Annotated in this window: 59 protein-coding genes and 1 tRNA gene (1 of these 60 running past the window's edge); 9 read left to right on the top strand and 51 right to left on the bottom strand. The window is 58.4% G+C overall.

Annotated elements, in window-relative coordinates; translation table 11 throughout:
• Window positions 1–1,920, bottom strand: the 5' portion of a protein-coding gene (locus tag F7R20_RS28560) for a mechanosensitive ion channel family protein (RefSeq protein ID WP_003206057.1). The gene continues 168 nt to the left of window position 1, outside the view; only the first 1,920 of its 2,088 coding nucleotides appear in the window; it begins with the start codon at window positions 1,918–1,920; the stop codon falls past the left edge of the window.
• A 323-nt stretch (window positions 1,921–2,243) separates the two neighbouring features.
• Between F7R20_RS28560 and F7R20_RS28550 the strand changes: the two genes are divergently transcribed.
• From F7R20_RS28550 to F7R20_RS28535, 4 genes are read left to right on the top strand one after another with little or no spacing between them, the layout of a single operon-like run.
• Window positions 2,244–3,170 carry a DUF72 domain-containing protein gene (locus F7R20_RS28550; protein ID WP_003206058.1) on the top strand — a complete coding sequence of 309 codons (927 nt, stop codon included), beginning with the start codon at window positions 2,244–2,246 and terminating at the stop codon, window positions 3,168–3,170.
• Window positions 3,167–3,976 (top strand): endonuclease/exonuclease/phosphatase family protein, encoded by an 810-nt coding sequence (locus tag F7R20_RS28545; RefSeq protein ID WP_003206060.1) that lies wholly within the window; start codon window positions 3,167–3,169, stop codon window positions 3,974–3,976. Before F7R20_RS28550 ends, F7R20_RS28545 begins: the two co-directional genes overlap by 4 nt.
• Complete coding sequence (gene clsB / locus F7R20_RS28540; RefSeq protein WP_003206062.1) at window positions 3,973–5,271, top strand: cardiolipin synthase ClsB; 1,299 nt, start codon at window positions 3,973–3,975, stop codon at window positions 5,269–5,271. Before F7R20_RS28545 ends, clsB begins: the two co-directional genes overlap by 4 nt.
• Window positions 5,258–6,259, top strand: a complete 1,002-nt coding sequence (locus tag F7R20_RS28535; RefSeq protein ID WP_003206063.1) for a lysylphosphatidylglycerol synthase domain-containing protein — start codon at window positions 5,258–5,260, stop codon at window positions 6,257–6,259. Before clsB ends, F7R20_RS28535 begins: the two co-directional genes overlap by 14 nt.
• A 133-nt stretch (window positions 6,260–6,392) precedes the next feature.
• Here F7R20_RS28535 and F7R20_RS28530 read toward each other — a convergent pair whose 3' ends face one another.
• From F7R20_RS28530 to F7R20_RS28520, 3 genes are all read right to left on the bottom strand, one after another.
• Complete coding sequence (locus F7R20_RS28530; protein WP_003206064.1) at window positions 6,393–7,151, bottom strand: alpha/beta hydrolase family protein; 759 nt, start codon at window positions 7,149–7,151, stop codon at window positions 6,393–6,395.
• Window positions 7,141–8,244 (bottom strand): DUF3182 family protein, encoded by a 1,104-nt coding sequence (locus F7R20_RS28525; protein WP_003206066.1) that lies wholly within the window; start codon window positions 8,242–8,244, stop codon window positions 7,141–7,143. Before F7R20_RS28525 ends, F7R20_RS28530 begins: the two co-directional genes overlap by 11 nt.
• A gap of 266 nt (window positions 8,245–8,510) precedes the next feature.
• Window positions 8,511–9,506: a GlxA family transcriptional regulator gene (locus F7R20_RS28520; RefSeq protein WP_042956417.1), complete on the bottom strand. Its 996-nt coding sequence runs from the start codon at window positions 9,504–9,506 to the stop codon at window positions 8,511–8,513.
• A gap of 98 nt (window positions 9,507–9,604) precedes the next feature.
• Here F7R20_RS28520 and F7R20_RS28515 point away from each other — a divergent pair, with 98 nt between their 5' ends.
• Window positions 9,605–10,159 carry a cysteine hydrolase family protein gene (locus F7R20_RS28515; RefSeq protein ID WP_003206069.1) on the top strand — a complete coding sequence of 185 codons (555 nt, stop codon included), beginning with the start codon at window positions 9,605–9,607 and terminating at the stop codon, window positions 10,157–10,159.
• A 92-nt stretch (window positions 10,160–10,251) separates the two neighbouring features.
• On the opposite strand, the gene F7R20_RS28510 is transcribed toward F7R20_RS28515, so the two are convergent.
• A complete protein-coding gene (locus F7R20_RS28510; RefSeq protein WP_003206071.1) occupies window positions 10,252–13,551 on the bottom strand; it encodes a tetratricopeptide repeat protein in 3,300 nt (1,099 codons plus the stop codon).
• Window positions 13,552–13,762: 211 nt separating this feature from the next.
• Here F7R20_RS28510 and F7R20_RS28505 point away from each other — a divergent pair, with 211 nt between their 5' ends.
• The 3 genes from F7R20_RS28505 to F7R20_RS28495 all read left to right on the top strand — a co-directional run bounded on the left by F7R20_RS28505 (window position 13,763) and on the right by F7R20_RS28495 (window position 17,474).
• The gene (locus F7R20_RS28505; RefSeq protein ID WP_003206072.1) at window positions 13,763–15,688 is read left to right on the top strand and encodes an MAC/perforin domain-containing protein; all 1,926 of its coding nucleotides are present in this window, start codon (window positions 13,763–13,765) and stop codon (window positions 15,686–15,688) included.
• 171 nt (window positions 15,689–15,859) lie between these two features.
• Window positions 15,860–16,714, top strand: a complete 855-nt coding sequence (locus F7R20_RS28500; RefSeq protein ID WP_003206074.1) for a hypothetical protein — start codon at window positions 15,860–15,862, stop codon at window positions 16,712–16,714.
• A gap of 268 nt (window positions 16,715–16,982) precedes the next feature.
• Window positions 16,983–17,474, top strand: a complete 492-nt coding sequence (locus F7R20_RS28495; protein ID WP_170291500.1) for a hypothetical protein — start codon at window positions 16,983–16,985, stop codon at window positions 17,472–17,474.
• 129 nt (window positions 17,475–17,603) lie between these two features.
• On the opposite strand, the gene F7R20_RS28490 is transcribed toward F7R20_RS28495, so the two are convergent.
• On the bottom strand, window positions 17,604–18,125 hold the full coding sequence (locus F7R20_RS28490) for a single-stranded DNA-binding protein (protein WP_003206078.1): 522 nt from the start codon (window positions 18,123–18,125) through the stop codon (window positions 17,604–17,606).
• 9 nt (window positions 18,126–18,134) lie between these two features.
• Window positions 18,135–19,532, bottom strand: coding sequence for an MFS transporter (locus F7R20_RS28485; protein ID WP_003206080.1), 1,398 nt, complete (start codon window positions 19,530–19,532; stop codon window positions 18,135–18,137).
• Window positions 19,533–19,711: 179 nt separating this feature from the next.
• On the opposite strand from F7R20_RS28485, the gene uvrA reads away from it, so the two are divergent.
• On the top strand, window positions 19,712–22,546 hold the full coding sequence (gene uvrA / locus F7R20_RS28480; protein ID WP_003206082.1) for an excinuclease ABC subunit UvrA: 2,835 nt from the start codon (window positions 19,712–19,714) through the stop codon (window positions 22,544–22,546).
• 114 nt (window positions 22,547–22,660) lie between these two features.
• Here the strand turns inward: uvrA and bfr are convergent, their stop codons facing one another.
• The 44 genes from bfr to F7R20_RS28260 form a co-directional block, all read right to left on the bottom strand.
• Window positions 22,661–23,125: a bacterioferritin gene (bfr, locus tag F7R20_RS28475; RefSeq protein ID WP_003206084.1), complete on the bottom strand. Its 465-nt coding sequence runs from the start codon at window positions 23,123–23,125 to the stop codon at window positions 22,661–22,663.
• Between the two features lie 158 nt (window positions 23,126–23,283).
• Complete coding sequence (locus F7R20_RS28470) at window positions 23,284–24,732, bottom strand: catalase (RefSeq protein WP_013694334.1); 1,449 nt, start codon at window positions 24,730–24,732, stop codon at window positions 23,284–23,286.
• A 223-nt stretch (window positions 24,733–24,955) separates the two neighbouring features.
• The gene (rplQ, locus tag F7R20_RS28465) at window positions 24,956–25,342 is read right to left on the bottom strand and encodes a 50S ribosomal protein L17 (RefSeq protein ID WP_003186009.1); all 387 of its coding nucleotides are present in this window, start codon (window positions 25,340–25,342) and stop codon (window positions 24,956–24,958) included.
• 42 nt (window positions 25,343–25,384) lie between these two features.
• Complete coding sequence (locus tag F7R20_RS28460) at window positions 25,385–26,386, bottom strand: DNA-directed RNA polymerase subunit alpha (RefSeq protein WP_003186012.1); 1,002 nt, start codon at window positions 26,384–26,386, stop codon at window positions 25,385–25,387.
• Between the two features lie 22 nt (window positions 26,387–26,408).
• Window positions 26,409–27,029, bottom strand: a complete 621-nt coding sequence (rpsD, locus tag F7R20_RS28455) for a 30S ribosomal protein S4 (protein WP_003176404.1) — start codon at window positions 27,027–27,029, stop codon at window positions 26,409–26,411.
• Window positions 27,030–27,047: 18 nt separating this feature from the next.
• A complete protein-coding gene (gene rpsK / locus F7R20_RS28450; RefSeq protein ID WP_002555466.1) occupies window positions 27,048–27,437 on the bottom strand; it encodes a 30S ribosomal protein S11 in 390 nt (129 codons plus the stop codon).
• A 30-nt stretch (window positions 27,438–27,467) separates the two neighbouring features.
• Window positions 27,468–27,824, bottom strand: a complete 357-nt coding sequence (gene rpsM, locus F7R20_RS28445; protein WP_003186020.1) for a 30S ribosomal protein S13 — start codon at window positions 27,822–27,824, stop codon at window positions 27,468–27,470.
• 130 nt (window positions 27,825–27,954) lie between these two features.
• Entirely contained in the window at window positions 27,955–28,071 is a 117-nt protein-coding gene (gene rpmJ, locus F7R20_RS28440) for a 50S ribosomal protein L36 (protein WP_002555468.1), read from the bottom strand.
• A 30-nt stretch (window positions 28,072–28,101) separates the two neighbouring features.
• Window positions 28,102–29,430 carry a preprotein translocase subunit SecY gene (secY, locus tag F7R20_RS28435; RefSeq protein WP_003186029.1) on the bottom strand — a complete coding sequence of 443 codons (1,329 nt, stop codon included), beginning with the start codon at window positions 29,428–29,430 and terminating at the stop codon, window positions 28,102–28,104.
• Window positions 29,431–29,868 carry a 50S ribosomal protein L15 gene (rplO, locus tag F7R20_RS28430; protein ID WP_003186032.1) on the bottom strand — a complete coding sequence of 146 codons (438 nt, stop codon included), beginning with the start codon at window positions 29,866–29,868 and terminating at the stop codon, window positions 29,431–29,433. It abuts the gene before it with no gap.
• 3 nt (window positions 29,869–29,871) lie between these two features.
• Complete coding sequence (rpmD, locus tag F7R20_RS28425; protein WP_003186033.1) at window positions 29,872–30,048, bottom strand: 50S ribosomal protein L30; 177 nt, start codon at window positions 30,046–30,048, stop codon at window positions 29,872–29,874.
• A 2-nt stretch (window positions 30,049–30,050) separates the two neighbouring features.
• A complete protein-coding gene (gene rpsE, locus F7R20_RS28420) occupies window positions 30,051–30,551 on the bottom strand; it encodes a 30S ribosomal protein S5 (RefSeq protein WP_003186035.1) in 501 nt (166 codons plus the stop codon).
• A gap of 3 nt (window positions 30,552–30,554) precedes the next feature.
• A complete protein-coding gene (gene rplR / locus F7R20_RS28415; RefSeq protein WP_003186037.1) occupies window positions 30,555–30,905 on the bottom strand; it encodes a 50S ribosomal protein L18 in 351 nt (116 codons plus the stop codon).
• Window positions 30,906–30,915: 10 nt separating this feature from the next.
• Window positions 30,916–31,449, bottom strand: a complete 534-nt coding sequence (gene rplF / locus F7R20_RS28410) for a 50S ribosomal protein L6 (protein ID WP_003186039.1) — start codon at window positions 31,447–31,449, stop codon at window positions 30,916–30,918.
• A gap of 12 nt (window positions 31,450–31,461) precedes the next feature.
• The gene (gene rpsH, locus F7R20_RS28405; RefSeq protein WP_003186040.1) at window positions 31,462–31,854 is read right to left on the bottom strand and encodes a 30S ribosomal protein S8; all 393 of its coding nucleotides are present in this window, start codon (window positions 31,852–31,854) and stop codon (window positions 31,462–31,464) included.
• 210 nt (window positions 31,855–32,064) lie between these two features.
• Window positions 32,065–32,370 (bottom strand): 30S ribosomal protein S14, encoded by a 306-nt coding sequence (gene rpsN, locus F7R20_RS28400; protein ID WP_003186042.1) that lies wholly within the window; start codon window positions 32,368–32,370, stop codon window positions 32,065–32,067.
• Between the two features lie 13 nt (window positions 32,371–32,383).
• The gene (gene rplE / locus F7R20_RS28395) at window positions 32,384–32,923 is read right to left on the bottom strand and encodes a 50S ribosomal protein L5 (RefSeq protein WP_003186044.1); all 540 of its coding nucleotides are present in this window, start codon (window positions 32,921–32,923) and stop codon (window positions 32,384–32,386) included.
• A gap of 20 nt (window positions 32,924–32,943) precedes the next feature.
• Entirely contained in the window at window positions 32,944–33,258 is a 315-nt protein-coding gene (rplX, locus tag F7R20_RS28390) for a 50S ribosomal protein L24 (RefSeq protein ID WP_003186046.1), read from the bottom strand.
• 11 nt (window positions 33,259–33,269) lie between these two features.
• Window positions 33,270–33,638: a 50S ribosomal protein L14 gene (gene rplN / locus F7R20_RS28385; RefSeq protein WP_002555479.1), complete on the bottom strand. Its 369-nt coding sequence runs from the start codon at window positions 33,636–33,638 to the stop codon at window positions 33,270–33,272.
• Between the two features lie 23 nt (window positions 33,639–33,661).
• Entirely contained in the window at window positions 33,662–33,928 is a 267-nt protein-coding gene (gene rpsQ / locus F7R20_RS28380; RefSeq protein WP_003194644.1) for a 30S ribosomal protein S17, read from the bottom strand.
• Window positions 33,929–33,930: 2 nt separating this feature from the next.
• Window positions 33,931–34,122 carry a 50S ribosomal protein L29 gene (gene rpmC, locus F7R20_RS28375; protein WP_002555481.1) on the bottom strand — a complete coding sequence of 64 codons (192 nt, stop codon included), beginning with the start codon at window positions 34,120–34,122 and terminating at the stop codon, window positions 33,931–33,933.
• On the bottom strand, window positions 34,122–34,535 hold the full coding sequence (rplP, locus tag F7R20_RS28370; RefSeq protein WP_003186052.1) for a 50S ribosomal protein L16: 414 nt from the start codon (window positions 34,533–34,535) through the stop codon (window positions 34,122–34,124). Before rplP ends, rpmC begins: the two co-directional genes overlap by 1 nt.
• Before the next feature lie 12 nt (window positions 34,536–34,547).
• Window positions 34,548–35,234, bottom strand: a complete 687-nt coding sequence (gene rpsC / locus F7R20_RS28365; RefSeq protein WP_003176422.1) for a 30S ribosomal protein S3 — start codon at window positions 35,232–35,234, stop codon at window positions 34,548–34,550.
• 13 nt (window positions 35,235–35,247) lie between these two features.
• Window positions 35,248–35,580 carry a 50S ribosomal protein L22 gene (gene rplV, locus F7R20_RS28360; protein WP_003103908.1) on the bottom strand — a complete coding sequence of 111 codons (333 nt, stop codon included), beginning with the start codon at window positions 35,578–35,580 and terminating at the stop codon, window positions 35,248–35,250.
• Between the two features lie 11 nt (window positions 35,581–35,591).
• Complete coding sequence (gene rpsS, locus F7R20_RS28355; RefSeq protein ID WP_002555486.1) at window positions 35,592–35,867, bottom strand: 30S ribosomal protein S19; 276 nt, start codon at window positions 35,865–35,867, stop codon at window positions 35,592–35,594.
• A 16-nt stretch (window positions 35,868–35,883) separates the two neighbouring features.
• On the bottom strand, window positions 35,884–36,708 hold the full coding sequence (rplB, locus tag F7R20_RS28350) for a 50S ribosomal protein L2 (protein WP_003186055.1): 825 nt from the start codon (window positions 36,706–36,708) through the stop codon (window positions 35,884–35,886).
• Window positions 36,709–36,722: 14 nt separating this feature from the next.
• The gene (gene rplW / locus F7R20_RS28345; RefSeq protein ID WP_002555488.1) at window positions 36,723–37,022 is read right to left on the bottom strand and encodes a 50S ribosomal protein L23; all 300 of its coding nucleotides are present in this window, start codon (window positions 37,020–37,022) and stop codon (window positions 36,723–36,725) included.
• Window positions 37,019–37,621: a 50S ribosomal protein L4 gene (gene rplD, locus F7R20_RS28340; RefSeq protein WP_003186057.1), complete on the bottom strand. Its 603-nt coding sequence runs from the start codon at window positions 37,619–37,621 to the stop codon at window positions 37,019–37,021. The genes rplW and rplD overlap by 4 nt, the downstream gene beginning before the upstream one ends.
• A 12-nt stretch (window positions 37,622–37,633) precedes the next feature.
• Entirely contained in the window at window positions 37,634–38,269 is a 636-nt protein-coding gene (gene rplC, locus F7R20_RS28335; protein ID WP_003186059.1) for a 50S ribosomal protein L3, read from the bottom strand.
• A gap of 80 nt (window positions 38,270–38,349) precedes the next feature.
• Window positions 38,350–38,661, bottom strand: coding sequence for a 30S ribosomal protein S10 (gene rpsJ, locus F7R20_RS28330; RefSeq protein ID WP_003186070.1), 312 nt, complete (start codon window positions 38,659–38,661; stop codon window positions 38,350–38,352).
• A 157-nt stretch (window positions 38,662–38,818) separates the two neighbouring features.
• Complete coding sequence (gene tuf / locus F7R20_RS28325; RefSeq protein WP_003186071.1) at window positions 38,819–40,012, bottom strand: elongation factor Tu; 1,194 nt, start codon at window positions 40,010–40,012, stop codon at window positions 38,819–38,821.
• Between the two features lie 30 nt (window positions 40,013–40,042).
• Window positions 40,043–42,148 carry an elongation factor G gene (gene fusA / locus F7R20_RS28320; protein ID WP_003206094.1) on the bottom strand — a complete coding sequence of 702 codons (2,106 nt, stop codon included), beginning with the start codon at window positions 42,146–42,148 and terminating at the stop codon, window positions 40,043–40,045.
• 30 nt (window positions 42,149–42,178) lie between these two features.
• On the bottom strand, window positions 42,179–42,649 hold the full coding sequence (gene rpsG, locus F7R20_RS28315) for a 30S ribosomal protein S7 (protein WP_003186074.1): 471 nt from the start codon (window positions 42,647–42,649) through the stop codon (window positions 42,179–42,181).
• 102 nt (window positions 42,650–42,751) lie between these two features.
• A complete protein-coding gene (gene rpsL / locus F7R20_RS28310) occupies window positions 42,752–43,123 on the bottom strand; it encodes a 30S ribosomal protein S12 (RefSeq protein WP_003186084.1) in 372 nt (123 codons plus the stop codon).
• 216 nt (window positions 43,124–43,339) lie between these two features.
• Window positions 43,340–47,539: a DNA-directed RNA polymerase subunit beta' gene (gene rpoC, locus F7R20_RS28305; protein ID WP_003206095.1), complete on the bottom strand. Its 4,200-nt coding sequence runs from the start codon at window positions 47,537–47,539 to the stop codon at window positions 43,340–43,342.
• 64 nt (window positions 47,540–47,603) lie between these two features.
• A complete protein-coding gene (rpoB, locus tag F7R20_RS28300; protein ID WP_013694338.1) occupies window positions 47,604–51,677 on the bottom strand; it encodes a DNA-directed RNA polymerase subunit beta in 4,074 nt (1,357 codons plus the stop codon).
• Window positions 51,678–51,897: 220 nt separating this feature from the next.
• The gene (rplL, locus tag F7R20_RS28295; RefSeq protein ID WP_003206098.1) at window positions 51,898–52,263 is read right to left on the bottom strand and encodes a 50S ribosomal protein L7/L12; all 366 of its coding nucleotides are present in this window, start codon (window positions 52,261–52,263) and stop codon (window positions 51,898–51,900) included.
• A 78-nt stretch (window positions 52,264–52,341) separates the two neighbouring features.
• On the bottom strand, window positions 52,342–52,842 hold the full coding sequence (rplJ, locus tag F7R20_RS28290; protein WP_003206099.1) for a 50S ribosomal protein L10: 501 nt from the start codon (window positions 52,840–52,842) through the stop codon (window positions 52,342–52,344).
• Window positions 52,843–53,040: 198 nt separating this feature from the next.
• Entirely contained in the window at window positions 53,041–53,736 is a 696-nt protein-coding gene (gene rplA, locus F7R20_RS28285) for a 50S ribosomal protein L1 (protein ID WP_003186095.1), read from the bottom strand.
• Complete coding sequence (rplK, locus tag F7R20_RS28280) at window positions 53,736–54,167, bottom strand: 50S ribosomal protein L11 (protein WP_003176435.1); 432 nt, start codon at window positions 54,165–54,167, stop codon at window positions 53,736–53,738. Before rplK ends, rplA begins: the two co-directional genes overlap by 1 nt.
• 117 nt (window positions 54,168–54,284) lie before the next feature.
• The gene (gene nusG / locus F7R20_RS28275; RefSeq protein ID WP_003186097.1) at window positions 54,285–54,818 is read right to left on the bottom strand and encodes a transcription termination/antitermination protein NusG; all 534 of its coding nucleotides are present in this window, start codon (window positions 54,816–54,818) and stop codon (window positions 54,285–54,287) included.
• 9 nt (window positions 54,819–54,827) lie between these two features.
• On the bottom strand, window positions 54,828–55,196 hold the full coding sequence (gene secE / locus F7R20_RS28270; RefSeq protein WP_003206102.1) for a preprotein translocase subunit SecE: 369 nt from the start codon (window positions 55,194–55,196) through the stop codon (window positions 54,828–54,830).
• Window positions 55,197–55,241: 45 nt separating this feature from the next.
• A tRNA-Trp gene (locus F7R20_RS28265) sits at window positions 55,242–55,317 on the bottom strand.
• A gap of 53 nt (window positions 55,318–55,370) precedes the next feature.
• On the bottom strand, window positions 55,371–56,222 hold an 852-nt coding region (locus F7R20_RS28260; RefSeq protein WP_151180623.1), incomplete at its 5' end, for an elongation factor Tu.

The following is a 56,222-nucleotide window of genomic DNA, read 5'->3' as shown; positions in this document are numbered from 1 at the left end:
GGATACGGTGCGGAACTGCGCCGTGAGCACCACGCCGTTGAGATCCATCTTGTCCACGCCAAACACATCCAGCGGCCCTTGCAGGTTGAATTTCAGGAACGGGTCTTCGGCGATCGAACGCCCGGCCTCGCGAATCAGCTCGACGGCCTGGTCGACATCGGTGTCGTAAGTGAACTGCACGGAGAAGAACGCAAAGGCGAATTGCCGGGACTGGTTGGTCACGGCCTTGATCTGGCCGAACGGCACCGAATGCACGAAGCCCTTGCCGTCGCGCAGGCGCAGGGTGCGAATGGTCAGGCCTTCGACGGTGCCGGCGTGGCCGGAGCTGAGCACCACCCAGTCGCCGATGGACAGCGTGTCTTCAATGATGATGAACAGCCCGGTGATCACATCCTGCACCAGTTGCTGGGAACCGAAACCGATCGCCAGCCCCACCACACCGGCACCGGCCAGCAACGGTGCGACGTTGATGCCCAGGTTGGCCATGGTGGTGATTGCGCAAATCACCACCAGGATGATTTTCGCGGCGTTGCGCAACAGCGGCAGGATGGTTTTGACCCGGGTGCTGGGCTGACGGGCCCCGCGCTTGTTCAGCGGCGGTTTCAGGGCTTCCTGGATCGCCGTGTCGAGCACCACCCACGTGAGCCAGGTCATCAGGAAGATCAGGCCGATGCGGCTCAAGGAATCACTGATCGCCCGGCCTATGGCATTGCGCGAGGCGAACTCGAACAGGGAAATCCCCCAGATCCGTCCGAGGACCTCAATGAATACCACCGCCATGACGATGCGCAGCAACGCGTGCAGCAGGCTCAACAGGCGGCCCTTGTAGGCGCTGTCGCGCTGGATGGCCTCGGCCTTGGGCGACTTGAAGACATGCTGGAACACGGTGCTGAGGAACACCGTGGCGATCAGCAGGATGGTGGTGAACAACGCACAGCGCAGGGCTTTCTGGTTGTCCTCGCCGACACCGATCAGGCTCACCGCCGACACCAGCACCATCAACAGGATCGGCCAATACCAGAGCCCGGAGAAAATCCGCAGCGACTCCTGCAAGGCCGGTTGCTTCAAGCGCTGGGCCAGCGGGCGGTTGCGGATCAGGTGCGCCACGGGCCGGCGCATGCGAATCACCAGCCAACCAAAGACCACCGAGGCGAACAGACCGGTGAACACCGCGATGCTGCTGGTGATGTTGCCGCCCAGTTGCCGGGCGATCTGCGGGCTGGTCAGGGCATCGCTGAGGGCGGCGAGAAAACCGATCATGAACAATGGCCGGGGGCTGAAGCGCCGGATCATCGCCACCGCCCGGCGTTTGTGGCCGGCGTTGAACATCACGATCACGCACAGCAACACCGAGGTGGAGAAAATGCCGCTGCTGGTGGCATAGGCGAAGCACAGCGCCAGGGCGCGACCGACCGAGACCTGCAGGAAGTGGCTGACGTACAGGGTCAGCGGCAGGCAGATCAACGCCGCAGCGGTATACGGCAGCAGATAACCGAGCAGGTCGCGCACGCGCTGGTGGGTGCGCAGCCAGCGGCGCCGGCCCAGATGGCGCAGCAGCAGCCGCGCCCCCGACCAGATCAGTGCAAAAGCGCCGATCCAGACGCTCGACAACAACAGGAAATCCCCCGCCACGCGCCAGGACGAACGGGACGTCTGGTCCACCAGCCGGTCCACCTCATCCGCCGCCCGGTCCGCCCGCAGGCGCCAGGCATCCACCAGGCTCTGGTTGAGATCGAGCTTGTCCTGGACGTCATCGATGCTCGAACTGATGGCCCCCAATAAACCGCCCTGCACCAGCGGCGCGGGTTCGGCGGGCGTTTCACTGGGCTGGGAGGTGCCGGGGACAGCGGCGGTCCCGTAGGCGCTGGTGCCGGTCATCGCCAGCAGGAACAGCAGCAATACAGTGCTCAATCGAGACAAAACGCGAGGCTCCTTCACACGGGATCGGTAAGGAACTGATCAACAACGGGCGGGCAAGTTCGCTCGAATGATCAATACAACCCCTGTGGCAAGAGGATTATGTGGGAGCAAGGCTTGCCCGCGATGGAGGCGCTGCGGTCTCTCAGAAATCGAGGCGCCTCCTTTCGCGGGCAAGCCTTGCTCCCACATAGCGGGAATAAATCCCCTCGCCACAGTACTTCACCGTCTGCTCCACCGTCGGTAAGACCATCGAAACTTTCCGGGCCGCGCAACAGTCATCACAAGACACAGGCAGTACGAGGTCATTGGCACGGGAGGGATACATGACGGCGATCCACATTGGTATTTCCGGCTGGCGCTACACGCCTTGGCGGGGGGACTTCTACCCCAAGGGGCTGACCCAGAAACGGGAATTGCAATTCGCCTCGCGAGCGGTCAACAGCATCGAAATCAATGGATCGTTCTACGCCCTGCAACGCCCCGAACGGTATGCCCAGTGGTACGCCGAGACACCGCCCGGCTTCGTGTTCAGCGTCAAGGCCCCGCGTTTCATCACCCACATCAAGCGCCTGCGGGACATCCGCAAGCCCCTGGCCAATTTCTTCGCCTCCGGCGTGCTGGAGCTCAAGGAGAAGCTGGGCGCGATCCTCTGGCAGTTTCCGCCCAGTTTCAAATTCGACCCGGAACTGTTCGAAGACTTCCTCAAGCAACTGCCCCACGACACCGAAGGTGCCGCCGCCCTGGCCCGCGAGCACGAGCCGCGCCTGGACGGCCACGCCAGTACCACGACCGATAAAAAGCGCCCACTGCGCCACGCCGTGGAAATCCGCCATGACAGCTTTATCGACCCGCACTTCGTCACGCTGCTCAAGCGCTACGACGTGGCCCTGGTCATCGCCGACACCGCAGGTAAATGGCCCTATCGCGAAGACGTCACCAGCGATTTCGTCTACCTGCGCCTGCACGGTGCCGAGGAACTGTACGCCAGCGGCTATACCGACGAGGCGTTGAAGCGCTGGGGCGACCGGATCGAGGCCTGGAGCCACGGCAAGCAACCCGCCGACGCCCACCTGATCGATCCCGACAAGAAGCCCCGGGCCCGCAAAAGCCGGGAAGTGTTCTGCTATTTCGACAACGACATCAAAGTCCGCGCGCCCTATGACGCACGCCACTTGCTGGAACACTTCCATCTGGACAAGGACCTCGCCACCGCGCCCGGCGAACGCCCGGCCGAAGGGGTGTTGCCATGAACAGCCCGGAAACCAGCGAAGCGACCCACGAGCCGACTCAGCAACAGGCCCAGGATCTCGACCGGGTCAGCCGTTTCACCGTGCTGACGGTCAACACCCACAAGGGCTTCACCGCCCTGAACCGGCGCTTCATCCTGCCGGAACTGCGCGAAGCGGTGCGCAGCGTGTCCGCCGATGTGGTGTTCTTGCAGGAAGTCCACGGCACCCACGAACACCATCCCCAGCGCTACAGCAACTGGCCGAGCATGCCGCAATACGAGTTTCTGGCCGACAGCCTCTGGCCGCAGTTCGCCTACGGGCGCAACGCGGTGTACCCGGCGGGTGACCACGGCAACGCGCTGTTGTCGAAATTCCAGATCATCCGCCACGACAACCTGGACGTGTCCATCAGCGGCCATGAGAACCGCGGCATGCTCCACAGCGTGCTGCGCCTGCCGGGCGATGGACCGCAAGTGCATGCCATTTGCGTGCACCTGGGGCTGCGCGAAGGTCATCGTGTCGAGCAACTCAAGCTGCTTTGCCAGCGCTTGAGCGAACTGCCGCCCGACGCGCCAGTGATCGTCGCTGGCGACTTCAACGACTGGCGCGGCAAGGCCAGTGAACTGCTCGAACCCTGCGGTCTGCGGGAAGTGTTCGCCGAACAGTGGGGCAAACCGGCCCGCAGCTTTCCGGCGCGCCTTCCGATCCTGCGCCTGGACCGCATCTACGTGCGCAATCTCAAGGCCCATCATCCCAAGGTGTTGAACGTACGACCCTGGTCGCACCTTTCCGACCACGCACCGCTGTCGGTGGAGATCGAATTATGAGCGCGACGATGAACAAGGCGACAGTTGAGCAGGTCGAGGCGCCACCCACCGAGCGCAACCCGGCGCTGACGGATATCGAATACGGCTGGCACGGCAACAATCGCGTCACGCTGCTGGAAAACGGTGAAGAGTATTTCCCCAGGGTCTTCGAAGCGATTCGCCGGGCCGAGACAGAAATCCTCCTGGAGACCTTCATCCTGTTCGAGGACAAGGTCGGCAATGAACTACGGGACCTGTTGGTCGAAGCCGCCGCGCGTGGCGTGCGCATCACCGTCAGCCTCGATGGCTTCGGCTGCGGTGAGCTGACCACCGGTTTCCTGGCATCGCTGAGCGACGCCGGGGTGCGCTTGCAGATGTTCGACCCGGCGCCCCGGCGTCTGGGGATCCGCACCAACTGGTTCCGCCGCCTGCACCGCAAGATCGTGGTGGTGGACGGGGTAATTGCGTTTATTGGCGGGATCAACTTTTCCGCCGACCACCTGGGCGATTTCGGCGCCGAGGCCAAGCAGGACTATTCCGTGGAGGTCAAAGGCCCGGCGGTGGTGGATATCCACCACTTCGCGCTGTTGCAGAGTGGCCGGCCCGCCCGGGCCAAATACTGGTGGCAACGCCGCCGTAGCCGCCGCAACGAGCTGGCGTTCAGCGACCACGACGGCCAGGTGCGCCTGGTCTACCGGGATAATCACGAACACCAGACCGACATCGAAGAGGTCTATCTGCATGTACTGCGCAGCGCCCAGCGGCGGGTGGTGATCGCCAATGCCTATTTCTTCCCTGGCTACCGGTTGCTGCGCGAGATCCGCAACGCGGCACGGCGCGGCGTGGAAGTACGGCTGATCTTGCAGGGCCAGCCGGACATGATGATCGCCAAGCTCGCCGCACGCATGCTCTACAGCTACCTGCTCAAGGCCGGCGTGGTGATCTACGAATATTGCGAGCGACCGCTGCACGGCAAGGTCGCCCTGGTGGATGAGGACTGGAGCACGGTGGGTTCGAGCAACCTCGACCCACTGAGCCTGTCCCTGAACCTGGAAGCCAATGTGCTGATCCGCGACCGGGCGTTCAACCGCGAGCTGTTCGAGCGCCTCGACTACCTGAGCCGCAACCATTGCACCGCGATGCCCAAGGACCACGCCCCCCGGGGCCTGTTGTGGCGCATGACCATCGGTTTCATGGTGTTCCACTTTTTGCGCCATTTCCCGGCCTGGGCCGGCTGGCTGCCGGCCCATAAACCGCGTCTGAAACCATTTTCGCCGCCGACGGCGGTCCGGAGCGAACCCCATGAACCACTCTGAAGCGCACGCCGCGCCGAGAGATGCCCATGCGCCGGAACAGTCCAAGTCCAAATCCCGCTGGAGCCGCTGGAAAAGACCGCTGACCCTGGCGTTTTTCCTGCTGTTGATCGTACTGTTCACCACCTTGGCCCGACGCATCGACTGGTCGGAAGTGTTCGCCACCCTGGCGGACTTCAAGGTGCGCACCTTGATCATCGCCGCCGCGCTGACCGTCACCAGCTTCATCACCTATGCGTGTTTCGACCTGATCGGTCGCACCTACATCCGCCAGAAACTGGGTTGGCGGCAGATCTTGCCAGTGGGGGTGATCAGTTACGCGTTCAACCTCAACCTCAGCGCCTGGGTCGGTGGCATCGCCATGCGTTATCGGCTGTATTCGCGGCTGGGGGTCAGCACCGGGAACATCGCCAAGATTCTCGGCCTGAGCCTGGCCACCAACTGGTTCGGCTACATGACCCTGGCCGGTGCGGTGTTCAGCAGCGGCCTGGTGACCATGCCGCCAGGCTGGAAACTCAGCAGCGATGCGCTGCAAGGCGTCGGCGCGTTGTTGTTGCTGGTGAGTGCCGGTTACCTGGTAGCCTGCCGGTTTTCCAAGCGCCGGGCGTGGACCGTTCGCGGCATGGAAATCAACCTGCCATCGCTGCGCATGGCGGTGCTGCAACTGGCGTTGGGCGCGCTGAACTGGTCGTTGATGGCGGCGGTGATCTTCACGTTGCTGCCCAGCAAACTGGATTATCCGGTGGTGCTCGGGGTGTTGCTGATCAGCAGCATTGCCGGGGTCATCACCCACATTCCGGCCGGGCTTGGGGTGCTGGAGGCGGTGTTCGTTGCGCTGCTGCAACATGAAGTGTCGCGGGGCAGCCTGTTGGCGGGGCTGATCGCTTACCGGGCGATCTACTTCATCCTGCCGTTGCTGATTACCGTGGTGATGTACCTGGTGATCGAGGCGAAGGCCAAGGCGTTGCGGGTCAAGCCTGGGCTCAAGTGATGGGTTGCCTGGCCTGGCCCTATCGCGAGCAAGCTCGCTCCCACAGGGATGACTGGGACATAAGTTCGGGTTCACACAGATCCATTGTGGGAGCGAGCCTGCTCGCGATGAGGCCCGCCTGAACACCGCACATCTACCGCTCCTGGATAATGCTCAACCGCTCTCCCACCACCATTTCCGTGATCCAGTCCACCAGGATCGAGGTGTAGGCCTGCTGTGACACGGGGTCGCTCAAGGCATGGTCGGCGCCGTCGATGATCCGGTGGGTCAACGAGTGGGTCTGCTGACACGCCGCCCGGTAGCTCATGATAGTGGCATGGGGCACGTAGGCATCGGTCTCGGACTCCACCAGCAACACATCGCCGGTGAACTGCGAACACGCATGCAAGGCGCGATTGGTTCCGGCGTGCACCAGCGTGCTGCGGTAATCCAGCAGGTCGGTCTTGTCCAGGTCGCGCTTGGGCGTATGCCATTGCTCGTCGCGGTAAAGCGCCGGCACCCGCAGGGCCAGCCAGCGTACCGGACGCAACGAAGTCAGGATCGAAGCCAGGTAGCCGCCATAACTGGTGCCCACCACGGCAATCGCCGAGGTATCCAAGGCCGGGTGCGCGAGCAGTCGGTCGTATGCCGCCAACAGGTCGCGCAGGTTGTCCTCGCGGGTGACCCGTGCCAAGGGGATCCCCGCCCCGCCGGTGTGCCCACGCAAGTCGAAGGTCAGGCACACGCAACCCAGGCCGGCAATGCCTTTGGCCCGTTCCAGGTCCCGCTCCTGGCTACCGCCCCAGCCGTGCACGAACAATACGCCGGGGACCTTCGACTTGGGACTCAGGAATGTCCCGTTCATGCGTTCATCGTCAATCTCGATCTGAATGGTTTCACTTCTAGCCGTCATAGGATTGAACCGTTACGTATTTGAGAAGGAAGTCGCCGTTGTGCGCCGCGCCACGATAGACCTCCCTCGCGCCGGGCGGCAGCGGTTGCTCGGTGTAGGTCTCCACCGAGGACACCCGCACCGCGCTGGTTTGCGGCGCTTCGACGAACACTTGCAACGCCGCCAGTTCGGCGCTGCTGGCGCCGCCCATGCGCCATGACTGTTCCAATACACCGCCACGCGGCTGGCCGGCGGCATCCAGGCCCTGGGCAATGTCGTAATTGCGCCGCGATGCAAAAAAGCTCGGGTAGGCCTGGTTGGCGGCGTCATCGAACACTTGCGCCAGCCGCACCGCCTCGCGCACATCGTCGGGCAGTTCGAGCCTGAGCAACTCGATATAACCGCCCTGCACCACCAGCAGGTCCGATCCGCCGTACACCTCGACCCCTTCGCTGTCGTGGGTCAGGTGTTGCACGCCGCAATAACTCAGGACCTTGCCGTTGATGAAGCACTGGCCGACGCTCTGGGTCTTGACCTCGTTGAGGTGCTGCTCCAGCACTACCCCATCGCGAAACAGCGCCTGGGCGTCGGGCCCGGCGGCAATTTCATCGAACTGCGCCAGGCTCTTGATCAGCCGTTGCCCACGTCCGGCACAGGCATGGATCGGCTTGAGGCGAATCGGTCCGATGTACAGCAAGTGCTCGGCGGCGGGGCGCGCATCCTTGAGCGAAAAGACCGTCACGCCATCGAGCACCGCGCCTCGCGTGAGCTTGGCAAACAGCGGCGACCAGCCTTTGGGCGCCACGGCGTCCTTATTCAACAGACCATGGGTAATCGCCTTGGTGCAGATAAAATCATGCTCGACATACCCGCCCCACACATCCTCCGGCCCCTTGACCCCCAGGCACATCAAGGTTTCGGTGCCGATCAGGGTTTGCGTGGGCAACAGATAGAGATCATGACCGGCCTGAGAGTCATGACTGTCGCCGTACTCCCATCCCAGGATCTGTGCCAGCCACTGGGCCAGTGCACGATTGGTCTCGACTTCATGACGCGGCGCTTGTGGATTGACCGAATAGGCCACTACCCGCTTGTTGCGATTGACTGGTGTCATGCGTTGCCCTTTTTCCTGCGCTCAATGGCTTTAGATAAGGGAAGGTGCAGAGATCAGGCCAACGGTGGCATCGGCCATGACGGTCAGCCAAGCGGGCGTATTGGGCGCAGTTGATAGCACCGGGCCTGTTTCATTCTGCACGACCCATGGCAGGCATCCCGCAAATTGCACGATGGCCAGCAGCAGACGCAACCTCCTGTGGCGAGGGGATTTATGTGGGAGCAAGGCTTGCTCCCACATAAATCCCTCGCCACAAAGGGTCAGTGTCAGCCTTTGGGAACGCTCGGCGGACTTACCCCAAACCGAGCCCGGTAATCACTCGGCGCCAACCCGGTTATTTTCTTGAAGGTCGCGCGAAAGGCGCTCGGGTCCTGGTAACCGACGGTCCAGGCAATGTGGTCGATGGTGCCATTGGTGAACTCCAGCATCTCCCGGGCCTTGCCGACGCGCAGGTGCTGACAGTATTCAGTGGGTTTGAGCCCGGTGGCGGCGCGAAACCGGCGCAGGAAGGTGCGTTCTTCCAGCCCGGCGCGTTCGGCCATTGCACCGAGGGAAACCTCCACCGCGCCGCTGCTTTGCAACCAATGCTGGACCTTGAGAATCGCCGGGTCGCCATGGCCGAGGATGGGCGCAAAATTACTGCCACACTGGCTCGCGCTGTCGCTGTGCTCAATCACCAGAAATTGCGCCGTGCGCGTGGCGATGCTGGGCCCGAGCAGGCGGTCCACCAGGCGTAGCCCCAGTTCCGACCAAGCCATCAGCCCGGCGGTGGTGATCAGGTCGCCGTCGTCGACGATGGGTTTGTCGGCGTTGAGCTTGATCTTCGGGTAACGCGCCGCAAAGGACTTGGCCGAAGTCCAGTGGGTGGTCGCGCTGCGCCCGTCGAGCAGGCCGCTTTCGGCCAGCAGGATCGAGCCCACGCAAACCCCGCCCAGCACCGTGCCGTCGGCATGCTGCGCCCGCAGCCAATCCATCAGAGCCTGAGAGACCAAGCCGTCACTGAAACCGGCAAGGGACGGTGGAATCAACAACGCCACCAGCTTGCCCACCGGGCCGGTTTCGCTGTCGAACACCCGCAGCGGAGCCCCGCCCTCCTCCGTCTGCCAGTGACTCACCCGCAGCTTTGGCAACTGCACGCTGGCATGCTCGGCCGCGATCCGCTGCGCCACGGCGAACAGATCGGTCAAGCCATGCACCGCCGCCAGTTGCGCACCGGGATAGATGAGCACCCCGAGCTCGGCGACTGCCCTTTGCTGCGTCATTGTCAGTTTTCCCCCGCTTATTGTCGTTGCGGCCAATCCTCGAAGCGGCGGCAAAAGCTAATACTGGCTTCACACCCAATCTGATCGAGGAAGCCCTCATGTCCAAACAAGCGCTCATCGTAGTCGATATCCAGAACGACTACTTCCCCCAGGGCAAATGGCCGTTGGTCGGCGCCCAAGCCGCCGCCGATAACGCCGCACGCTTGATCGAAGCCTTTCGCCAGGCCGGCGACAGCGTGGTGCATATCCGCCACGAATTCACTTCCGACGACGCGCCCTTCTTCACCCCAGGCTCCGAAGGCGCCCAGTTGCACCCCAAGGTGCTCAACCGCGCCGATGAACCGGTGGTGCTCAAGCACTTCGTCAATTCGTTTCGCGAAACCGAACTGCAAGCCATCCTCGACCAGCACGGCATCGAACAACTGGTGGTGGTCGGCAGCATGAGCCACATGTGCGTCGACGGGGTGGTGCGGGCGGCGGCGGACCTGGGCTACGGCGTCACGGTGATCCATGATGCCTGCGCGACCCTCGACCTGGAATTCAACGGCGTCGTCGTGCCGGCTGCCCAGGTGCATGCCGCGTTCATGGCGGCACTGGGGTTTGCCTATGCGAGTGTGGTGAGTACCGAGCAATTCCTGGCGGCCAATCGCTAAATACACGGCGCATCTAAAAAAACGCAAAAAAAACCGCGCTTCGTCGGCGAAGTGCGGTTTTGCCTCAAGCATCAACGGTGTGTCTGGAGCGATCACACATCCAGCACTTGCAGCAACCTTGGCATCGTCGCCACGAATCCCATCTGCTGCGCTTCGCGCGCCATCCCTTTCAACTTCTCGCCGCTGGCTTGATCGGCGCTGCGCAGCCACTGCCCCGCTACGTCGATCAACCGCACATGATGGGTGATCCAGGCGCATGACGCTGACTCGGGCAATGCCGCCATCTGTTGCCCATGCCAGATCGCCTGTTCGGTATTGCCCGCCAACAGGCAGGTTTCAGCGGCGGCCACGCGAAAGCGCAAAGCGTTGTGGGCCAGGCAGGCCAGGGTGAGCTGGGCTTCGCCCTTCGCCAAGGCCTGCTGGCTGAGCGGCCCATCGTCGCTGATCATCGCCAGGCTGCCGTAGACCCACGGCCCGATGTAGCGCTGCAGCTCGAAGCGCTCCACCAGGCTCGCCGCCTCCATGATCAAGGTCTGCGCCAGCCCGCGCTCGCCCTGGCGCAACGCCACCCGCGCCAACCCTTCCAGCAGGATCGCTTCGAAACGGCTGGCGCCGAGGTTGCGCGCCAGCGCCAGGGCGCAGGTCAGCTCTTGCTCCGCCAAGGCATCCTGGCCGCCCGCCACCAGCACCCAGGCCGCCGTGAGCCGCGAGAAAACCTGTGCCCGATGATTGCCCAGCCGAGTGCTGCATTCGATGGCCTCCATGGCGTCACGCAAGGCCTGCTCCCACTGGCCCAGGTACAGCTGCGCCGATCCACGGGCGCTGCGATTGCCCGCCTCCACGTGCGCCAACCCATTGCGTTCGCACAGGCGTACGCATTGATCAAACACCTCGTAGGCGGTCTGCATGCGCCCTTGTGCGTAATAGGAGTCACCAATGCCACTCAAGGCCTTGGCCTCGGTCTCCAGATCCCGGCCGATGCGCGCACAGGACAAGGCCTCTTCATGGAGCCTGCGACACTCGGCGTAATCGCCCCGTGGAAAATAGATATTCCCGTGCAAGTGATTCAACCGGGCCAGCGCCGTATGCGCCTGCATGGCCCGGGCGATGGGCTGCATGTCCTTGATCAGGCGCTCCTCCTCGTCCAGGCAGTCGAGGGTATTGAGGACCGCTGCCAGCCCCAGCGCAGCCTCGATCTGATCCTGTGGCTGCTCGGCCAAGGCCAAGGCCCGCTGGAAATGCGCCCGAGCCTCCACGGTCTGGCCCAGGCCCGAGCACGCCTGGCCGCACAGCAACGCGAAGGAAAAATCGCCCTGCGTACGCTCGGCAAACGCCGCGCACTGCCGCGCCAGCGCAAGGACACTGTCGTACTGGCAGGCCAGGCGTTTTTCGCCCATGGCTACCAACAACGCGTCGAACGCCGCCGGATCGTTGGCCCGCAGTAAATGCTGGGCATGGAGCACCCGGTCGCGCTCGCGGTAGAGGCTCGCCACTTCACCGTGCAACTGCTCGCGAAGCAACGTGGGCATCGCGTCGTAGAGGCAGTGCATGACCAGGTCGTGGACAAACAGATAGCTGCCTGGCTCGACTTCCCGCAGCAGCCCCTGGCGCATGTCCGCCGTCGGCAGATAACCGGGCTGTCCTAGCGCTTGGCGCCACAGCGTCAGCTCGAAACGATTACCCAGCACCGCGGCGTAATGCAGGGCGCGACGTTGCTCGGGAGCCAGCTTGTCGAAGCGGGTCTGGACCAGATGCCGCAGACTGTCGGGGAAAATACCTTGCTGGCTCGACAGCAGTTGCGTCAGGTACAGCGGATTGCCCTGGGCGCGGGCAACACATTCAGCCCGGTAGCGCGGATCGACATCGATGAATTGCTCCGCCAGGACCGTGGCCTCCCGCGCCCGGATCGGCGCGATATCGAGCAGACTCATGGGGCTGGAGGAATACGAACGGATTTCGCCGCCCAGCGGGTCATCTTCGGGACGGGACGTCAGCAGCCAGACAACCGGCGCTTCGTCAGTGGCATCGAGCAGCTTGCCCAGCAGCGCAAACAGCGTGGTGTCGCCCCAGTGCAGGTCTTCGAAGCAGATCACCAAGGGCTGTTGCACCGCAACGCGCAGCAACACGTCGAGCAAAGCCTGGAACAGCCCCTGGGTACGGGCCTGGTTGCTCATCGCGCCATACAGGATGGGCGGCTCGGCAGACGACACGCCCGTCAGCACTTGCAGGAACATGCGATGTTCGGCGGCCACTTTCAGGCGGGACAAGGCCGCGTCCAACAGCGACGCGCTGATGGACGGCGCCCCACCGAGGTTGAGCAGGCTGGCCACCAATTGCCCCAGGGGCCACAGACTGTTGTCCATGCCGAAATCCAGCACATCGCCGCGATGGCAGGCAAAGCCACGCTGCCGAGCCATTTCGAGAAACTCGCTGACCAACCGGGTCTTGCCAATGCCCGCCATGCCGCGCACATACACGACGTGCCCATCCTGGCATTCCTGGGTAGCCTCGATCACTGCCTTGAACTGCAGCAGCTCGATGGCTCGCCCCACCAACGGACGCGGCGCGTTTTCGTCGAGGCTGCGCGGGCGCAGGCATTTGCGATAGGCCTGAAACTCATCGTCGGAGGCGGAAAACTCAAACCGGGCAGCGAGTTGTTCCAGCAGATTCTGCGCAACATACACCGGCGCATTCCCATGACGATCCAGCAACGGCTTTTGCGCGAGCAAAGCAGGCTCAACATGGGGGGCTGTCGCTTCGGCACTCAGGCGCACAAGCCGCAGCACCAAGGCATGCCCTGGCGTGACGAATTGCTCGCGGCTCAGCGCCAACGCGCAGAGCAGGCCCCGTTCGCTATCGCTGCGATACGCCTGCGGAGAGCCGAATTGGGCGATCACCACATCCTGCGTCATCCCCAGTGGCACGCCACCGAACTGACGCACCAGGCGCTCGACTTCATCCATGAACGTCGCCGCTGGCACCCCATCGATCCGAAAGGACAGTTCAATTACGTAGCGAATGACGCTGTCATCGACCTGTTTCTGCGCCTGTTGCGCAAAGGCCATCTGGTGCAGTTCGGTCATCGTCTGTTGGATGTGCACCAAAGCCGCCGAGGCGGGATCGCCCAGCAGCGCACTCACATCGACCCCGAAGGCCGTCGCCAGGTGCCGAGCGGTGCGATAAAGCACCGGCTTGCCGGTTTCGGCGCGCTTGATGGAGGCGATCGAGACGCACAAATGCCGGTTCAGGCAGGCCTCGGCCAGGGTTTCCTGACTCAGGCCATGCTGTTTGCGCAGTCCTTTCAACGACACCGCGTCCAACAGCACACGACCGTCGGATATCGAGGCATCACGCTTGGGCAGGGCAGCAAAGGTATTGTGTCGGGAGTCCATGTCGATAACCCTTCTACCCTGGGACAACGGCAGCCGATCGAGTGTACTCCAGCGCCTCTCTGCAGGTTAATGAAAAGATGGCATTTGGCCTGATACCAAACTGATACCGGACTGACACTGCTCTGGACTGTCCGGTTATCACGGCCCTCCCGATACTCACTCCCATCAATTGGCACCCAGTTGATACAACCTGAGCGATGGGAGAAAGGCGATGAACGATGGACTGAAGGGCACCACTGGCGAAGACTTGCGCGATATCGGCGGTTCGCAACTGCTGGGGCGTGGACTGAACCGGCTCGATTGGGCCGGCGATAGCAAGGAGTGTCAGAAGGTCGGCGATACCGAGTCGGGCAAACGTGCCGTGCCGTACCGGAAAACAGCCTACAACGTAGGGAAAAACGTCACCATGTCCACCGTCGTGGCCACCGAGAATTTCTCAACCGAGACGTTTTCCTCCCGCGACGAGTTCGAAAAACATACCCAGACGAGTGTCGAAGCCTCCGGTAAATACGGCGCCTTTTCCGCCGGTTTCAAAGTCACCTTCGGCAGTGACATCAAGACGCTCGAAGAGCGCGAAGCCGCGCTCTACAGTCACACCGTGCGGTTATGGAAACTGACCTTCGAAGTCAATCCGGCCAATGCGACTGAAGCGTTCAAGAAGCGTGTCGATGACCTGCCCAAGGCGTTCGATCCGGGCAATCCGACGACGTTTTTCAACTTCCTCGTCGATTTTGGCGCCGATATCGTCAGCGAAGTGACCGTCGGCGGCTCGCTGAACTATGCGATGACCGCACTCAAGAGTTTCCTCAGCCAGACCAATACCCTCGATGCGATGGTCAAGGCCGAATACGGCGCCTTCGTCAGCGGTAGCGCGACCACCTCGATCTCGGAAACGGTCAAGAAAAACATCGCCCACCGCAACGCCAACCTGACCACCCAGGGCGGTACGCACGCCATCGCGTTCAACGCAGTGGACCCCAGCAACTGCAACGCGGAGTTCGGCAAATGGCGTGAATCGCTGCCGGACGACCCTACGGTCGTGGAGTTGAAAATCTCGCCGGTCTATCGTTTCGTCAAGGAAGGCGAGACCCGTACGGCACTGGAGCAGGCCTACCAGTGGTACACCAGCTACAAAGCGGAAATCGAAGCCAATTGGCAGGAGTCGGTGGTGGTCCTCGGTCGCTCCGGGCGGCAAACCACGCCCAAGGCCGCGGCAACCGGCCCGGCCTTGCGAATGGTGTTCGTCGACAACAAAAGCAAGGAAACCAGCGAGAGCTTCCACTACCCACCCGCCGCGAATGCATCGACCACGGAATTTGAACAGTTCTGGGATGGACTGGCCCTGCTGCTGAGACAAAAAAGCGGGCAGAAACTGCTGATGGCCACTGAACGCTGGCCGCGCGACTCACGCTACTACCCGGGATACGCGATGCGCGAGGCCCTGCTGGCCAACGGCGCCAGCGAAGTGTCGCTCGCACGCTGGGAGACGCTGACCAAGCACATGCAACCCAACCCGTTGTCCGGCCTGACCTATGTGCTGGCGGGGAATGACTTCGAGGTGCCCGGTGTCGATGGACTCATTGCCGGTTTCGGCCAGGCAGGCAAAGACCTCAACCCAACGGTGAAGATCAAGGCTCGGCTTTCCCACGACTCGTTCGGCAAGGTCAAGCTGGTCAAGACGGCAAGTACCGAGCAGGACCCTCGCACCGCGCTGTACATCGTGCGCAACAATACTGGGGACAAACCGGCGCTGGCAGTGGATCCGCAAAACCGGACCCGTATCGCCATGCAGACGCCGGACAGGTGCAACCCAGGGCAATTCTGGTACATGCCCGAGCTGGAAAAACCCTACCCGGAAATCAACCACCCGGTACTGCTGATCAACTACGAGACGGGAACCTGCCTGCAGGGCATGCATGACCAGGGCGACTGCCGGCTCAAGCCCATCGAACCGGGCCGCCAACAGGACGACGTCATTTGGGACCGGCGCGGCGATGAGGTGTTTCACCTGTTGATGGTCTACTACTGGATGGACGCCTTGTGCCTGACCCAGGTTGAAAAGCGCGCCGCAGTCCGGGCTTGGCGCCAACCTCACGGCATGGATTGGTTGCGCGAGCAGCATCGTCCATATAGTTGATAGCCGATAGTTACCCCCCTGTAGGAGCGAGCTTGCTCGCGATGGCGGCGGCACATCCAACATTGGTGCAAGCTGACCCACCGCTATCGCGAGCAAGCTCGCTCCCACTGGTTTCATGACTTGATTGACTGCCATTCCCTCTAGCCCTCTTGCGTGCGTGGTCCCCATACGATGCAAGTCTTCAACAGTGTTCCCTTTATCGGCGACGGCGCGGAAACAGCGCTCGATCCCCGCCGGTTTCCCTATCTGTTCAACGACCATGGGTTGGCGCAGCCGAGTGTCCAGGTGCGCGGCAACCTGATCCAGCTCAGCCCCGAAAATCCATCCCTGTCCGTGGGCACTCGCTACTCCGGCATCAGTTGGAGGGATCGTGAGGTTCCAACGAACACCGGCTCCTACTGGATCAAGACGTTCGACTTCCACGCCAGCGAAGTGCACTACGCCCCCATCTGGGCAACCAGGGAAACGGCGCAAGCCTTCGGCATGACCCTGCTCGGCAACGGCGAATGCCTGCGTTTCGAGTACGACCAACTGATCCTGGGCCAATACACCTACGGCAAATGGGCCGGCCACCAATCGCCCTACCTGGGCCCGGCGCGCCAGCGCGAGCTGCTGACCTACAACCCGACCGACCTCGAATACCACAACTTCCCCCACGCGTTCTTTTCCCGCTACGGACGCTTGCCGCTGGTGATCAGCGTCGCCCGCTGGCGTCCTGCGGCCAGGGAAATTTATCTGGCTGACCTGTGGCTGCGGCCCGGTGATGCACTGGTCCTGCCGCCCAAGCATTACCCCGACATAGCCCCCAGTGACGCCCGCGGCATCGAAAACTGGCCGGCCGTCGTGGACATGCACGGCAACCGAAACTCGGCGCTGGCCTGCTGGTTCGGGGAAGGCGAGGACTGTTTGCTGACGGAGACGATCCTGGCCAATCCGACCTTGATGAACTCCCCCCAGGGCAAACCGCACTATCACGAAGAGAAGACGCCGACACGGCATGAGTTACCGGCAAATTACCGACCGTGAGGGTGATAGCACTACAGGTCAGACAGAAAAAACCTGGGTTGGCGGGGGCCAGGAAGAACCCAACCTCGGGCGAACTGTTTTTTACTAGGCGTACTTGAGCAATAACGATAAGAATGGCCGGGCATTTTTCCCAAGAGCCAGCCGTATGAAACGCAAACGCCCGCCGCGACTGGTCGAATCCCCGTTCCCGACCGCTACATCAGCGCCACGGCACCCGCCCACGTGGGATTGCTCAAGCGACGTATCCAGGCCGGGATTCCTGGGCACTATGATTTACGCTGCGGGGATGTTACTGGCCCTGCCCGTCTACGGGCTGGCAGTGTTTACCATGATGCTGTTCAAGGTCGAAGGTCTGTCGTCCATTCACATGAGAATGATCGAAGATCCACTGATTCTAGCGCTCATGTTCATCAGCGCATTCGCGGCCGTCTGCGTGATCAACTGGCTCGCCTCCGGGCCCCAGGTGCTTGGCTTCTGCTTCGACGAACGCCAGCAACGCCTCACCTTCACCCAGCGCCGCCCTGCCCGGCAAACCACCGAAGAATGCGTGCCGTACAGCGATATCCATTCCATCAGGCCCTACATAACGACCGCTTCCGCCAACTTTTGTCACTTTGTGGTGTGCTTCGCCGGGGACAATGGCAAGCCGATCGAACTTCGGTTTTCGGATGTAACGGTGCGGGACATGGCGTTCCATGCCGAGTGGTTGAGGCAGTCGATTGGCGAGAGGATGCAGGAAGTATTGGATCTGGATTTGTGAGCATGACCGGGATTGCCCGGTGTCCTCAAGTCATGAACCTGGCCTGCGCCAATAAATAAAAAAGCCCCAAGGGCAGAGTGCGCTTGGGGCCTGTTTTCAAACTATTGGCGGAGTAGTCTCAACCAGTAATCAGAACGGAATATCGTCATCAAAGCTGTCGAAATCCGGAGCCGGTTGCGGCGCGGCCTGTTGTGGGGCCGGGCGTTCGCGTTGTGGCTGTGGCGCCGACTGCGGACGAGGCGCCTGCTGACGCGGGGCCGGAGCCGACTGCTGGTAGTTGTTGCCACCTTGTTGCTGGTCGCCTTGTGGACGGCCGCCCAGCAGTTGCATGGTGCCTTGCATGTCGACCACGATTTCGGTGGTGTAGCGCTTGATGCCGTCTTTTTCCCACTCGCGGGTCTGCAGCTTGCCTTCGATGTACACCTGCGAACCCTTGCGCAGGTATTCGCCGGCGATCTCAGCCACTTTGCCGAACATCGACACGCGGTGCCATTCGGTCTTCTCGACCTTCTGGCCGGTCTGCTTGTCGGTCCACTGTTCGCTGGTCGCCAGACTCAGGTTGGTCACGGCGTTGCCGTTCGGCAGGTAGCGAACTTCGGGATCCTGGCCGCAAGTACCGACCAATATGACTTTGTTAACCCCACGGGCCATAACGTTCTCCTAGGCTTCGCACGTGGTCGGGGCCGGGTTGTTCACCAGGCGCTCGAGCGTCGCGCGATCCAATAATTCGGTGTCGAGTTTGATATACACGGCCGCCTCGTCGGCGACCACCACTGCATCGGTTACTCCAACGACGGCCTTCAGACGCTCGGTCAGGCCAGCCTCACGAATCGCCTCGGGCGATAAGGGCAAGCGCAGGCTCGTCACATAGGGAGGTTCGCGCATGGTAACAGCAAAGGCGAACCAAAGTGCAGCCAGCGCGGCACAACCCAGGAACACAACCGACAAACCGCCATGCTGGAACAGCCAGCCGCCGAGGATCCCGCCCAACGCCGAACCCAGGAACTGACTGGTGGAATAGACCCCCATCGCCGTGCCCTTGCCGCCCGCCGGTGAAACCTTGCTGATCAACGACGGCAGCGATGCTTCCAGCAGATTGAACGCAGTAAAGAACACCACCGTGCCGATCACCAGCGCCCGCAAGCTATCGCCGAACTGCCAGAAGAATAGCTCAGTGAGCATCAGCGTCATGACGGCGCCGAGCAAAACTCGTTTCATTTTGCGTCGTTTCTCGCCATAGATGATGAACGGAATCATGGCGAAGAACGAAATCAGCAGCGCGGTGAGGTAGACCCACCAGTGCTGCTCCTTGGGCAGGCCGGCCTTCTGGACCAGGGCCAGCGGCAGGGCCACGAAGCTGGACATCAGCATGGCGTGGAGCACGAAAATGCCCAGGTCCAGGCGCAACAGGTCCGGGTGCTTGAGCGTCGGGATCAATGCCTGGCGCGCCACCCCGGACTCCCGGTGCTGCAACGGCCCGGTGGCGTGCGGCACCATGAACGCCACGATCAGGATGCCTACCAGCGCCATGGCGCCGGTCGCCAGGAACAGGCCCGACAAGCCAAAGGCACGGGTCAGCAAGGGACCTACCACCATGGCCACGGCGAACGACAGACCAATGGTCATGCCGATCATGGCCATGGCCTTGGTCCGATGTTGTTCGCGGGTCAAGTCTGACAGCAGCGCCATGACAGCCGCGGAAATAGCCCCGGCGCCCTGTAGGATGCGTCCGGCGATCACGCCCCAGATCGAGTCGGCATTGGCCGCCAGCACACTGCCAAGGGCGAAGACGATCAGCCCCAGGTAGATGACCGGACGCCGGCCGATGCGGTCGGAAATGACCCCGAACGGGATCTGGAAGATCGCCTGGGTCAGGCCATAAGCGCCAATCGCCAACCCGATGAGGGCCGGGGTCGCGCCAGCCAGGTCCATGCCATAGGTCGCCAGCACTGGCAACACCATGAACATGCCCAGCATACGGAAGGCGAACACCAGGGCCAGACCGCTTGCTGCGCGTGTCTCGCCACTACTCATGCGTTCGCTGTGGGGATCTTGCATGGAAAAACCTCATGTGAACCGGCGGCGATTCTACCAGTCCCATCGATTGAGAGGGTATATGGCGACTGTTTGCCGCGCAGTCTTCATGTATGGCTGCAATCGCACCTTCGATAGTGTGCATCCATCCAGTATTTGCCCGTATACTCCTACGTTTTCGACGCCCGCCGAGCGAGGCCACTTTGGACAAGATCCTGATTCGTGGGGCCCGTACCCACAACCTGAAGAACATCGACCTGACCCTGCCACGGGACAAGCTGATCGTCATCACCGGCCTGTCCGGATCCGGCAAATCATCCCTGGCCTTCGACACGTTGTACGCTGAAGGCCAGCGACGCTATGTCGAATCGCTGTCGGCCTACGCCCGGCAGTTCCTGTCGATGATGGAAAAACCCGACGTCGACACCATCGAAGGCCTGTCGCCGGCCATTTCCATCGAACAGAAGTCGACCTCCCATAACCCCCGGTCGACGGTCGGCACCATCACCGAGATCTACGACTACCTGCGTTTGCTGTATGCGCGGGTCGGCATTCCCCGCTGCCCCGATCACGATATTCCCCTGGAAGCCCAGACCGTCAGCCAGATGGTCGACCTGGTGCTGGCCCAGCCGGAAGGCAGCAAGCTGATGCTGCTGGCGCCAGTGATTCGCGAGCGCAAGGGCGAACACCTGATGGTTTTCGAAGAACTGCGCGCCCAGGGCTTCGTGCGGGCCCGGGTCAACGGCAAACTGTGCGAACTGGACGAATTGCCGAAGCTGGATAAGCAGAAGAAGCATTCGATCGATGTAGTGGTCGACCGCTTCAAGGTCCGGGCCGACCTGCAACAGCGGCTGGCCGAGTCCTTCGAGACGGCGCTGAAACTGGCCGACGGCATCGCCCTGGTCGCGCCGATGGACGACGAGCCTGGCGAGGAAATCATTTTCTCCGCGCGCTTCGCCTGCCCGATCTGCGGCCACGCCATCAGCGAGCTGGAACCCAAGCTGTTCTCCTTCAACAACCCGGCTGGCGCCTGCCCGACCTGCGACGGCCTGGGGGTCAAGCAGTTCTTCGACACCAAGCGGCTGGTCAATGGCGAGCTGACCCTGGCCGAAGGCGCGATTCGCGGCTGGGACAGGCGCAACGTCTATTACTTCCAGATGCTCGGTTCGCTGGCAGCTCATTACAAGTTCAGCCTGGACATGCCGTTCAACGAGTTACCCGCTGACCAGCAGAAATTCATCCTGCAGGGCAGCGGCTCGCAGAATGTCGACTTCAAATACCTCAACGACCGCGGCGATATCGTCAAGCGCTCACACCCGTTCGAGGGCATCGTGCCGAACCTGGAGCGACGCTACCGCGAGACCGAATCGGCCAGCGTGCGCGAAGAACTGGCCAAGTTCCTCAGCACCCAGCCCTGCCCGGATTGCCGTGGCACCCGTCTACGTCGCGAAGCGCGGCATGTATGGGTCGGCGAGAAAACGCTGCCGGCGGTGACCAACCTGCCGATTGGCGACGCCACCGATTATTTCGGCGGTTTGAAGCTCACCGGCCGTCGGGGCGAAATCGCTGACAAGATCCTCAAGGAAATCCGCGAGCGCCTGCAGTTCCTGGTGAACGTCGGCCTGGATTACCTGACCCTCGATCGCAGCGCCGACACCCTGTCCGGCGGCGAAGCCCAGCGTATCCGCCTCGCCAGCCAGATCGGCGCCGGCCTGGTGGGGGTGATGTACATCCTCGACGAGCCATCCATCGGCCTGCACCAACGGGATAACGACCGGTTGCTCGGGACCCTGAAGCACCTGCGGGACATCGGCAACACGGTGATCGTGGTCGAGCACGACGAGGACGCCATCCGCCTGGCCGACTACGTGGTCGACATCGGCCCGGGCGCGGGCGTGCATGGCGGGCATATCGTCGCCCAGGGCACCGCTGCCGAAGTCATGGCGCACCCTGACTCGTTGACGGGCAAATACCTGTCGGGTCGGGTCAAGATCAAGGTCCCGGCCAAACGTACGCCGCGCAACAAGAAGTTGTCGCTGACCCTCAAGGGTGCTCGCGGCAACAATTTGCGCAACGTCGACCTGGAAATCCCGATCGGCCTGCTGACCTGCGTTACCGGCGTGTCCGGCTCCGGCAAGTCGACGCTGATCAACAACACCCTGTTCCCCCTCAGCGCCACGGCCCTGAACGGCGCCACCACCCTGGAAGCGGCCGCCCACGACAGCATCAAGGGCCTGGAGCACCTGGACAAGGTGGTCGACATCGACCAGAGCCCGATTGGCCGCACCCCGCGTTCGAACCCGGCGACCTATACCGGGCTGTTCACACCGATCCGCGAACTGTTCGCCGGCGTGCCGGAGTCCCGTTCGCGTGGCTACGGCCCAGGGCGTTTCTCGTTCAACGTCAAGGGCGGGCGCTGCGAAGCCTGCCAGGGCGATGGCCTGATCAAGGTGGAAATGCACTTCCTGCCAGACATCTACGTGCCGTGCGATGTGTGCAAGAGCAAGCGCTACAATCGCGAGACCCTGGAGATCAAATACAAGGGCAAGAACATCCACGAAACCCTAGAGATGACCATCGAGGAGGCCCGGGTGTTCTTCGACGCGGTGCCGGCCCTGGCGCGCAAGCTCCAGACGCTGATGGATGTCGGCCTGTCGTATATCAAGCTGGGGCAGTCGGCAACCACGCTGTCCGGCGGTGAAGCCCAGCGGGTCAAGTTGTCCCGCGAGCTGTCCAAGCGCGACACCGGCAAGACCCTGTATATCCTCGACGAGCCGACCACAGGCCTGCACTTCGCCGATATCCAGCAATTGCTCGACGTGCTGCACCGCCTTCGTGACCACGGCAACACCGTGGTGGTGATCGAACACAACCTGGACGTGATCAAGACCGCTGACTGGCTGGTGGACCTGGGGCCGGAAGGCGGCTCCAAGGGTGGCCAGATCATCGCCGTAGGGACGCCGGAACAAGTGGCCGAGATGAAGCAGTCCTACACCGGCTACTACCTCAAGCCGCTGCTGGAACGTGATCGGGACTGATTTCACCCGAGCACGAAAAAGCCCCTGTCATCTCACCGATGACAGGGGCTTGATCGTTCCCACGCTCTGCGTGGGAACGCAGCTTGGGACGCTCTGCGTTCCCTTTCCCAACAATCAGAACTGCGATTGCAGGTAGTTTTCCAACCCGATCAGCTTGATCAGACCCAACTGCTTCTCCAGCCAGTAGGTGTGGTCTTCTTCGGTGTCGGCGAGCTGGATCCGCAGGATCTCGCGGGTCACGTAGTCGTTGTGCTGTTCGCAGAGCTCGATGCCTTTGCACAGCGCAGCGCGGACTTTGTATTCCAGGCGCAGGTCGGCGGCGAGCATATCGGGCACCGTGGTACCGACGTCGAGGTCATCGGCGCGCATGCGTGGCGTGCCTTCGAGCATCAGGATCCGACGCATCAGCGCATCGGCGTGCTGGGTCTCTTCTTCCATCTCGTGGTTGATACGTTCGTAGAGCTCGGTAAAACCCCAATCCTCGTACATCCGCGAATGGATGAAATATTGATCACGGGCTGCCAGTTCGCCTGTCAGCAACGTGTTGAGGTAATCGATTACGTCTGGGTGACCTTGCATCGCCCTACATCTCCACAAGCTTTTAAAGGCTGTAGTTTGAACCAAGCTGACCGCAAGGTCACTGGCTCAACGCAACAAAAGCGAAGAAAATCCGAGAAAACCAGGTTAAATAACGCAAAAACCGCCCTAATGAGGGCGGTTCTGCTTCTCGTTTAGACTTAGTTAAGCGCTACACCCAAGGCTTTTGCGATGCCCTCTCCATAGGCAACATCGGCCTTGAAGAAATGCTGCAACTGACGGTCAACCACATCTGCCGACACGCCTCCCATTGCGCCGGCGATGTTGCTGATCAACAGCGCCTTCTGCTCGTCGCTCATCAAGCGGAACAGCGCTCCGGCATGGCTGTAGTAGTCGGTGTCTTCGCGATGGTCGTAACGGTCCGCCGCGCCACTGAGGGCCAGTGCTGGTTCTGCGTAACGCGGTGCCTGCTTCGGTGCCTCCACGTAGCTGTTAGGCTCGTAGTTTGGTGCCGCCCCGCCATTGCTGCCAAACGCCATGGCGCCGTCGCGCTGGTAGGTATTGACCGGACTGCGCGGCGCATTCACCGGCAATTGCTGGTGATTGGTGCCCACACGGTAGCGGTGCGCATCCGCGTAGGCGAAGACACGTCCCTGCAGCATGCGGTCCGGCGAGAGGCCAACCCCTGGCACCATGTTGCTAGGGCCAAATGCCGCTTGCTCGACTTCGGCAAAGTAATTCAGCGGGTTACGGTTGAGCTCGAGCACACCGACTTCGATCAGCGGAAACTCTTTCTGCGACCAGGTCTTGGTGACGTCAAACGGATTCTCGTAATGGGCTGCGGCCTGGGCTTCGGTCATGACCTGGATGCAAACGCTCCATTTCGGGAAGTCACCGCGCTCGATGGCACCGAACAAGTCGCGCTGGGCGTAATCCGGGTCGGTACCCGCCAGGCGTGCTGCCTCTGCCGGCGCGAGGTTCTTGATCCCTTGCTGGGTCTTGTAGTGCCACTTCACCCAGTGGCGCTCACCCTGCGCGTTGATCAGGCTGTAGGTGTGACTGCCGAAGCCGTGCATGTGACGGTAGCCATCCGGAATACCGCGATCGGAGAACAGAATGGTGACCTGGTGCAACGCCTCAGGCGAATGCGACCAGAAATCCCACATCGCCTGGGCGCTTTTCAGGTTGCTTTGCGGCAGACGTTTCTGGGTGTGGATGAAGTCTGGAAACTTCAACGGATCACGAATGAAGAATACCGGCGTGTTGTTGCCAACGATGTCCCAGTTGCCTTCCTCGGTGTAGAACTTCAGGGCGAAGCCGCGCGGGTCGCGTTCAGTGTCGGCCGAACCACGTTCACCACCCACGGTAGAGAACCGCAGGAAGGTTGGCGTCTGCTTGCCGATCGACTCGAACAACTTGGCGCTGGTGTACTGAGTGATGTCCTGGGTGACGGTGAATGTACCGTAGGCGCCCGAGCCTTTGGCGTGCACGCGACGTTCAGGGATGTTTTCGCGGTTGAAGTGAGCAAGCTTCTCGATCAAGTGAAAGTCGTCGAGCAGCAGCGGGCCGCGCGGGCCGGCGGAACGAGAGTTCTGGTTATCGGCGACAGGAGCGCCGCTGGCGGTCGTAAGCGTTTTGATCTGGCTCATGCTCAATCTTCCTAGGTCGGTCTTCGAACTGCCGGCTAATCGGCTGGAAAGGAGTATTGATCATATTAATGACAGTATCCAAATTCATTAAATCATGGACATCGATAGTCATTATCTAACGCTGAATACTTGCCAATAGCCAAGCCAGTCGAAACGGCTTGCCTGCTTTCCTTCAGGCAACAAAAAACCGGGCACAAGGCCCGGTTTTTTGTATGTTGCCGACTTACTCAGCGGATACAGCTTCACCGCTGGTAGCACGATCAACCAACTCGACGTACGCCATAGGCGCGTTGTCGCCAGCGCGGAAACCGCACTTGAGGATGCGCAGGTAGCCACCCTCACGGGTAGCGTAACGCTTGCCCAGGTCGTTGAAGAGCTTACCAACGATAGCTTTCGAACGAGTACGGTCGAAAGCCAGACGGCGGTTAGCCAGGCTATCTGTCTTGGCCAGAGTGATCAGCGGCTCAGCAACGCGACGCAGTTCTTTGGCTTTCGGCAGTGTAGTTTTGATCAGCTCGTGCTCGAACAGCGACACCGCCATGTTTTGGAACATGGCCTTGCGGTGCGAGCTGGTGCGGCTCAGGTGACGACCACTTTTACGATGACGCATGGTTCATTCCTTACCAAACACAACGTTCGGTGATTACGACGATCAGGCAGTCGCCTTGTCGTCCTTCTTAAGACTTGCAGGCGGCCAGTTGTCGAGGCGCATGCCGAGGGACAGACCGCGGGAGGCCAGAACGTCCTTGATTTCAGTCAAGGATTTCTTGCCAAGGTTCGGAGTCTTCAACAGCTCTACTTCGGTACGCTGAATCAGGTCGCCGATGTAGTAGATGTTTTCCGCCTTAAGGCAGTTAGCCGAACGTACAGTCAGTTCCAGATCGTCAACCGGGCGAAGCAGGATCGGATCGATCTCGTCTTCCTGCTCGACAACCACTGGCTCACTGTCACCTTTGAGGTCGACGAACGCAGCCAACTGCTGTTGCAGGATGGTTGCAGCACGGCGGATAGCCTCTTCAGGATCCAGGGTACCGTTGGTTTCCAGATCAATAACCAGCTTGTCCAGGTTGGTACGCTGTTCGACACGGGCGTTTTCCACCACGTATGCGATACGGCGAACTGGGCTGAACGAAGAGTCAAGCTGCAAGCGACCGATGCTGCGGCTTTCGTCTTCATCGCTCTGACGCGAGTCTGCCGGTTCATAACCACGACCACGAGCTACGGTGAGCTTCATGTTCAGGGCGCCGTTAGACGCCAGGTTAGCGATTACGTGATCGGGGTTAACGATCTCGACATCATGATCCAGCTGAATATCGGCAGCGGTAACCACCCCCGAACCCTTCTTCGACAAGGTCAGCGTAACTTCGTCACGACCGTGCAGCTTGATAGCCAGACCTTTAAGGTTCAACAGGATTTCAATTACGTCTTCCTGTACACCTTCGATGGCGCTGTACTCGTGGAGCACACCGTCAATCTCGGCCTCGACTACTGCACAGCCGGGCATTGAGGACAACAGGATGCGGCGCAGCGCGTTGCCCAGGGTGTGGCCGAAACCACGCTCGAGAGGCTCGAGTGTGATCTTGGCGCGGGTTGGACTGACAACCTGCACATCAATATGGCGGGGTGTCAGGAACTCATTTACCGAAATCTGCATGGATGCACCTATTTTCTAGCCCTTACTTGGAGTAGAGCTCGACAATCAGGCTTTCGTTGATGTCGGCGGACAGATCACTGCGAGCAGGAACGTTCTTGAAAACGCCCGACTTCTTCTCAGTGTCTACTTCTACCCATTCTACGCGGCCACGTTGGGCACACAGATCGAGAGCTTGGACAATGCGAAGTTGGTTCTTTGCTTTCTCGCGAACAGCAACCACGTCACCAGCACGAACCTGGTAGGACGGAACGTTTACGGTCTGACCGTTAACGCTGATCGACTTGTGCGATACCAGCTGACGAGATTCGGCACGAGTAGAACCGAAACCCATACGGTATACAACGTTGTCCAGGCGGCATTCGAGCAGTTGCAACAGGTTTTCGCCGGTTGCGCCTTTCTTGCCAGCAGCTTCTTTGTAGTAGCCGCTGAATTGACGCTCGAGAACGCCGTAGATACGACGGACCTTCTGCTTTTCACGCAGTTGGGTGCCGTAGTCGGACTGGCGACCGCGGCGTTGGCCGTGGATACCAGGTGCTGCTTCAATGTTGCACTTCGATTCGATCGCGCGCACGCCGCTCTTCAGAAAAAGATCGGTGCCTTCGCGACGAGCGAGTTTGCATTTTGGACCAATGTAACGAGCCATTCTTTACAATCTCCTGGATTACACGCGGCGCTTCTTCGGCGGACGGCACCCGTTGTGCGGGATTGGCGTCACGTCGGTGATGCTGGCGATCTTGTAGCCACAGCCGTTCAAAGCGCGGACTGCGGATTCACGACCTGGACCTGGACCCTTGACGTTGACGTCGAGGTTTTTCAGGCCGTATTCCAGCGCAGCTTGACCAGCACGCTCAGCAGCTACTTGAGCAGCGAACGGGGTGGACTTGCGGGAACCGCGGAAACCCGAACCACCGGAGGTAGCCCAGGAAAGAGCGTTACCTTGACGGTCGGTAATGGTCACGATGGTGTTGTTAAAAGAAGCATGGATGTGGGCGATGCCATCAACCACTGTCTTTTTAACTTTTTTACGAGGACGAGCAGCAGGTTTTGCCATGATTAAATTCCTGTCGATTCGCTGGGGCGATTACTTGCGGATCGGCTTACGCGGACCTTTACGGGTACGCGCGTTGGTCTTGGTACGCTGACCGCGTACTGGCAGACCACGACGATGACGCAGACCGCGATAGCAACCGAGGTCCATCAAGCGCTTGATTTTCATGTTGATTTCGCGACGCAGGTCACCTTCAGTGGTGAACTTCGCCACTTCGCCACGCAGCTGTTCAATCTGCTCGTCGCTCAGATCTTTGATCTTTGCCGCTGGGTTGACCCCAGTCACTGCACAAATTTTCTGTGCAGTAGTGCGACCAACACCATAGATGTAGGTCAGCGAGATAACAGTATGCTTGTTATCTGGAATGTTGACGCCTGCAATACGGGCCATTCAGTGGGACTCCAATTGACAGCTACCTACGCCCCGGAAGCCAAGAAATAGGGCGCGAGATAATATCGCTGTAATAACAAATAATCAACCCGGCAGCGCACTAGCTGCCGGGCTTAAAGCACAATCACACTCAGCCTTGGCGCTGTTTGTGACGCGGTTCCGCGCTGCAAATTACCCGAACAACACCTTCGCGGCGAATAATCTTGCAGTTACGGCACAGCTTTTTCACCGATGCACGAACTTTCATCACCAACTCCTCGAACCTTATGGACGCTACTCAGCGCAACATGCCGCTGCCGTAGCCCTTCAGGTTGGCTTTCTTCATCAGGGATTCGTACTGGTGCGAAACGAGGTGCGATTGTACTTGGGACATGAAGTCCATCACAACCACGACCACGATCAGCAACGAGGTCCCGCCAAGGTAGAACGGTACGTTTGCCGCAACCACCAGGAACTGGGGCAACAGACAGACGGCCGTCATGTAAAGAGCACCGAACATGGTCAAGCGAGTCAGAACGCCATCAATGTAGCGCGCAGACTGCTCACCTGGACGGATGCCCGGAATAAAGGCACCGGACTTCTTCAGGTTTTCCGCTACGTCTTTCGGATTGAACATCAACGCCGTATAGAAGAAGCAGAAGAAAATAATCCCTGCACTAAACAGCAGAATATTCAACGGCTGACCAGGAGCGATCGACTGCGAGATGTCCTGCAACCAGCCCATACCTTCAGACTGGCCGAACCAGGCACCCAACGAAGCCGGGAACAGCAGGATGCTGCTCGCGAAAATAGCCGGAATTACGCCGGCCATGTTCACCTTCAACGGCAAGTGGCTAGTCTGCGCAGCAAATACCTTGCGGCCCTGCTGACGCTTGGCGTAGTGAACAGCAATACGACGCTGGCCACGCTCAATGAACACCACGAAACCGATAATCGCTACTGCCAGCAGACCGATGGCAACCAGGGCGAAAATGTTGATATCACCCTGACGCGCAGACTCGAAAGACTGCCCGATCGCTCTCGGAAGACCGGCGACGATACCTGCGAAGATCAACATCGAGATACCGTTGCCAACACCACGCTCAGTAATCTGCTCACCCAGCCACATCATGAACATCGCGCCCGCCACAAAAGTGGTTACCGCAACGAAATGAAAGCTGAAGTCAGCAGTGAACGAAACGCCCTGCCCCGCCAAGCCGATGGACATGCCAATGGCTTGAACGAGAGCGAGGACGACAGTGCCGTAGCGGGTGTACTGGCTGATCTTGCGACGGCCAGCTTCACCTTCCTTCTTCAACTGCTCCAGCTGCGGGCTGACGGCGCTCATCAATTGCATGATGATCGATGCCGAAATGTACGGCATGATCCCCAGTGCAAAGATGCTCATCCGCTCCAGCGCGCCGCCGGAAAACATGTTGAACAAGCTAAGAATGGTCCCCTCATTCTGTCGAAACAGGTCCGCGAGTCGGTCCGGGTTGATACCTGGAACCGGGATGTGTGCGCCTATTCGGTAGACGATAATCGCCAGGAACAGAAAACGCAGACGAGCCCAGAGTTCAGACATACCGCCTTTGCCGAGCGCAGAGAGAGCACCTTGCTTAGCCATTTATTCCTCGAACTTGCCGCCAGCTGCTTCGATAGCCGCACGCGCACCTTTGGTGGCGCCGATTCCCTTTCCGATGGTGACAGCACGAGCAACTTCGCCCGACAGCATGATTTTCACACGCTGAACGTTCTGGTTGATCACGTTGGCATCCTTCAGGGACTGCACGGTGACGATGTCGCCGTCCACTTTGGCCAGCTCGGACAGACGCACTTCTGCGCGGTCCATGGCTTTCAGGGAAACGAAACCGAACTTCGGCAGGCGACGATGCAGCGGCTGTTGACCGCCTTCAAAGCCTGGAGCAATGGTGCCACCGGAGCGGGAGGTCTGACCTTTGTGGCCACGGCCACCGGTCTTGCCCAAACCACTACCGATACCACGGCCCGGACGATGCTTTTCGCGACGGGAACCCGGCGCTGGACTCAGATCATTGAGTTTCATCGATTAACCCTCGACACGCAGCATGTAGTAAGCCTTGTTGATCATCCCGCGATTCTCGGGAGTATCCAGGACTTCTACAGTGTGACCGATGCGACGCAGACCCAGACCCTTAACGCACAGTTTGTGGTTAGGGATGCGGCCGGTCATGCTTTTGATCAGCGTAACTTTTACGGTAGCCATGATCAGAAGATCTCCTTGACGCTTTTGCCACGCTTGGCGGCAATGGATTCAGGAGACTGCATTGCTTTCAAACCCTTGAAAGTGGCGTGAACCACGTTTACCGGGTTAGTCGAGCCGTAGCACTTGGCCAGAACGTTCTGAACGCCAGCAACTTCGAGGACAGCACGCATAGCGCCGCCAGCGATGATACCGGTACCTTCAGAAGCAGGCTGCATGTACACCTTCGAAGCGCCATGGGCGGACTTCATTGCGTACTGCAGAGTGGTGCCGTTCAGATCAACCTGGATCATGTTGCGGCGAGCAGCTTCCATTGCCTTCTGGATCGCAGCAGGCACTTCACGCGACTTGCCACGGCCGAAGCCAACACGGCCTTTACCATCACCCACTACGGTCAACGCAGTGAAAGTGAAGATACGGCCGCCTTTAACGGTTTTGGCTACGCGGTTAACTTGAACCAGCTTCTCGATGTAGCCTTCGTCGCGCTTTTGGTCGTTATTTGACATAACTTAGAACTCCAGCCCAGCTTCACGAGCAGCATCAGCCAGCGCCTTGACGCGACCGTGGTACTTGAAGCCAGAGCGGTCGAAAGCCACCTGCGAGACGCCAGCGGCTTTAGCACGCGTAGCGACCAGCTGGCCAACCTTAGTGGCCGCGTCGATGTTGCCAGTGGCACCATCACGCAGTTCTTTATCCAAAGTCGAGGCACTTGCCAGGACTTTGTTGCCGTCGGCCGAAATGACCTGGGCGTAGATGTGCTGCGACGAGCGGAACACGCAGAGACGCACGACTTCGAGTTCGTGCATTTTCAGGCGTGCTTTGCGAGCGCGACGCAGTCGAGTAACTTTTTTGTCGGTCATTTGCTATGCCCTACTTCTTCTTGGCTTCTTTACGACGGACGACTTCGTCCGCGTAGCGCACACCTTTGCCTTTGTACGGCTCTGGTGGACGGAAGTCGCGGATCTCGGCGGCCACTTGACCTACCAGCTGCTTGTCGATGCCCTTGATCAGGATATCGGTCTGGCTAGGAGTCTCAGCGGTGATGCCTTCCGGCAGTTCATAATCCACTGGGTGCGAGAAGCCAAGAGCCAGGTTCAGCACTGTGCCTTTTGCTTGCGCTTTGTAACCAACACCGACCAGCTGGAGCTTGCGCTCGAAGCCTTGGCTTACGCCTTGGACCATGTTGTTTACCAACGCACGAGTGGTACCAGCCATTGCGCGAGTCTGTTGATCGCCATTGCGAGCAGCGAAACGCAGCTCACCAGCTTCTTCAACGATCTCAACGGACGAATGGATGTTCAGTTGCAGAGTGCCCTTGGCACCCTTCACCGAAAGCTGTTGGCCTGCGAATTTGACTTCGACACCGGCTGGCAGCTTAACGGGGTTCTTAGCGACGCGTGACATGCTTATCCCCCCTTAGAACACAGTGCAAAGAACTTCGCCGCCGACACCGGCAGCGCGCGCAGCACGATCCGTCATCACACCCTTGTTGGTGGAGACGATAGACACACCGAGACCGCCACGAACTTTTGGCAGATCATCGACGGACTTGTACTGACGCAGGCCTGGACGGCTAACGCGCTTCACTTCCTCGATGACCGGACGGCCTTCGAAGTACTTCAGCTCGATGGACAGCAGTGGCTTGATTTCGCTGCTGATCTGATAACCCGCAATGTAACCTTCGTCCTTCAGGACTTTGGCAACAGCTACCTTCAAAGTAGAAGATGGCATGCTTACGACGGACTTTTCAGCCATCTGGGCATTACGGATACGAGTTAGCATGTCCGCTAACGGGTCCTGCATACTCATGGGCTAGACGCTCCTAATACACAAAAAATTAGCCTTTCGGCTAGTACGTGTCGCCGAGCGCATCCGTGCAATAAAAACACGGGCTCAGGCGAGCCGGGTATTCTAGACACACCCCACAAATGAATCAAGCCCCAATAGGGGCTTGATTCATGTTCAAGGTCACCGACGGTCAGGATCTTGCGATCCCGAACGCCGCGACTTTGACAGTGCTTACCAGCTGGCTTTAACCAGACCTGGAACGTCACCACGCATTGCAGCTTGACGCAGCATGTTACGGCCAAGGCCGAACTTGCGGTACACGCCGTGCGGACGACCAGTCAGGCGGCAGCGGTTACGCATGCGCGAGGCGCTTGCGTCACGTGGCTGCTTCTGCAGGGCTACGGTAGCTTCCCAACGCGCTTCTGGACTTGCGTTCAGATCAACGATGATAGCTTTCAGCGCTGCACGCTTGGTGGCGTACTTGGCAACGGTGAGCTGACGCTTCAGCTCACGGTTTTTCATGCTCTTCTTGGCCATTTTCCTACTCCAATCAGTTGCGGAACGGGAATTTGAAAGCGCGCAGCAGTGCGCGACCTTCGTCATCCGTCCGAGCAGTGGTGGTCAGGGTAATGTCCAGACCGCGGAGAGCGTCGATCTTGTCGTAATCGATTTCCGGGAAAATGATCTGCTCTTTAACGCCCATGCTGTAGTTGCCACGACCATCGAAGGACTTGGCATTCAGGCCGCGGAAGTCGCGAACCCGAGGCAGGGAGATCGACAGCAGACGATCCAGGAACTCGTACATACGCTCACGGCGCAGGGTCACTTTGACGCCGATCGGCCAACCTTCACGGACTTTAAAGCCAGCGATGGATTTCCGAGCGTAAGTCACAACGACTTTCTGACCGGTGATCTTTTCCAGGTCGGCAACAGCGTGCTCGATGACTTTTTTGTCGCCGATCGCTTCGCCCAGACCCATGTTCAGGGTGATTTTGGTAACGCGCGGAACTTCCATCACGTTCGAAAGCTTAAGTTCTTCCTTAAGTTTCGGTGCGATTTCCTTCCGGTAAATCTCTTTTAGTCGTGCCATGGTCTTCTACCTAGCAGTGTTCAAGCATCAACCGCTTTTTGGGTCGACTTGAAGACACGAATTTTCTTACCGTCTTCTACTTTGAAACCAACGCGGTCAGCCTTGTTGGTTTCGCCGTTGAAGATGGCGACGTTGGAAGCGTGCAGTGGCGCTTCTTTCTCGACGATACCGCCCTGTACGCCCGACATCGGGTTAGGCTTGGTATGACGCTTGACCAGGTTCAGACCACCAACAACCAGACGGTTGTCAGCAAGAACCTTCAGCACCTTACCGCGCTTACCTTTGTCTTTGCCGGCGATCACGATGATCTCGTCGTCACGACGAATCTTTTGCATGTCGGATCTCCTTACAGCACTTCTGGGGCGAGCGAGACGATCTTCATGAACTTCTCAGTACGAAGCTCACGGGTCACTGGCCCAAAGATACGGGTGCCGATCGGCTCTTGCTTGTTGTTCAACAGAACAGCAGCGTTGCCATCAAAGCGGATGATGGAGCCGTCAGCACGACGGACGCCATGGCGAGTGCGGACTACGACAGCTGTCATCACTTGGCCTTTTTTCACCTTACCGCGAGGAATTGCTTCCTTGACGGTAACTTTGATGATGTCACCGATACCAGCGTAACGACGATGGGAGCCACCCAGCACCTTGATGCACATAACACGGCGAGCGCCGCTGTTATCGGCCACATCGAGCATGGATTGAGTCTGAATCATATAATTTCTCCGACCCCTAGCCCTTAGACTTCCACAGCGCGTTCGAGAACATCAACCAGCGCCCAAGACTTGGTCTTGGCCATCGGACGAGTTTCACGAATAGTGACTTTGTCGCCGATGTGGCACTGATTGGTTTCGTCGTGCGCGTGCAGCTTAGTCGAACGCTTAACGTATTTACCGTAGATCGGGTGCTTAACGCGACGCTCGATCAGAACGGTGATGGTTTTGTCCATCTTGTCGCTGACAACACGGCCAGTCAGCGTACGGACAGTTTTTTCGGCTTCAGCCATGATTACTTACCTGCCTGCTGGTTGAGCACAGTTTTCACGCGAGCGATGTCACGCTTAACTTGCGAGAGCAGATGAGACTGCCCCAACTGGCCAGTTGCTTTCTGCATACGCAGATTGAACTGGTCGCGCAGCAGGCCGAGCAGTTGCTCGTTCAGCTGCTGTGCTGATTTTTCACGAAGTTCATTCGCTTTCATCACATCACCGTCCGTTTAACAAAGGAGGTGGCGAGCGGCAGCTTTGCAGCAGCCAGGGCGAAAGCCTCACGCGCCAGCTCTTCAGAAACACCCTCGATTTCATACAGGACTTTGCCTGGCTGAATCTGGGCAACCCAGTACTCCACGTTACCCTTACCTTTACCCATCCGAACTTCGAGTGGCTTCTTGGTGACAGGTTTGTCCGGGAATACACGGATCCAGATCTTGCCGCCACGTTTTACGTGACGGGTCAGAGCACGACGCGCTGACTCGATCTGACGAGCGGTGAGACGACCACGAGCAACAGACTTCAGCGCGAACTCGCCGAAGCTGACTTTGCTACCGCGCAATGCCAGGCCACGGTTGTGACCGGTCATCTGCTTGCGGAACTTCGTACGCTTTGGTTGCAACATTTGGCGTACCCCTTACTTAGCAGCTTTTTTACGAGGCGCTGGTGCTTGTGGCTTCAGTTCTTCTTGGCGACCACCAATTACTTCGCCTTTGAAGATCCAAACCTTTACACCGATCACACCGTAGGTGGTGTGAGCTTCGTAGTTGGCATAGTCGATGTCGGCACGCAGGGTGTGCAGTGGCACACGACCTTCGCGATACCATTCAGTACGTGCGATTTCAGCACCGCCGAGACGACCGCTCACTTGGATTTTGATGCCTTTGGCACCAATGCGCATTGCGTTCTGTACAGCGCGCTTCATAGCGCGACGGAACATTACGCGACGCTCCAGCTGCTGAGCTACGCTCTGCGCAACCAGCATACCGTCGAGCTCCGGCTTGCGGATCTCTTCGATATTGATGTGCACAGGCACACCCATTTGCTTGGTCAGGTCCTGACGCAGTTTCTCAACATCTTCACCTTTCTTCCCGATAACGATACCTGGACGAGCGGTGTGGATGGTGATACGTGCAGTCTGCGCCGGACGATGGATATCGATACGGCTTACGGACGCGCTTTTTAGTTTGTCTTGGAGATACTCACGCACCTTCAGATCAGCGAACAAGTAGTCCGCATAAGTCCGACCGTCTGCGTACCAGACGGAGGTGTGCTCCTTGACGATTCCCAGGCGAATGCCAATGGGATGTACTTTCTGACCCATCTCTTCGACTCCGTTACTTGTCAGCAACCTTGACAGTGATATGGCAAGACCGCTTGACGATGCGATCAGCACGGCCTTTGGCACGTGGCATGATGCGCTTCAGCGAACGCCCTTCGTTGACGAAAACGGTGCTGACCTTCAGGTCATCAACGTCTGCGCCTTCGTTATGCTCGGCGTTGGCTACGGCCGACTCCAGCACTTTCTTCATGATCTCGGCGGCTTTCTTACTGCTGAAAGCCAACAGGTTGAGCGCTTCGCCCACCTTCTTCCCGCGGATCTGGTCGGCGACCAAGCGGGCTTTCTGGGCGGAGATTCGAGCGCCCGACAACTTAGCGGCTACTTCCATTTCCTTACCCCTTAACGCTTGGCTTTCTTGTCAGCCACGTGCCCACGGTATGTGCGGGTACCGGCGAACTCGCCCAGTTTGTGGCCGACCATGTCTTCGTTCACGAGAACTGGGACGTGTTGGCGACCGTTGTGTACTGCGATGGTCAAACCGACCATTTGTGGCAGGATCATCGAACGACGCGACCAGGTCTTAACTGGTTTGCGATCGTTCTTTTCCGCCGCCACTTCGATCTTCTTCAGTAGGTGAAGATCAATAAAAGGACCTTTTTTCAGAGAACGTGGCACTGTCGTATCCCTCTATTTACTTGCGACGACGGACGATCATTTTGTCGGTACGCTTATTACCACGAGTCTTCGCGCCCTTAGTCGGGAAGCCCCATGGCGATACCGGATGACGACCACCAGAGGTACGACCTTCACCACCACCATGTGGGTGGTCAACCGGGTTCATGGCAACACCACGAACGGTTGGGCGAACGCCACGCCAGCGCTTGGCACCAGCTTTACCCAACGAACGCAGGCTGTGCTCGGAGTTCGAGACTTCGCCCAGGGTCGCACGGCATTCAGCCAGTACTTTACGCATCTCACCAGAACGCAGACGCAGGGTCACGTAGACACCTTCACGAGCGATCAGCTGAGCCGAAGCACCAGCGGAACGAGCGATCTGTGCGCCTTTACCTGGCTTCAATTCGATGCCGTGTACGGTGCTACCAACTGGAATGTTACGCAGTTGCAGAGCGTTGCCCGGCTTGATCGGTGCCAGGGCACCTGCGATCAGCTGGTCGCCAGCACTCACGCCTTTAGGGGCGATGATGTAGCGACGCTCGCCATCTGCGTACAGCAGCAGAGCGATGTGAGCAGTACGGTTTGGATCGTATTCGATACGCTCGACGGTGGCAGCGATGCCATCCTTGTCGTTGCGACGGAAGTCGACCAGACGATAATGCTGCTTATGACCACCACCGATGTGACGAGTGGTAATACGGCCATTGTTGTTACGACCACCAGACTTCGATTTTTTCTCGAGCAGCGGTGCGTGAGGAGCGCCTTTATGCAGCTCCTGGTTGACCACCTTGACCACAAAACGGCGGCCAGGGGAAGTCGGTTTGCATTTAACGATTGCCATGATGCACCCCTTCCTTACTCAGCACTGCTGCTGAAATCGAGATCTTGGCCTGGCTGAAGGGAGATAACTGCCTTCTTCCAGTCATTACGCTTGCCCAGACCGCGAGCAGTGCGCTTGCTTTTACCCAGAACGTTCAGGGTAGTCACGCGCTCTACTTTCACGCTGAACAGGCTTTCGACGGCCTTCTTGATTTCCAGCTTGGTTGCGTCGGTAGCAACCTTGAAAACGAACTGGCCTTTCTTGTCTGCCAGAACCGTAGCCTTCTCGGAAACGTGCGGGCCAAGCAGAACTTTAAATACGCGTTCCTGGTTCATCCCAGCAGCTCCTCGAATTTCTTCACGGCCGACACGGTGATCAACACCTTGTCGTATGCGATCAGACTGACCGGATCGGAACCTTGCACGTCACGAACGTCGACGTGTGGCAGGTTGCGAGCAGCCAGGTACAGGTTCTGATCAACAGCGTCAGACACGATCAGGACGTCAGTCAGGCCCATGCCGTTCAGCTTGTTCAGCAGATCTTTGGTTTTCGGTGCTTCAACAGCGAAGTCCTGAACCACGACCAGACGATCAGTACGCACCAGCTCAGCAAGGATGGAACGCATTGCTGCGCGATACATCTTCTTGTTCAGCTTCTGGGAGTGATCCTGAGGACGAGCTGCGAAAGTGGTACCGCCGCCACGCCAGATTGGGCTACGGATAGTACCGGCACGAGCACGGCCAGTACCTTTCTGACGCCATGGGCGCTTGCCGCCACCGGAAACGTCGGAACGGGTCTTTTGCTGCTTGCTACCTTGACGGCCGCCGGCCATGTAGGCCACGACTGCTTGGTGAACCAGCGTCTCGTTGAATTCGCCGCCAAATGTCAGTTCGGAAACTTCGATCGCTTGAGCGTCATTTACATTTAATTGCATGTCAGCTTCCCCTTAACCGCGAGCCTTGGCTGCTGGACGTACAACCAAGTTGCCGCCAGTAGCGCCAGGAACAGCGCCCTTGACCAACAACAGATTGCGTTCAGCGTCCACGCGCACTACTTCGAGGGACTGCACGGTCACGCGCTCAGCGCCCATATGACCGGACATTTTTTTGCCCTTGAATACACGACCAGGAGTCTGGCACTGGCCGATAGAGCCTGGAACGCGGTGGGATACGGAGTTACCGTGGGTGTTATCTTGCCCGCGGAAGTTCCAACGCTTGATCGTACCCTGGAAGCCTTTACCCTTGGACTGACCGGTTACATCAACCAGTTGGCCAGCGGCGAAGATTTCAGCGTTGATCAGATCGCCGGCCTGGTACTCGCCTTCTTCAAGGCGGAATTCCATTACGGTACGACCAGCGGCAACGTTCGCCTTGGCGAAGTGGCCAGCCTGAGCTGCTGTTACACGCGAAGCGCGACGCTCGCCGACAGTGACTTGCACTGCACGATAGCCATCGGTCTCTTCAGTTTTGAACTGGGTGACGCGATTCGGCTCGATCTCAATGACCGTGACCGGAATGGAGACACCTTCTTCGGTGAAAATACGGGTCATACCGCATTTACGACCGACTACACCAATAGTCATGTTGTAAACCTCATGAGTGTACGGGGCTTTCACCCGCTATGGCCGCCCATTTCAGAGCGTTACACGACTAAGACCGAGTCTTAGCCGAGGCTGATCTGCACTTCCACACCGGCCGCAAGATCAAGCTTCATAAGTGCATCAACGGTTTTATCCGTTGGCTGGACGATGTCCAGAACGCGCTTATGAGTACGGATCTCGTACTGGTCACGCGCGTCTTTGTTGACGTGCGGGGAGACCAGAACGGTGAACCGCTCTTTACGGGTAGGCAGTGGAATTGGACCACGCACTTGAGCACCAGTACGTTTCGCGGTTTCCACGATTTCCTGGGTGGATTGGTCGATCAGGCGATGGTCAAAAGCCTTCAACCTGATACGGATTTGCTGATTTTGCATTGGATTTCAGACTCCGGCTGCTATTCCCACCGGGCGCAATACGCCCGTTAAAAGGAGGCGCAATTCTATAGACGCCCCTGATAGGTGTCAACCCAATAAAAAAGCCCCCGCTGGGCGGGGGCTTTTTCAACTCATCAAAGCTTACTCAAGAAAGAGCTTACTCGATGATTTTGGCTACGACGCCAGCGCCGACGGTACGACCGCCTTCACGGATAGCGAAACGCAGACCGTCTTCCATTGCGATGGTCTTGATCAGGGTGACAACCATTTTGATGTTGTCGCCTGGCATTACCATTTCAACGCCTTCTGGCAGCTCGCAGTTACCAGTCACGTCAGTTGTACGGAAGTAGAACTGTGGACGGTAGCCTTTGAAGAACGGAGTGTGACGACCGCCTTCTTCTTTGCTCAGAACATACACTTCAGCTTCGAACTTGGTGTGCGGCTTGACCGAACCCGGCTTAACCAGAACCTGGCCACGCTCAACGTCGTCACGCTTGGTACCACGCAGCAGAACGCCGCAGTTCTCGCCAGCACGACCTTCGTCGAGCAGTTTACGGAACATTTCAACACCGGTGCAGGTGGTGACGGTGGTGTCACGCAGACCTACGATTTCCAGTGGATCCTGAACCTTGACGATACCGCGCTCGATACGACCGGTCACAACAGTACCGCGACCCGAGATCGAGAACACGTCTTCGATTGGCATCAGGAACGGCTTGTCGATAACACGAACTGGCTCTGGGATGTAGCTGTCCAGAGTTTCTACCAGACGCTTGACAGCGGTGGTACCCATTTCGTTGTCGTCCTGGCCGTTCAGAGCCATCAGAGCCGAACCGATGATGATTGGAGTGTCATCACCTGGGAAGTCGTAAGTGCTCAGCAGATCGCGCACTTCCATCTCAACCAGTTCCAGCAGCTCAGCGTCGTCAACCATGTCAGCCTTGTTCAGGAAGACAACGATGTACGGAACGCCTACCTGACGGGACAGCAGGATGTGCTCACGGGTTTGAGGCATCGGACCATCAGCGGCCGAGCAAACCAGGATCGCGCCGTCCATCTGGGCAGCACCAGTGATCATGTTCTTCACGTAGTCAGCGTGACCTGGGCAGTCAACGTGAGCGTAGTGACGAATCGAAGAGTTGTACTCAACGTGCGCGGTGTTGATGGTGATACCACGAGCCTTTTCTTCCGGAGCGCTGTCGATTTTGTCGAAAGCAACAACGGCCGAACCGAAAACTTCGGAGCAGACGCGAGTCAGAGCCGCAGTCAGAGTGGTTTTACCGTGGTCAACGTGACCAATGGTGCCAACGTTGACGTGCGGTAGGGAACGATCAAATTTTTCTTTAGCCACGACAATTAACTCCTTGCCTAAAGGGCTGAATCAGCCTTGCTTTTTGGTAACAGTCTCGACGATATGCGACGGAGCTGTATTGTATTTTTTGAATTCCATAGAGTAGCTTGCGCGACCCTGAGACATGGAACGAACGTCGGTTGCATAACCGAACATTTCACCCAACGGAACCTCGGCACGAATGACCTTGCCGGAAACCGTATCTTCCATACCCAGAATCATGCCACGACGACGGTTAAGGTCGCCCATGACATCACCCATGTAGTCTTCAGGCGTAACGACTTCTACCGCCATGATCGGCTCGAGCAACTCACCACCGCCCTTCTGGGCCAGTTGCTTGGTTGCCATGGAAGCAGCCACCTTGAACGCCATCTCGTTGGAGTCGACGTCGTGGTAAGAACCATCAAACACAGTTGCCTTCAGGCCGATCAGCGGATAGCCGGCAACAACGCCGTTCTTCATCTGCTCTTCGATACCCTTCTGGATCGCCGGGATGTATTCCTTAGGAACCACACCACCTACGACTTCGTTCACGAATTGCAGACCTTCCTGACCTTCGTCAGCCGGTGCAAAACGGATCCAGCAGTGACCGAACTGACCACGACCGCCGGACTGGCGAACGAACTTGCCTTCGATTTCACAGTTCTTCGTGATGCGCTCACGATAGGAAACCTGAGGCTTACCGATGTTGGCTTCGACGTTGAACTCACGGCGCATCCGGTCAACCAGGATGTCCAGGTGCAGCTCGCCCATGCCGGAGATGATCGTCTGACCAGTCTCTTCATCAGTCTTGACGCGGAAAGACGGGTCTTCCTGAGCAAGCTTGCCCAGAGCGATACCCATTTTTTCCTGGTCATCCTTGGTCTTAGGCTCAACGGCAACCGAAATAACCGGCTCCGGGAAGTCCATGCGAACCAGGATGATTGGCTTGTCGCCATTGCACAAGGTTTCACCCGTGGTGACGTCCTTCATGCCGATCAAGGCCGCGATGTCGCCAGCGCGCACTTCCTTGATCTCTTCGCGGGCGTTAGCGTGCATTTGCACCATACGGCCTACGCGCTCTTTCTTGCCTTTTACAGAGTTGATCACGCCGTCGCCGGAGTTCAACACGCCCGAGTAAACACGGACAAAGGTCAAGGTACCCACGAATGGGTCGGTAGCGATCTTGAACGCCAGAGCCGAGAACGGCTCGCTGTCGTCGGCATGACGCTCCAGCTCGATAGTCTCGTCATCCGGGTCAGTACCCTTGATGGCAGGAATGTCGGTTGGCGCAGGCAGGAAGTCGATAACGGCGTCGAGAACCAGGGGAACGCCCTTGTTCTTGAAGGAAGAACCGCAAACAGCCAGGACGATTTCACCAGCGATAGTACGCTGGCGCAGAGCGGCCTTGATTTCCTCGTTGGTGAGCTCTTCGCCCTCGAGGTACTTGTTCATCAGTTCTTCGTTGGCTTCGGCCGCAGCCTCAACCATGTTGCCACGCCACTTCTCGGCTTCTTCCAGCAATTCAGCAGGAATGTCCTTGCGAACAGGAACCATGCCTTTGTCAGCATCGTTCCAGTAGACAGCTTGCATGTTGATCAGATCGATCTGACCCTGGAAGTTGTCTTCGGAACCGATAGCCAGCTGAATAGGCACCGGAGTGTGGCCCAGACGCTGCTTGATCTGACCGATCACGCGCAGGAAGTTGGCACCAGCACGGTCCATCTTGTTCACATAAACAAGACGTGGAACGCCGTATTTGTTGGCTTGACGCCATACGGTTTCCGACTGAGGCTCAACGCCCGAGGTGCCGCAGAATACAACCACAGCGCCGTCGAGTACGCGCAGGGAACGTTCTACTTCAATGGTGAAGTCAACGTGGCCCGGGGTATCGATGACGTTGAAGCGGTGCTCGTCCTTGTACTGCTTCTCGGAACCCTTCCAGAAAGCGGTAATGGCAGCAGAAGTAATGGTAATACCACGCTCCTGCTCCTGCACCATCCAGTCGGTGGTCGCGGCGCCATCATGCACCTCGCCCATCTTGTGGCTTTTGCCGGTGTAAAAAAGGACGCGCTCGGTGGTGGTGGTTTTACCAGCATCCACGTGAGCGACGATACCGATGTTACGGTAGCGGTTAATCGGTGTAGTACGAGCCATAAAGCCCTCGCAAATTGAGTGACGCTAAAATTAGAAGCGGTAGTGCGAGAAAGCCTTGTTGGCTTCAGCCATACGGTGCACGTCTTCACGCTTCTTAACTGCAGCACCTTTACCTTCAGCAGCGTCCAACAGTTCGCCAGCCAAACGCAGGGCCATGGACTTCTCGCCGCGCTTGCGGGCGAAGTCTACCAACCAGCGCATTGCCAGGGCGTTACGACGGGACGGACGAACTTCGACCGGAACCTGGTAAGTAGCACCGCCTACACGGCGCGACTTCACTTCGACCAGCGGAGCGATGGCGTCGAGAGCTTTCTCGAAGATTTCCAGGGGATCGCTGTTCTTGCGTTCCTTAACTTTGTCCAGTGCGCCATAAACGATACGCTCGGCAACGGCTTTCTTGCCGCTTTCCATTACGTGGTTCATGAACTTGGCGAGAATCTGGCTTCCGTATTTCGGATCGTCCAGAATCTCACGTTTGGCTGCTACGCGACGTCTTGGCATTGATAAGCCCTCAAACGGTCTTCAGGTTAGCCCGGGACAGCGGATGCGTGCCCGACCTTACTCTTATCGACTCAATAAAATTAAAAACTGCAAAACGGCCGATTATTTCGGACGCTTGGTACCGTACTTCGAACGACCTTGGTTACGACCTTTAACGCCGGAAGTATCCAAAGAGCCGCGAACGGTGTGGTAACGAACACCTGGCAAGTCTTTTACACGACCGCCGCGGATCAGTACCACGCTGTGTTCTTGCAGGTTGTGGCCTTCACCGCCGATGTACGAGGAAACCTCGAAACCGTTGGTCAGACGCACACGGCATACTTTACGCAGTGCCGAGTTAGGTTTTTTCGGCGTGGTGGTATACACACGGGTGCATACGCCACGACGTTGCGGGCAGTTCTGCAGCGCAGGCACGTCGGATTTCTCGACGATACGCTTACGCGGCTGACGTACCAGCTGGTTGATAGTTGCCATCTACTAGCTCCACTGTTGTCTTGCGACGCTATTGTCTTACAAGAAAAGCAAAATGGCAGGAACGAATTCCCGCCAAATTTAGGGGATCAAGAGTCTAAAGAGGATCTTGTCCCCAGTCAAGGCAAGGCCCCGACCTCCCCGCCCGCCGGATCTCGACAATTTGTCTCGATCCGCCGAACGGGGTGACCAGGGCCAGGCACTCAATTACCGCAGAACTCAGTTACCACTCGAGTTCAGTGCTTCGGTCAGTGCAGCTTCCACTTCACTGGCGCTTACGCGCAACGGCTTGTCAGCATCACGGCGACGCTTGCGTTCGCTGTGATAGGCCAAACCGGTACCGGCCGGGATCAGACGACCCACGACCACGTTTTCTTTCAGGCCGCGCAGGTAATCGCGCTTGCCGGTTACCGCCGCTTCGGTCAGCACACGGGTGGTTTCCTGGAAGGAAGCCGCCGAGATGAACGACTCGGTGGACAACGACGCCTTGGTGATACCCAGCAGCACGCGAGTGAACTTGGAGACAAACTTGTCTTCGGTCGCCAGGCGCTCGTTTTCCACCAGTACGTGAGTCAGTTCCATCTGGTCGCCCTTGATGAAACTCGAGTCGCCGGATTCAGCGATCTCGACCTTACGCAGCATCTGACGCAGGATGGTCTCGATGTGCTTGTCGTTGATCTTCACGCCTTGCAGACGGTAAACGTCCTGGATCTCGTTCACGATGTACTTGGCCAGCGCACTCACACCCAGCAGACGCAGGATGTCGTGTGGATCGCTCGGACCGTCCGAGATAACTTCGCCGCGGTTTACCTGTTCGCCTTCGAAAACGTTCAGGTGACGCCACTTCGGAATCAGCTCTTCGTACGGATCGCTACCGTCGTTCGGTGTAATGACCAGGCGACGCTTGCCCTTGGTCTCTTTACCGAATGCGATGGTGCCGCTGACTTCAGCCAGAATCGAAGCTTCTTTCGGACGACGGGCTTCGAACAAGTCGGCAACACGCGGCAGACCACCGGTGATGTCGCGAGTTTTCGAAGTTTCCTGCGGGATACGAGCGATAACATCACCGATCGCGATCCGCGCACCGTCCGCAACACCGACCAGGGCGTTGGCTGGCAGGAAGTACTGAGCGATTACGTCAGTGCCTGGCAGCAACAGATCCTTGCCATTGTCGTCGACCATCTTCACAGCAGGACGGATGTCCTTGCCGGCAGCTGGACGATCTTTCGCATCGAGTACTTCAATGTTGGTCATACCGGTCAATTCGTCGGTCTGACGCTTGATCGTGATGCCTTCTTCCATGCCCACGTAGGTCACGGTACCTTTCATTTCGGTAACGATCGGGTGAGTGTGCGGGTCCCACTTGGCCACGATGGCGCCAGCGTCGACCTTGTCACCTTCCTTGACCGAAATCACAGCACCGTACGGCAGCTTGTAGCGCTCGCGCTCGCGACCGAAGTCGTCAGCGATGGCCAGCTCACCGGAACGCGATACAGCCACCAGGTGACCATCCACTCGCTCAACGTGCTTCAGGTTGTGCAGACGGACGGTACCGCCATTCTTCACCTGAACGCTGTCGGCCGCGGAGGTCCGGCTTGCCGCACCACCGATGTGGAACGTACGCATCGTCAGCTGGGTACCCGGCTCACCGATGGACTGGGCAGCGATAACGCCGACCGCTTCACCGATGTTCACCTGGTGACCACGTGCCAGGTCGCGACCGTAGCACTTGGCGCAGATGCCGTAGCGAGTTTCGCAACTGATCGGCGAACGTACGATCACTTCGTCGATGCTGTTGAGCTCGATGAACTCGACCCACTTCTCGTCAACCAGGGTGCCCGCAGGAACGATCACGTCCTCGGTACCTGGCTTGAATACGTCACGGGCGATGACACGACCCAATACGCGTTCACCCAACGGCTCTACAACGTCACCGCCTTCAATGTGCGGAGTCATTACCAGGCCGTGTTCGGTGCCGCAATCGATCTCGGTCACGACCAGATCCTGGGCAACGTCTACCAGACGACGCGTCAGGTAACCGGAGTTCGCCGTTTTCAACGCGGTATCCGCAAGACCCTTACGAGCACCGTGAGTGGAGATGAAGTACTGGAGTACGCTCAGGCCTTCACGGAAGTTCGCGGTAATCGGGGTCTCGATGATGGAGCCGTCCGGCTTGGCCATCAGGCCACGCATACCGGCGAGCTGACGGATCTGCGCAGCAGAACCCCGTGCGCCCGAGTCGGCCATCATGTACATCGAGTTGAAGGATTCCTGGTCGACTTCGTTGCCATGACGGTCGATGACTTTCTCTTTCGAGAGGTTGGCCATCATCGCCTTGGAGACTTCGTCGTTCGCCTTGGACCAGAGGTCGATCACCTTGTTGTACTTCTCGCCCTGGGTTACCAGGCCGGAGGCGTACTGACTTTCGATCTCTTTCACTTCTTCGGTAGCAGCACCGATGATGCGGGCTTTTTCATCCGGGATAACGAAGTCGTTAACACCGATGGAAACGCCGGAAATGGTCGAATAGGCAAAACCGGTGTACATCAACTGGTCAGCGAAGATCACGGTCTCTTTCAGACCAACCACGCGGTAGCACTGGTTGATCAGCTTGGAGATCGCCTTCTTCTTCATCGGCTGGTTGACGACGTCGTAAGACAGACCAGGTGGAACAACCTGGAACAACAACGCACGGCCGACAGTGGTGTCGACGATTCGAGTGTTCTTGACGCTGCCACCGTCACGATCGTTCACGGTTTCATTGATCCGCACCTTGACCTTGGCGTGCAGTGCGGCTTCGCCGGCACGGAACACTCGGTCAACTTCCTGCAGATCCGCGAACACACGACCTTCGCCCTTGGCGTTGATCGCTTCACGCGTCATGTAGTACAGACCCAATACAACGTCCTGCGACGGAACGATGATTGGCTCACCGTTGGCTGGCGACAGGATGTTGTTGGTCGACATCATCAACGCACGCGCTTCCAACTGGGCTTCCAGTGTCAGCGGTACGTGCACTGCCATCTGGTCGCCGTCGAAGTCGGCGTTGTACGCAGCACAGACCAGCGGGTGCAGCTGGATAGCCTTACCTTCGATCAGTACCGGTTCAAACGCCTGGATGCCCAGACGGTGAAGGGTCGGTGCACGGTTGAGGAGAACCGGGTGTTCGCGAATCACTTCAGCGAGAACGTCCCAGACCTCTGGCAGCTCGCGCTCGACCATTTTCTTGGCCGCTTTGATGGTGGTCGCAAGACCACGCATTTCCAGCTTGCCAAAAATGAACGGCTTGAACAGCTCCAGGGCCATTTTCTTTGGCAGACCGCACTGGTGCAGACGCAGGGTCGGGCCTACGGTAATTACCGAACGACCGGAGTAGTCAACACGCTTACCGAGCAAGTTCTGACGGAAACGACCCTGCTTACCCTTGATCATGTCAGCCAGGGATTTCAGAGGACGCTTGTTGGAACCGGTGATAGCGCGGCCACGACGACCGTTGTCGAGCAGTGCGTCGACCGCTTCCTGCAACATACGCTTCTCGTTGCGCACGATGATGTCCGGAGCGGACAGATCGAGCAGACGCTTCAAGCGGTTGTTACGGTTGATCACTCGACGATACAGATCGTTGAGATCGGAAGTCGCGAAACGACCGCCATCGAGCGGAACCAGTGGACGCAGGTCTGGCGGCAGAACCGGCAGAACGGTCAGCACCATCCACTCTGGCAGGTTGCCGGAACCCTGGAAGGCTTCCATCAACTTCAGACGCTTGGACAGCTTCTTGATCTTGGTTTCGGAGTTGGTTTGCGGAATCTCTTCGCGCAGACGGCCAATCTCGTGTTCCAGGTCGATAGCGTGCAGCAGTTCGCGGACAGCTTCGGCACCCATGCGGGCATCGAAATCGTCGCCGAACTCTTCCAGCGCTTCGAAGTACTGCTCGTCGTTGAGCAGTTGACCCTTTTCAAGGGTGGTCATGCCTGGATCGATAACGACGTAGCTCTCGAAGTAGAGAACGCGTTCGATATCACGCAGGGTCATGTCCATCAGCAGGCCGATACGGGACGGCAGCGACTTCAGGAACCAGATGTGGGCAACTGGCGAGGCCAGTTCGATGTGCGCCATGCGCTCACGACGAACTTTTGCCAGCGCGACTTCAACGCCGCACTTCTCGCAGATCACACCACGGTGCTTCAAGCGCTTGTACTTACCGCACAGGCACTCGTAATCCTTGACCGGGCCAAAGATCTTGGCGCAGAACAGGCCGTCACGCTCAGGTTTGAACGTACGGTAGTTGATGGTTTCCGGCTTTTTAACTTCACCGAACGACCACGAACGGATCATCTCAGGCGATGCCAATCCAATACGGATGGCGTCGAACTCTTCGACTTGACCCTGGTTTTTCAGCAAATTCAGTAGGTCTTTCAAGGCCTTTCCTCCTGGCGGAGCAGAGAGCGGGCAAAACAGCCCCGCTCTCGATTCGCGTCACGTGTTATTCGGTTTCCAGATCGATATCGATGCCGAGGGAACGAATTTCCTTGATCAACACGTTGAAAGACTCGGGCATGCCCGGCTCCATACGGTGATCGCCGTCCACGATGTTTTTGTACATCTTGGTCCGGCCGTTCACATCGTCCGACTTCACTGTGAGCATTTCTTGCAGAGTGTATGCAGCACCGTACGCTTCCAGTGCCCAGACCTCCATCTCCCCGAAACGCTGACCACCGAACTGCGCCTTACCACCCAGCGGCTGCTGGGTAACCAGGCTGTAAGAACCGGTAGAACGAGCGTGCATCTTGTCGTCTACCAAGTGGTTCAGCTTCAGCATGTACATGTAGCCAACGGTAACCGGGCGCTCGAACTTGTTGCCGGTACGGCCGTCGAACAGCTGCATCTGGCCGCTTTCTGGCAGATCTGCCAGTTTCAGCATGGCCTTGATTTCGCTTTCCTTGGCACCGTCGAACACCGGAGTAGCCATTGGAACGCCGCCGCGCAGGTTCTTCGCCAGATCCAGGATTTCCTGATCGGAGAAGGTGTCCAGCTCTTCGTTGCGACCGCCGATCTCGTTGTAGATCTCGTGCAGGAACTTACGCAGGTCAGCGACCTTGCGCTGCTCTTCGATCATACGGTTGATCTTCTCGCCCAAGCCCTTGGCCGCGAGGCCCAGGTGGGTTTCAAGGATCTGACCGACGTTCATACGCGAAGGTACGCCCAACGGGTTGAGGACCACATCGACCGGGGTGCCATTGGCATCGTGCGGCATGTCTTCAACCGGCATGATCACGGAGACCACACCTTTGTTACCGTGACGACCGGCCATCTTGTCGCCCGGTTGGATGCGACGACGGATTGCCAGGTAAACCTTGACGATTTTCAGCACGCCTGGAGCCAGGTCATCGCCCTGCTGCAGTTTGCGCTTCTTGTCTTCGAACTTGTCGTCCAGCAGACGGCGGCGATCAACGATATAGGCCTGGGCCTTCTCGAGCTGCTCGTTCAGAGCATCTTCAGCCATGCGCAGTTTGAACCACTGGCCATGCTCAAGACCGTCGAGAACTTCGTCGGTGATTTCCTGACCTTTCTTCAGGCCGGCGCCGCCTTCGGCTTTGTGGCCGACCAGAGCGGAGCGCAGACGCTCGAAAGTTGCGCCTTCGACGATACGGAACTCTTCGTTCAGGTCCTTGCGGATCTCGTCGAGTTGAGTCTTCTCGATCGACAGTGCACGAGCATCACGCTCAACGCCGTCGCGAGTGAAGACTTGTACGTCGATGACGGTACCCTTGGTGCCGGTAGGCACGCGCAGGGAGGTGTCTTTAACGTCGCTGGCTTTTTCACCGAAGATGGCACGCAGCAGTTTTTCTTCCGGAGTCAGCTGGGTCTCGCCTTTCGGAGTGACCTTGCCCACCAGGATGTCGCCTGCGCCTACTTCAGCACCTACGTAAACGATACCGGCTTCGTCCAGCTTGTTCAGTGCAGCTTCACCCACGTTCGGGATGTCCGCAGTGATTTCCTCTGGGCCAAGCTTGGTGTCACGGGCCACACAGGTCAGTTCCTGGATGTGGATCGTGGTGAAGCGGTCTTCCTGAACCACACGCTCGGACAGGCAGATGGAGTCTTCGAAGTTGAAGCCGTTCCATGCCATAAACGCGATGCGCATGTTCTGACCCAACGCCAGTTCACCCATATCAGTGGACGGACCGTCGGCCATGATGTCGCTGCGCTGAACCCGATCACCCTTGCTCACCAGCGGACGCTGGTTGATGCAGGTGTTCTGGTTGGAGCGGGTGTATTTGGTCAGGTTGTAGATGTCGACACCGGCTTCGCCAGTTTCAACTTCGTCATCGGCAACACGAACCACGATACGGCTGGCATCGACGGAGTCGATCACGCCACCACGACGAGCCACGACGCAAACGCCGGAGTCACGGGCAACGTTGCGCTCCATGCCGGTACCTACCAGCGGCTTGTCGGCACGCAGGGTGGGTACAGCTTGGCGCTGCATGTTCGAACCCATCAACGCACGGTTGGCGTCGTCGTGCTCGAGGAACGGGATCAGCGACGCTGCAACCGAAACTACCTGCTTCGGCGATACGTCCATCAAGGTGACGTCTTCCGGCGCCTTGACGGTGAACTCGTTCAAGTGACGAACAGCTACCAGCTCGTCGACCAGGACCTTCTTGTCGTTCATCGTGGCCGAAGCCTGGGCGATCACATGATCAGCTTCTTCGATGGCGGACAGGAACACGATCTCGTCGGTGACCAGGGCGTCTTTCACCACACGGTACGGGCTCTCGAGGAAGCCGTACTGGTTGGTGCGCGCATAGGCAGCCAGGGAGTTGATCAGACCGATGTTCGGACCTTCCGGCGTTTCGATCGGGCATACACGACCGTAGTGAGTCGGGTGTACGTCACGAACTTCGAAGCCCGCACGCTCACGGGTCAGACCGCCCGGGCCGAGTGCGGAGACACGACGCTTGTGGGTGATCTCGGACAGCGGGTTGTTCTGGTCCATGAACTGGGACAGCTGGCTCGAACCGAAGAACTCCTTCACCGCCGCAGCCACAGGCTTGGCGTTGATCAGGTCTTGCGGCATCAGGCCTTCGCTTTCAGCCATCGACAGACGTTCCTTGACCGCACGCTCTACGCGCACCAGGCCAACACGGAACTGGTTCTCGGCCATTTCGCCTACACAGCGAACACGACGGTTACCCAGGTGGTCGATGTCATCGACGATGCCCTTGCCGTTACGGATGTCGACCAAGGTCTTGAGGACGGCAACGATATCGTCCTTGTTCAATACACCCGAACCTTCGATTTCGGTACGACCGATACGACGGTTGAACTTCATCCGGCCGACCGCAGACAGGTCATAGCGCTCAGGGCTGAAGAACAGGTTGTTGAACAGCGTTTCGGCGGCATCCTTGGTTGGCGGCTCGCCAGGACGCATCATGCGATAGATCTCGACCAGGGCTTCCAGTTGGTTGCCGGTGGAGTCGATCTTCAGCGTGTCGGAGATGAACGGACCGCAGTCGATGTCGTTGGTGTACAGCGTCTCGATGCGAACGACCTGGGCCTTGGCGATTTTTGCCAGGATCTCGGTGTTCAGCTCGGTGTTGCACTCTGCCAGGATTTCGCCGGTGGCCGGATGCACGATGACCTTGGCCGTGGTGCGACCCAGGACGTAGTCCAGAGGCACCTGCAGCTCTTTGATCCCGGCTTTTTCCAGCTGGTTGATGTGGCGAGCGGTGATACGGCGACCCTGCTCGACAATAACCTTGCCTTTGTCATCCTGGATATCGAGGACAGCGATTTCACCGCGCAGGCGCTGAGGCACCAGTTCCAGGCTGAGGTTTTCACCCTGCACATGGAAAACGTTGGTGGTGTAGAACGCGTCCAGCACTTCTTCGGTGGTATAGCCGAGCGCGCGCAGCAGTACCGATGCAGGCAGCTTGCGACGACGGTCGATACGCACGAATACGCAGTCTTTCGGGTCGAACTCGAAGTCCAACCACGAACCGCGGTAAGGAATGATGCGCGCGGAGTAAAGCAGTTTGCCGGAGCTGTGCGTCTTGCCACGGTCGTGGTCGAAGAACACGCCCGGAGAACGGTGCAGCTGGGAAACGATTACACGCTCGGTACCGTTGATTACGAAGGTACCGTTCTCAGTCATCAGGGGGATTTCACCCATGTAGACTTCTTGCTCTTTGATGTCCTTGATCGCTTTGTTCGACGATTCTTTGTCGAAAATGATCAGGCGCACTTTTACCCGCAAAGGTACGGCGTAAGTAACACCGCGCAATACGCATTCTTTGACATCAAATGCCGGTTCGCCCAGGCGATAACCGACGTACTCCAGCGCAGCATTGCCGGAGTAGCTGATGATCGGGAAAACGGATTTGAAGGCCGCATGCAGGCCCACGTCGCGGAACTGATCTTTAGTCGCTCCCGCTTGCAAGAATTCACGATACGAATCCAGCTGGATGGCCAGGAGGTACGGCACATCCATGACGTCCGGCAACTTGCTAAAGTCCTTGCGGATACGTTTTTTCTCAGTATATGAGTAAGCCATCAGCGTTCCCCAGCTTGGTCACCTGCTTGTTTGGCCCCTCCCGACGGGAGCAGCCAGAAAATCGTGCAAACCCCATGGTTTGCGCCACCACATCGGGTGGTTACAGCTCGTGATCAGCACCGACCCAGTCGACTGCCAATAACGGAAAAAGGCCGGTGGCAAGAGCCACCAGCCATCAGCCTGTCGCTTAACGCTCGGGCTGGAGACGCAAAGTCGATGCTTACTTCAGCTCGACTTTAGCGCCTGCTTCTTCCAGAACTGCTTTGGCTTTGTCAGCTGCGTCTTTGGCAACAGCTTCCAGAACCATGGCAGGAGCGCCGTCAACTACAGCCTTGGCTTCTTTCAGGCCCAGACCGGTCAGTTCACGTACTGCCTTGATCACGTTAACTTTCTTCTCGCCAGCTTCGGTCAGCATGACGTTGAATTCGGTTTGCTCTTCAGCAACGGCAGCAGCAACAGCTGGACCAGCGGAAGCAGCAGCAGCGGTAACACCGAATTTTTCTTCGAAAGCTTTGATCAGCTCAACAACTTCCATTACGGACATGTTGCCAACGGCTTCGAGGATATCGTTTTGAGAGATAGACATGACTCTAAATTCCTGGATTGGGGGACGGCCTACGCGACCATCGAAATAAACAAAAAACGCGAAAAGGAGTGTCGAGCCTTAGGCTGCGGCAGCTTCTTTCTGGTCGCGCAGTGCCGCCAGAGTACGAGCCAATTTGCTGGTTGCGCCTTGAATCACGCTCATCAGCTGGGAAATTGCTTCGTCACGGGTCGGCAGAGTTGCCAGTACGTCGATCTGGTTAGCTGCGAGGAACTTGCCCTCGAACGCAGCTGCCTTAATCTCGAACTTGTCCTGACCTTTGGCGAATTCCTTGAACAAACGGGCAGCAGCGCCAGGATGTTGGGTGGAGAACGCGATCAAGGTCGGGCCGGTGAACACGTCGTTGAGGACACTGTATTCAGTGTCAGCAACAGCGCGCTTGAGCAGAGTGTTACGTACAACACGTACGTAAACGCCAGCTTCACGAGCCTCTTTACGGAGTCCGGTCATAGCGCCTACTGTTACGCCACGGGCATCAGCCACGACAGCGGACAGAGCAGCTTTGGCAGCCTCGTTGACTTCAGCGACGATGGCCTTCTTGTCTTCGAGTTTAATTGCCACGGGTTTAACTCCTGCTTGTTACCGTTTCATCCGGTCGAAACCGAATGTCGTTTTGGTGTCTGATTCGGTAAGGAACCGGGAGCACCATCTGCGTAGGCTTGTGGTTTAAGACTTGCGTCGCCTACGGTCTTGGACAGCCCCCGCCAGGCAGGGACCCCAATTTTTCGATTGGCGCAATTACTTGCGCCAACCTGAGTCTTACGCGTCGAGCGAGCTCTGATCGATGACCAGACCTGGGCCCATAGTGGTGCTCAGGGTAACGCGCTTGACGTAGATACCTTTCGAAGAAGCTGGCTTGATACGCTTCAGATCAGCGATCAGGGCTTCAACGTTTTCCTTCAGCTTGACGGCGTCGAAGCCGATCTTGCCAACGGAAGTATGGATGATGCCGTTTTTGTCGGTGCGATAACGAACCTGACCAGCCTTGGCGTTTTTAACCGCGGTGGCTACGTCTGGCGTTACGGTGCCGACTTTAGGGTTAGGCATCAGACCACGTGGACCGAGGATCTGACCCAACTGACCTACAACGCGCATGGCATCCGGGGATGCGATCACTACGTCATAGTTCAGGTCGCCGCCCTTCATTTCAGCAGCCAGATCGTCCATGCCTACGCGATCAGCACCAGCAGCCAGAGCAGCTTCTGCTGCTGGGCCCTGGGTGAAGACAGCTACACGAACGGTCTTGCCAGTGCCGTGTGGCAGCACGGTAGCGCTACGAACGACCTGGTCGGATTTACGTGGGTCAACGCCCAGGTTTACAGCAACGTCGAACGACTCGCTGAACTTGACAGTCGACAGCTCAGCCAGCAGAGCGGCGGCATCTACAAAGTTGTAGGCCTTGCCTGCTTCGATTTTGCCGGCGATAGCCTTTTGACGCTTGGTCAGCTTAGCCATTACACACCCTCCACGTTAAGGCCCATGCTACGAGCAGAACCGGCGATAGTACGCACGGCTGCATCCATATCAGCTGCAGTCAGATCCGCGTTTTTGGTTTTCGCGATTTCTTCCAGCTGAGCACGGGTAACGGTGCCAACCTTAACGGTGTTTGGACGAGCGGAACCGCTGGTCAAACCTGCAGCCTTCTTCAGCAGAACCGAAGCTGGGGTGCTTTTTGTTTCGAAAGTGAAGCTACGGTCGCTGTAGACAGTGATGATCACTGGAGTCGGCAGACCTGGCTCAAGACCCTGAGTACGGGCGTTGAAAGCCTTGCAGAATTCCATGATGTTCACGCCGTGCTGACCCAGGGCAGGACCAACAGGTGGGCTTGGGTTAGCCTGAGCGGCCTTCACTTGCAGCTTGATGTAAGCGGTAATTTTCTTGGCCATGAGGCACTCCAATTACGGGTTCGAACGCCTCGAAAGGCTCCCCGGTTACTTGCGCGTTTATCCCAGTGACGACAAAACCCCACAGCCTTGGGCTGCGGGGTTGGGATGCCTGCTCAATCAGACCTTTTCGACCTGACTGAACTCTAGCTCTACCGGAGTAGAGCGACCGAAAATGAGCACTGCGACTTGGATCCGGCTCTTTTCGTAGTTAACTTCTTCAACCGTGCCGTTAAAATCAGCGAATGGACCGTCAGTGACGCGTACAACCTCACCTGGTTCAAACAGTGTCTTCGGCTTCGGCTTGTCGCTACCATCAGCGACGCGACGCAGAATCGCTTCTGCCTCTTTATCTGTGATCGGCGCAGGCTTGTCGGCAGTACCGCCAATGAAGCCCATCACCCGAGGGGTATCCTTGACCAAGTGCCAAGTCCCTTCGTTCATGTCCATCTGTACCAGCACGTAGCCCGGAAAGAACTTACGTTCACTTTTGCGCTTCTGGCCATTACGCATCTCAACCACTTCTTCAGTGGGGACCAGAATTTCGCCAAAGCCATCTTCCATGCCAGCCAGCTTTACGCGCTCTACCAGCGAGCGCATAACATGCTTCTCGTAACCCGAGTAAGCATGCACAACGTACCAACGCTTAGCCACGGGACACCCTTAGCCAACAATCAAGGAAACAAGCCAGCCGAGCAGGGAATCGAGCCCCCACAACAGCAACGCCATTACCAGAACAACAGCCACAACAATCAACGTGGTCTGCGTGGTTTCTTGGCGAGTCGGCCATACGACTTTACGAATCTCGGTGCGAGCTTCCTTAGCGAGTACAAAGAAAGACTTGCCCTTGGCTGTCTGCAGGCCTACAAAGGCAGCAACAGCAGCAATGGCAAGCAATGCAAGTACGCGGTACAGGATCGGCGAAGCAGAATAATACTGATTGCCAACAACGCCAATAACCACCAAAGCGACTACCACTAGCCACTTGAGCAGATCGAAGCGAGAGCCTTGAGCTTCAGCTTTAGGAGTCATCTATGAAGATCCTGTGAAAAGAAAGCCAGACACACTGAGTGAATCTGGCAGGTCAGGAGGGAATCGAACCCCCAACCTACGGTTTTGGAGACCGTCGCTCTGCCAATTGAGCTACTGACCTAAAACAAAATCAGGCCGACCATTATGCCGGCCCGAAAAAGACATTACAACTGTTTACTCGATGACTTTAGCTACGACGCCAGCGCCGACGGTACGACCGCCTTCACGGATAGCGAAACGCAGACCGTCTTCCATCGCGATGGTCTTGATCAAGGTAACAGTCATCTGAATGTTGTCACCTGGCATTACCATTTCAACGCCTTCTGGCAGCTCGCAGTTACCAGTCACGTCAGTTGTACGGAAGTAGAACTGTGGACGGTAGCCCTTGAAGAACGGAGTATGACGGCCGCCCTCTTCCTTGCTCAGAACGTAAACTTCTGCGGTGAACTTGGTGTGCGGCTTGACGGTACCTGGCTTGACCAGAACCTGGCCACGCTCAACATCGTCACGCTTGGTGCCGCGCAGCAGCACGCCGCAGTTCTCACCAGCACGACCTTCGTCGAGCAGCTTGCGGAACATTTCAACGCCGGTGCAGGTAGTTTTCTGAGTATCGCGCAGACCGACAATCTCAACTTCTTCCTGGATACGGACGATGCCACGCTCAACACGACCAGTCACAACAGTACCGCGACCGGAGATCGAGAACACGTCTTCGATCGGCATCAGGAACGGCTTATCGATAGCACGCTCTGGCTCTGGGATGTAGCTATCCAGAGTTTCCACCAGCTTCTTGACAGCAGTGGTGCCCATTTCGTTGTCGTCTTGGCCGTTCAGAGCCATCAGAGCCGAACCGATGATGATTGGAGTATCATCACCTGGGAAATCGTAAGTGCTCAGCAGATCGCGCACTTCCATCTCAACCAGTTCCAGCAGCTCAGCGTCGTCAACCATGTCAGCCTTGTTCAGGAAGACAACGATGTACGGAACGCCTACCTGACGGGACAGCAGGATGTGCTCACGGGTTTG

Source organism: Pseudomonas brassicacearum subsp. brassicacearum (assembly GCF_008801605.1).
Lineage (GTDB): Bacteria > Pseudomonadota > Gammaproteobacteria > Pseudomonadales > Pseudomonadaceae > Aquipseudomonas > Aquipseudomonas brassicacearum.
Note: the sequence above shows the minus strand (reverse complement) of the source record. Positions and strands in the feature narration are given on the sequence as shown.

Excerpts from the sequence above, each read along its gene's own strand:
- F7R20_RS28550 (WP_003206058.1), top strand. The coding sequence starts at position 2,244 with ATGACGGCGATCCACATTGGTATTTCCGGCTGGCGCTACACGCCTTGG.
- F7R20_RS28545 (WP_003206060.1), top strand. The coding sequence starts at position 3,167 with ATGAACAGCCCGGAAACCAGCGAAGCGACCCACGAGCCGACTCAGCAA.
- clsB (WP_003206062.1), top strand. The coding sequence starts at position 3,973 with ATGAGCGCGACGATGAACAAGGCGACAGTTGAGCAGGTCGAGGCGCCA.
- F7R20_RS28535 (WP_003206063.1), top strand. The coding sequence starts at position 5,258 with ATGAACCACTCTGAAGCGCACGCCGCGCCGAGAGATGCCCATGCGCCG.
- F7R20_RS28530 (WP_003206064.1), bottom strand. The coding sequence starts at position 7,151 with ATGACGGCTAGAAGTGAAACCATTCAGATCGAGATTGACGATGAACGC.
- F7R20_RS28525 (WP_003206066.1), bottom strand. The coding sequence starts at position 8,244 with ATGACACCAGTCAATCGCAACAAGCGGGTAGTGGCCTATTCGGTCAAT.
- F7R20_RS28520 (WP_042956417.1), bottom strand. The coding sequence starts at position 9,506 with ATGACGCAGCAAAGGGCAGTCGCCGAGCTCGGGGTGCTCATCTATCCC.
- F7R20_RS28515 (WP_003206069.1), top strand. The coding sequence starts at position 9,605 with ATGTCCAAACAAGCGCTCATCGTAGTCGATATCCAGAACGACTACTTC.
- F7R20_RS28510 (WP_003206071.1), bottom strand. The coding sequence starts at position 13,551 with ATGGACTCCCGACACAATACCTTTGCTGCCCTGCCCAAGCGTGATGCC.
- F7R20_RS28505 (WP_003206072.1), top strand. The coding sequence starts at position 13,763 with ATGAACGATGGACTGAAGGGCACCACTGGCGAAGACTTGCGCGATATC.
- F7R20_RS28500 (WP_003206074.1), top strand. The coding sequence starts at position 15,860 with ATGCAAGTCTTCAACAGTGTTCCCTTTATCGGCGACGGCGCGGAAACA.
- F7R20_RS28495 (WP_170291500.1), top strand. The coding sequence starts at position 16,983 with ATGATTTACGCTGCGGGGATGTTACTGGCCCTGCCCGTCTACGGGCTG.
- F7R20_RS28490 (WP_003206078.1), bottom strand. The coding sequence starts at position 18,125 with ATGGCCCGTGGGGTTAACAAAGTCATATTGGTCGGTACTTGCGGCCAG.
- F7R20_RS28485 (WP_003206080.1), bottom strand. The coding sequence starts at position 19,532 with ATGCAAGATCCCCACAGCGAACGCATGAGTAGTGGCGAGACACGCGCA.
- bfr (WP_003206084.1), bottom strand. The coding sequence starts at position 23,125 with ATGCAAGGTCACCCAGACGTAATCGATTACCTCAACACGTTGCTGACA.
- F7R20_RS28470 (WP_013694334.1), bottom strand. The coding sequence starts at position 24,732 with ATGAGCCAGATCAAAACGCTTACGACCGCCAGCGGCGCTCCTGTCGCC.
- rplQ (WP_003186009.1), bottom strand. The coding sequence starts at position 25,342 with ATGCGTCATCGTAAAAGTGGTCGTCACCTGAGCCGCACCAGCTCGCAC.
- F7R20_RS28460 (WP_003186012.1), bottom strand. The coding sequence starts at position 26,386 with ATGCAGATTTCGGTAAATGAGTTCCTGACACCCCGCCATATTGATGTG.
- rpsD (WP_003176404.1), bottom strand. The coding sequence starts at position 27,029 with ATGGCTCGTTACATTGGTCCAAAATGCAAACTCGCTCGTCGCGAAGGC.
- rpsK (WP_002555466.1), bottom strand. The coding sequence starts at position 27,437 with ATGGCAAAACCTGCTGCTCGTCCTCGTAAAAAAGTTAAAAAGACAGTG.
- rpsM (WP_003186020.1), bottom strand. The coding sequence starts at position 27,824 with ATGGCCCGTATTGCAGGCGTCAACATTCCAGATAACAAGCATACTGTT.
- rpmJ (WP_002555468.1), bottom strand. The coding sequence starts at position 28,071 with ATGAAAGTTCGTGCATCGGTGAAAAAGCTGTGCCGTAACTGCAAGATT.
- secY (WP_003186029.1), bottom strand. The coding sequence starts at position 29,430 with ATGGCTAAGCAAGGTGCTCTCTCTGCGCTCGGCAAAGGCGGTATGTCT.
- rplO (WP_003186032.1), bottom strand. The coding sequence starts at position 29,868 with ATGAAACTCAATGATCTGAGTCCAGCGCCGGGTTCCCGTCGCGAAAAG.
- rpmD (WP_003186033.1), bottom strand. The coding sequence starts at position 30,048 with ATGGCTACCGTAAAAGTTACGCTGATCAAAAGCATGACCGGCCGCATC.
- rpsE (WP_003186035.1), bottom strand. The coding sequence starts at position 30,551 with ATGTCAAATAACGACCAAAAGCGCGACGAAGGCTACATCGAGAAGCTG.
- rplR (WP_003186037.1), bottom strand. The coding sequence starts at position 30,905 with ATGACCGACAAAAAAGTTACTCGACTGCGTCGCGCTCGCAAAGCACGC.
- rplF (WP_003186039.1), bottom strand. The coding sequence starts at position 31,449 with ATGTCACGCGTCGCTAAGAACCCCGTTAAGCTGCCAGCCGGTGTCGAA.
- rpsH (WP_003186040.1), bottom strand. The coding sequence starts at position 31,854 with ATGAGTATGCAGGACCCGTTAGCGGACATGCTAACTCGTATCCGTAAT.
- rpsN (WP_003186042.1), bottom strand. The coding sequence starts at position 32,370 with ATGGCCAAGAAGAGCATGAAAAACCGTGAGCTGAAGCGTCAGCTCACC.
- rplE (WP_003186044.1), bottom strand. The coding sequence starts at position 32,923 with ATGGCACGACTAAAAGAGATTTACCGGAAGGAAATCGCACCGAAACTT.
- rplX (WP_003186046.1), bottom strand. The coding sequence starts at position 33,258 with ATGCAAAAGATTCGTCGTGACGACGAGATCATCGTGATCGCCGGCAAA.
- rplN (WP_002555479.1), bottom strand. The coding sequence starts at position 33,638 with ATGATTCAGACTCAATCCATGCTCGATGTGGCCGATAACAGCGGCGCT.
- rpsQ (WP_003194644.1), bottom strand. The coding sequence starts at position 33,928 with ATGGCTGAAGCCGAAAAAACTGTCCGTACGCTGACTGGCCGTGTTGTC.
- rpmC (WP_002555481.1), bottom strand. The coding sequence starts at position 34,122 with ATGAAAGCGAATGAACTTCGTGAAAAATCAGCACAGCAGCTGAACGAG.
- rplP (WP_003186052.1), bottom strand. The coding sequence starts at position 34,535 with ATGTTGCAACCAAAGCGTACGAAGTTCCGCAAGCAGATGACCGGTCAC.
- rpsC (WP_003176422.1), bottom strand. The coding sequence starts at position 35,234 with ATGGGTCAGAAAGTACATCCCATTGGCATTCGCCTGGGAATCGTCAAG.
- rplV (WP_003103908.1), bottom strand. The coding sequence starts at position 35,580 with ATGGAAGTAGCCGCTAAGTTGTCGGGCGCTCGAATCTCCGCCCAGAAA.
- rplB (WP_003186055.1), bottom strand. The coding sequence starts at position 36,708 with ATGGCAATCGTTAAATGCAAACCGACTTCCCCTGGCCGCCGTTTTGTG.
- rplW (WP_002555488.1), bottom strand. The coding sequence starts at position 37,022 with ATGAACCAGGAACGCGTATTTAAAGTTCTGCTTGGCCCGCACGTTTCC.
- rplD (WP_003186057.1), bottom strand. The coding sequence starts at position 37,621 with ATGCAATTAAATGTAAATGACGCTCAAGCGATCGAAGTTTCCGAACTG.
- rplC (WP_003186059.1), bottom strand. The coding sequence starts at position 38,269 with ATGACTATTGGTGTAGTCGGTCGTAAATGCGGTATGACCCGTATTTTC.
- rpsJ (WP_003186070.1), bottom strand. The coding sequence starts at position 38,661 with ATGCAAAATCAGCAAATCCGTATCAGGTTGAAGGCTTTTGACCATCGC.
- fusA (WP_003206094.1), bottom strand. The coding sequence starts at position 42,148 with ATGGCTCGTACTACACCGATTAACCGCTACCGTAACATCGGTATCGTC.
- rpsG (WP_003186074.1), bottom strand. The coding sequence starts at position 42,649 with ATGCCAAGACGTCGCGTAGCAGCCAAACGTGAGATTCTGGACGATCCG.
- rpsL (WP_003186084.1), bottom strand. The coding sequence starts at position 43,123 with ATGGCAACTATCAACCAGCTGGTACGTCAGCCGCGTAAGCGTATCGTC.
- rpoB (WP_013694338.1), bottom strand. The coding sequence starts at position 51,677 with ATGGCTTACTCATATACTGAGAAAAAACGTATCCGCAAGGACTTTAGC.
- rplL (WP_003206098.1), bottom strand. The coding sequence starts at position 52,263 with ATGTCTATCTCTCAAAACGATATCCTCGAAGCCGTTGGCAACATGTCC.
- rplA (WP_003186095.1), bottom strand. The coding sequence starts at position 53,736 with ATGGCTAAGCTGACCAAGCGTCAAAAGGCTATCGCCGGCAAAATCGAA.
- rplK (WP_003176435.1), bottom strand. The coding sequence starts at position 54,167 with ATGGCCAAGAAAATTACCGCTTACATCAAGCTGCAAGTGAAGGCCGCT.
- secE (WP_003206102.1), bottom strand. The coding sequence starts at position 55,196 with ATGACTCCTAAAGCTGAAGCTCAAGGCTCTCGCTTCGATCTGCTCAAG.